The following is a 56,140-nucleotide window of genomic DNA, read 5'->3' on the forward strand; positions in this document are numbered from 1 at the left end:
CCCCGCCGACCCCCGTGGCGGCAGGGCGGCCCCCGTGTTCGCGCGCCGTCCCCCCGACGGGGCGCCTCGGCCGGGCCCGGTGACGGGTCCGGCGGGTCCCAGGATTCAGTAGAGCTTGTTGACCGCGGTCGTGGTCGTCCTCTTGAAGGCCCGCACGGGCGCGTCGGAGAAGTCGCCGAGCTGCGCCCAGTCCACGACCGTCACGGTCCGGCCGTCACGGCCCACCGACAGGAGCCGGATATCGGTCGCGCCCCAGGAGGCCGCGGTGTGCAGTCCGTGCACCCGGGCGCCCTCCTCCACCGGCAGCGAGCCGTAGCTCCGGTAGGTGGCCTCGATCTCCGGGTCCGCCTGCTCGATGCGCTGGGCGCAGGCACGGATCTCCCGGTTCATCCGGTCCGCGAGCGCCTTCGCCTTGGTGGCGGTGCCGGTGACGATGGTGAGCTGGCGGGCGCTGGTGTCCAGGTCGGTCCGGAAGGGGCGGTAGCGGGAGTCGTAGCCCGGGAACACATCGTCCAGGCAGAGCCGCAGCTCGTCCGGGACACCGTCGGTGACCTTGCCCGCGGTCCACGCGGAGAAGGGGTGCGGCGGCAACTGGGCCGCCGACAGGAACGCGGGCCCGCGACCGGGCGCGGCGTCGGCCGGGACGGCGGCGAGCACGGCGGCGGTGGTGAAAGCGGCGACGGACAGCGCGGTGAGCGCGGTGAAGCGGCGGGCCTGGATCGGGCGGGCCTGGATCGGGTCGGACATGGAACTCCCCGTGGTGAAGTCGCGCGTCGGCACGAGAGATGACACCTGGCCGGGTCCCGTTCGCGGGTCCCCCCGGCCGGCACCAAGAGCATCGGCAATCCCAGCGGGCGGGCGCAACGGTTCGCCGGCCTGGAACCATCCCAGCCCATCTGACGTGCAGGTACATGAGGTGCCTGGGATGCCGTCCCGGGCCACCTGGCCCCTGTCCACCAGCTCACAGGAACCCGGGAGAACGGTGTCGGCACAGCACGACGACGTCGAGCGGTTCGCGGCGCTGCTGCGGCAGCTGAAGGAGCGGACGGACCGCAGCTACGGTTCGCTCGCCCGGCGCCTGCACATGAACACCTCCACCCTGCACCGCTACTGCGCCGGTGACGCGGTGCCGGTGGACTTCGCCCCGGTGGAGCGGTTCGCCGCGCTGTGCGGGGCGTCGGCACCCGAGCGGCACGAGTTGCACCGGGTGTGGCTGCTGGCGGTGGCGGCACGGCAGCGGGCACGGACCCCTGCGGCGGGGGAAGCCCCGCGGAAGCCCGCCGAGGACGCGGGGCGGGAGGCGGAGGCGGAGAGAGCAGGGCAGGAGGAGCGAGGGGAGCAAGGGGCCGACACGGGTCAGCGGGAGCAAGGGGCCCACGCGGGTCAGGAGGCGCAAGCCGCCGACACGGGTCAGGAGGAGGAAGGGAAGCGGGCGCCGGACATCACCGGCCACCCCACCACCACCCCCTGGTACCGCCGCCGTACGGTCGTCGCCGCCGCCGTCTCCGCCGCGCTGCTGGCGACGCTCGGGACGCTCTCCGCGCTGCCCGCCGGTGAGCGGGCGAAGGTGGTCGACGCGGCGCCCGGGGCCGGGACGGTGACCCGAACGCCGGAGCCGACGACCGGGGTGCCCTCGCCCACGGGCACGACCGGCAGCCCCTCCCCCGTACGCTCCTCCGCCGCCCCTTCCACGACCCCGCCGCGCGAGCCGCTGGCCGCGGGCGGCACGCCGGGAGAGCCGCTCCCTAGGACAAAGTCACCGACCCCGCGGGCCACCGCGCCCACGGGCGTCCCGCTCACCTGGAGCGCCGATTCGCATGCCTGGGCGCTGGGCTGCGGGCACGACTATGTGATCGACCGGCCGCCCGCGCAGGTGCCGCCGCCCCCGGTCGCGCAGGACGCCCGGCCCTGGGCGACGGCGCAGGGCGCGGTGCACGGGAGGAACACGAACGTACGGATCACCGTGCAGGGACGGTCGGAAACGGCCGTGGTGCTGGAGGCGCTGCGGGTACGGGTGGTGGGCCGGGCGGCGCCGGTCCAGGGGAGTTCGTACGCGATGGACCAGGGGTGCGGTGGGTCGGTCACCCCGCGCTACTTCGATGTGGACCTGGACATGGACCGGCCGATCGCCCGCTCGGTGCCCGGCGCCGACCCGGACCGGGAACTGCCCGCGGTGAAGATGCCGTACCAGGTCTCCAGCACCGATCCGGAGGTACTGGAGGTCACGGCCCGTACGGCGGGCTGCGCCTGCGACTGGTATCTGGAGCTGGACTGGTCCTCGCAGGGCCGTACCGGCACGGTCCGGATCGACGACGGCGGCCGGCCGTTCCGGACCAGCGCGGTGGAGGGGCTCGACCGGTACGCGTACGACTACGAGAACCGCCGCTGGGCCCCCTACACCTCGTGAGGGCCGGTCAGGGGCGTGGGACGTTGCGCAGGTTGGAGCGGGCCATCTGGACCATCCGGCCGACCCCGCCGTCCAGCACGATCTTCGACGCGGAGAGGGCGAATCCGGTGACCATCTCGGCGCTGATCTTCGGCGGGATGGACAGGGCGTTGGGGTCGGTGACGACATCGACCAGCGCGGGCCCCTTGTGTTTGAAGGCGGCCTTGAGCGCGCCCGCGAGATCCTTGGGCTTCTCCACGCGCACGCCGTAGGCGCCGCAGGCGCGGGCGACGGCGGCGAAGTCGGGGTTCTTGTTGCCGGTGCCGTACGACGGGAGACCGGCCACCAGCATCTCCAGCTCGACCATGCCGAGGGAGGAGTTGTTGAAGAGGACGACCTTCACCGGGAGGTCGTGCTGGACCAGGGTGAGGAAGTCGCCCATCAGCATCGTGAAGCCGCCGTCGCCGGACATCGACACGACCTGCCGGTCGCGGTCGGTGAACTGGGCGCCGATCGCCATGGGCAGCGCGTTCGCCATCGAGCCGTGGGAGAAGGAGCCGATGATCCGGCGGCGGCCGTTGGGCGAGATGTAGCGGGCGGCCCAGACATTGCACATCCCGGTGTCGACGGTGAACACCGCGTCGTCGGCGGCGAGGTCGTCCAGGACGGAGGCCACGTACTCGGGGTGGATCGGGATGTGCTTCTCGACCTTGCGGGTGTACGCCTTGATCACGCCCTCCAGGGCGTCCGCGTGCTTCTTGAGCATCTTGTCGAGGAAGCGGCGGTTCTTCTTCGGCTTCACGCGCGGGGTCAGACAGCGCAGGGTCTCCTTCACATCGCCCCACACGGCGAGGTCCAGCTTGGAACGGCGGCCGAGCCGCTCGGGGCGGACATCGACCTGGGCGATCGTCACATCGTCCGGAAGGAAGGCGTTGTACGGGAAGTCCGTGCCGAGCAGGATCAGCAGATCGCACTCGTGGGTGGCCTCGTAGGCGGCGCCGTAGCCGAGCAGCCCGCTCATGCCGACGTCGAACTTGTTGTCGTACTGGATCCACTCCTTGCCGCGCAGGGCGTGGCCGACCGGGGACTTGACCTTCTCCGCGAACTCCATCACCTCGGCGTGGGCGCCGGCCGTGCCGCTGCCGCAGAAGAGGGTGACCCGCTCGGCGCGGTCGATGAGGTCCACGAGCTTGTCGATCTCGGTGTCGCCGGGGCGGATCGTGGGCCGGGAGGTGACCAGGGCCGTCTCGACGGGCTTGTCGGGGGCGGGGTGGTCGGCGATGTCACCGGGCAGGGTGATCACGCTGACGCCGCTCTGCCCCACCGCGTGCTGGATGGCGGTCTGGAGCACCCTGGGCATCTGCTTCGGGTGGGAGATCATCTCGCTGTAGTGGCTGCACTCCTGGAACAACCGGTCCGGGTGGGTCTCCTGGAAGTAGCCGAGCCCGATCTCGGCGGACGGGATGTGCGAGGCGAGGGCGAGGACGGGCGCCATCGAGCGGTGGGCGTCGTACAGGCCGTTGATGAGATGCAGATTGCCGGGACCGCAGGAGCCCGCGCAGGCGGTGAGCTTCCCGGTGATCTGCGCCTCGGCCCCGGCGGCGAAGGCGGCGGTCTCCTCGTGGCGTACGTGCACCCAGTCGATGGCGGAGTTGCGGCGGACGGCGTCGACGACGGGGTTGAGGCTGTCGCCGACGACACCGTAGAGCCGCTTGACTCCGGCACGGGCGAGGATGTCGACAAATTGCTCGGCGACGTTCTGCTTGGCCATGAGGTGGTGCCCCTTCGTTCTCCCCGGTGTCCCGGTCTCGTGGATCAGATCCCTCGGTCTCGTGGATCAGATCCCCCGGTCTCCGTGGATGAGATCCCTCGGATCTCCCTGGATCAGATCCCTCGGGTCCATGAATTCACATCGAACGCGGTTACGCCTCCCACACGGCGGCGGCGGTACGGTCGTCGGTGTAGCCCTTGACCCGGACCTGGGTGTCGGCGAGGAACGCGGCGAGGCCGGGCGGGGCGGCACCGGACCAGCGGCCGGTCAGATGGGCGCTCAGCTCCGGCTCCCCGCGCAGCGGTTCGGCGAGGCCGTGCGTGCACATCAGGAGGGTGTCACCCGGGCGGGCCACCGACGCCCGGAAGCGGAAGGGTTCGCGGGGCGGTCCGGGGGCGGGTTCGTAGGGGCTCGGCGGGGCCGAAATACCGGGAATGCCCAGGTCCATGGTGAGCCGGTCGCCCTCGGGGGTCTCGGCGGGCAGCGACCCGAAGCTCATCAGCGGCTCCCCGGGGACATCGGCGACCTGCGGCTCGATGTCCTGCCACGCCCCGTCGCGGAGCCGGAAGAGACCGCCCGCGCCGACGCCGAAGAATATGCGGGTACGGCACGCGGGGTCGGCGGTGAGCAGCAGACAGCGCAGGGTCGCCGCGTACTCCTCCGGTCTCAGGCCCCGGTCGGCGGCCCCGGCCCGGAGTTTGCCGAGGCTGCGGTCGGTGAGGCGGTGCAGGCCGGACTTCAGATCCCCGCGCCGCCCGGCCCGGATGTCCTGTGCCAGTCGTGTGTGGCTGCGGCCGACCGCCCGCGCTATCCACTGGCACGCCTCGGCCGCCGCCCGGTGCGCCGCCGGGGTGGCCCGCGCGCCGCTGGCCATCGCCACCAGCACCAGCGCGTCCGCCCCGGCGCCGAACCGCGCGGTGAGCAGCGCGTCCCGGCGCGGCTCGCCCCGATAACGGGCCGAGTCCCCGCGCACGGACGCCGCCCGCAGGGTGCAGGCCCCGTAACGGGCCCCGTCGAGCACCGTGTCGGCCACCAGATCGGCGAGGTCGTCGGGGTCGGCGAGGGGGAGCGCGGTGGGGTCGGGGTCGTAGGTGGGGGGGCCGGTGCCTATGTAGGCGAGAGAGGCGACAGCGGGGTGAGGGGGGTGGGAGGGGTGGGGGGCAGTGGATTCCGGGGGGTGCCCGTGGGGTTCCGGGGTGGCCGGTGGCGGGGGTGGGGGTGGCGGTGGCGGTGGCGGGAAGGTGGACGGGCCGTTGGGGGTGGGGAGGGGCGGTTCCCACGGGGCGCGTTGGCGGATGAGGCCGGTGGGGTGGGGGGTAGAGGGCGCGGGCGGTAGGGGTGGGACGGGCGGGACGGATGGTGCCGGCGGTCGCTGCGGCGCGGACGGTATCGGCGGTACGGGCGGCGGTACGGGGACGGAGGACCCCTCAGGCCCCACGGCTGCCCCCTTCTCCCTCTCCTCCCCCTTCTCCCCCTGCTCCGCCTTGTCCTCCCCCCGCTCCGACCTGGGCGTCGTCACGGCTCCCGATGCCGAGGCGAAGCGGTCGTCGAGGGAGTCGGCGGCGGACGTGGGGCCGGTGTCCTCGGTGGCGTCGGCGTCGGCGTCGGCGTCGTACAGCTGTCTCCACCAGTCGTCCTCGTGACCGGTGGGACTTCCCCCCTGTTGGCTCATGCCCCTAATTGTCCACCGCGCGGGCGTCAGGAAAACGGGGCATGCGGAAAATATGACGTACTCGTGCGCGTCGAACGGTCTGCCGGACGCGTGGCCGAACGGGCGTCACCGGCCCAGGAGTCGGGCGCGCGGCGGGCCAGGTGAAAGGCCGTCGGGCGGCTCCACCCCCCACGGGAGAACCGCCCGACGACAGCCGGGGGGCGTACGGCACGCGGGCGCGCGTCGATTCGGCCGAAAAGGCCTGCTTGACGGTGGCCGGTGACGTATGTCGCCGTGGCCCCACCTTGGCAGAGTGACAGGCAGTACGGCGATGATGTGCCGAGGCGGGTTTGCGCCGTGGCCAGTTTCCGCCACGGCCGGGGAACCCGTCCGACGAGGTCGTACTTGCGGGAGGGGCGGCGCCTGATGCTGGCGGCGATAGGGCTGGACGAGACACACGAGTCGGCGTACCGGACGTTGGTGACGGTGGGTGCGGCCGATGTGCCCGATCTGGCCCGGCGCCTCGCGCTGGGCGAGCGGGACACCGAGCACGCGTTGCGCCGGCTCCAGGCGCGAGGGCTGGCCGCGCAGTCCTCGTCGCGCCCCGGCCGGTGGGTGGCGGCCCCGCCCGGTGTCGCGCTCGGCGCGCTGCTCACCCAGCGGCGGCACGAGTTGGAGCAGGCTGAGCTGGCGGCGGCGCTGCTGGCGGAGGAGTACCGGGCGGCGGCGGCCGAACCGGCGGTGCACGATCTGGTCGAGGTGGTGAGCGGGGCGGCGGCGGTCGCGCAGCGGTTCCTCCAGTTGCAGCTCGGGGCGAGTGACGAGGTGTGCGCGCTGGTGACCGGGAACCCGGTCGCGGTGACGGGTATGGAGAACGACGCGGAGGAACAGGCCACCGGGCGGGGGGTGCGTTACCGGGTGGTGGTGGAGCGCGCGGTGCTGGATCTGCCGGACGGGATCACGGAACTGACGGCGGCGCTGGGCCGGGACGAGCAGGTGCGGGTGGTGGACCGGGTGCCGACGAAGCTGGTGGTGGCCGATGGTTCGCTCGCGCTGGTGCCGCTGACCTCGCACACCACGGAGCCCGCCGCGCTGGTGGTGCACGCGAGCGGGCTGCTGGAGCTGCTGTCGGGGCTGTTCGAGTCGGTGTGGCGGGACGCGCTGCCGTTGCGGCTGGGCGCGGCGGGGGTGATCGAGCAGGGCCCGGACGAACCCGATGCGACGGATCTGGAGATCCTCTCCCTGCTGCTGGCCGGGCTGACGGACGCGAGCGTGGCCAAGCAGCTGGATCTGGGGCTGCGGACCGTGCAGCGCCGGGTGAAGCGGCTGATGGAGCTGACGGGGGTGTCGACCCGGCTCCAGCTGGGCTGGCACGCGTATGAACGGGGCTGGGTGGCGCGGGAGCGGTGACGTGCGCTTCCGTGCCGGGCCGGTTGGCTGACCTGCGCGCTCGGCGCGGCTCCGGCACTCTTGGCAGATGGGAGTCTGGGAACTCCTCCTGGTCGGCTTCGTGCTGCTGCTCGGCCTGTGCGGAGTGCTGGTGCCCGGGGTACCGGGGTCGTGGCTGGTGTGGGCCGCGATTCTGTGGTGGGCGCTGAAGAATCCGGCGCCGGTGGCCTGGGGGGTGCTGGTCGGGGCGACGGTGGTGCTGCTGCTCGCCCAGGTGGTGCGGTGGGCGCTGCCGCCGAGACGGCTGAGAGAGTCGGGGGCGACGCCCCGGATGGCGGTGTGCGCCGGGGTGGGGGCGTTTCTCGGCTTCGTGCTGATCCCGGTGGTGGGGGCGATCCCCGGTTTCCTGGGCGGGATCTATCTCTCCGAGCGCCTGCGTCTGGGCCGCCACGGCGAGGCGATGGCCGCCCTGCGCACGGCGATGCGGTCGGGGGGCTCCAGCGTGCTGGCGGAGCTGTTCGCCTGTCTGCTGATTCTCGGGGCGTGGGTGGGGGCGGTGATCTGGGGGTGATGTGTGTGCCGGGGGGGTGTGACCAGGCGGTGGATAGTTCACTGCTACCCCCACCACCACCGCCGCCACCACTGCCACCACCACCGCCACCACCATCGCTCTCGCTATCGCTGGGAAAGGGCAATGCCATGGACATGGATGCGGACTCCCGGACCAGGGCCGCGATCGAGGAGCATTGGCGGGCCTCGGAACGCGCGGACACCGAAGCCGAGCACGCGATCTACGCCACGGACGCGATTCTGGACTACCCGCAGTCGGGTGAGAGGTTCCGGGGCCGGGAGAGGATCGCGGCGCAACGCGGTGGGCATCCCGCCGACCGGCATTTCACCGTCCGGCGGATCACCGGACATGGGCGGCTGTGGGTGAGCGAGTGTGTCATCACCTACGACGGTGTGCCGTCGTACTCGGTGAGCGTCATGGAGTTCGCCGACCGGCTGGTGGTGCACGAGACGCAGTACTTCGCCGACCCCTTCAGCGCGCCGGCCCGGCGGGCCGCGCTCGCGGAGCCGATGCCGGGCCGGACCATCGCCGGAGCCTGACGGCGAGGACTGTGGAGGGAGTGCGGCCGGAGTACGGACGGACGGATCGGGGCCTCAGTGGACCGACCCCTCCAGCTCCAGCAGCCGCAGCTTGCGGTCCAGGCCGCCCGCGTATCCCGTGAGGGAGCCGTCGGCGCCGATCACGCGGTGGCAGGGGCGGACGACGAGCAGCGGGTTGGCGCCCACGGCGCCGCCGACGGCCCGGACGGCGGCCCGGGAGGCGCCGACGCGGGCCGCGATCTCGCCGTACGTCGTCGTCGCCCCGTACGGCACGGTGTCCAGGGCGTGCCACACCTGCTCGCGGAAGGGGGTGCCGGGCGCGCGCAGCGGGAGCCGGAATTCCTTCAGCTCCCCGGCGAAGTAGGCGGCGAGCTGCTCCTCGGCCGGGCGGAACAGCGCGGGGTCGTGGGTCCAGCCCTCCCCCGGCGTGCGTCCGCCCTTCTGGCCGGGCACGGACAGCGAGGTGAGGGTCCCGTCCGGGTCTGCGGTCAGCAGCAGTCGCCCGAGGGGGCTGTCGAGGTGGGTGTAGTGGACAGGGGGGACGGGGGTGACGGGGGTGTTCATGGTCATCACTCCAACTCTCCTGCGGTGCGCAGGTGTCGTACGGCGTACGAGCGCCAGGGGCGCCAGCTGTCGGGGGTGTCGGCGCCGGGTGGCGCCACGTCGGGGTCGCCGAGGGCGCGGGTACGGATCGCGGCGATGACGGCCGCGTCCAGGCCGGGCAGTGCGCGCAGCGCCGCTTCGGCGCCGTCCCGGTCGGCGCCGGGATCGAGGCGTACGGTGCCGTCGGCGAGGGCGGTGGTGAGCGCGCCCAGGGGGGAGCCTGGCTCGGCGGCGGCGAGGACGCCGGGCTCGGGGAAGAGGTGGGTGAGGCTGCCGCAGGGCGCGTCGAGCGTCTTGCCGTACCGCTGGACCAGTTCCTGTGCGCCGGAGGGGCCCGCCAGGGCGCGTACCGCCAGTTCCTCGGGGTCGGCGGCGCCGGGTGAGCGCAGGCCCGGCCGGGCGGCGACGAGCGGGGCGAGCCGTTGGTCGGCGCCGAGCCGGGTGTCGACGGCGTACGGGTCGGCGTCGAGGTCGAACAGGCGGCGCAGCCGTTGCACGGCGGTGGTGAGATCGCGCTGGTCGGTGAGGTGCAGCAGGGCGTCCAGCCAGCCGCCGGGGTGGGTGGCTGTGCCGGAGCTGCCGGTGCGCTCACCGACGGCGGCGATGCCGGTGCCGTAGGGGAGGCGCAGGGTGCGGCGGTAGGTGCGGGCGCCGGGCGGGCCGGTGACCGCCTCGACGCCGGGCACGGCCTCGTGCGCCAGCAGGTCGAAGACGGAGGCGGCGTGGTACGGGCCCCGGTGGGCGAGCCGGAGCGGGATCCCGGCGGTGGGGGTGCCGATGGCCCGGTGGGTCTTGGGCGCGGCGGCGCGCAGTGCGCTCGGGGTGAGGGCGTAGATCTCGCGGATCGTGTCGTTGAACTGGCGCACGCTGGCGAATCCGGCCGCGAAGGCGATCTCGGTGATCGGCAGGGTGGTGGTCTGCAACAGCACGCGTGCGGTGTGCGCCCGCTGGGCGCGGGCGAGGGCGACCGGTCCGGCGCCCAGTTCGGCGGTGAGCTGGCGCTGGACCTGCCGGGCGCTGTACCCGAGCCGGGTCGCGAGGCCGGCGACGCCCTCGCGGTCGACGACGCCGTCCCGGATCAGCCGCATGGCCCGGCCGACCACGTCGGCGCGGACGTCCCAGTCGGCGGACCCGGGCACCGCGTCCGGCCGGCACCGCCGGCAGGCCCGGAACCCGGAGCCCTGCGCGGCGGCGGCCGTCCGGAAGAACCGCACGTTCCGCCGCTTCGGCGTGACGGCCGGGCAACTGGGCCGGCAGTAGATCCCGGTCGTCGCGACCCCGAAGAAGAACGCCCCGTCGAACCGGGCGTCCCGACTGCGAACGGCTTCGTACCTGGTCTCTTCGTCCATCACGAGACCCAGTGTGCGCCGGGAAGGTCGGATACGGCTGGCGGAAATCGGACGCGGGGGTCGGAGGGTCGGGGGACACCTGGACCCGGGGGGCCGCACCCCGACCCGAGGCCGCACCCCGACCCGAGGCCGCACCCCGACCCGAGGCCGCACCCCGACCCGAGGCGGAGCGCGCAGCGGCGCGGCTCCGCCCCCTCCCCTGTCGGACGTCGGCTAGCGCTGTCGGCCCCGCTTGGCCTCCTGTGCCGCGCGGCCGATCGCGCCCTTTCGTTTCCAGTCCTTGCGGATCTCCGCGCGGACTCGGGCATCCGTCTTGGCGACGATCCGCTGGTTCTCGCGCAGGAGCTTGCGGTAGCTCTCCAGGCGGCGGGCGGGGAGGGCGCCGGAGTCGATGGCCTCCTGGACGGCGCAGCCGGGTTCCGACTCGTGGGCGCAGTCGTGGAAGCGGCAGCGCGCGGCCAGTTCCTCGATCTCGGAGAACACCTGTCCGACGCCGGTCTCGGCGTCCCAGAGGCCGACGCCGCGCAGGCCGGGGGTGTCGATCAGCACCCCGCCACCGGGCAGCGGCAGCAGGTTGCGGGTCGTGGTGGTGTGGCGTCCCTTGCCGTCGGCGTCGCGGGTGCCCTGGACGTCCATCACCTCCTCCCCGACGAGCGCGTTGGCCAGGGTCGATTTCCCGGCCCCGGACTGGCCGATCAGCACGGACGTGCCGTCGCCGACGACCGCCGCGAGGACGTCGACGCCGTCCCCGCCCACCGCGCTGACCGGCAGCACCGGCACCCCGGGCGCGGTGGTCTCGACGTCCTGCACCAGGTACCCGAGCGTCGCCGCGTCCGGCACCAGATCGGCCTTGGTCAGCACCACGACCGGCTGTGCGCCCGACTCCCAGGCGAGGGCGAGGAAGCGTTCGACACGGCCGAGGTCCAGTTCGACGGCGAGCGAGACGGCGATGATCGCGTGATCGACGTTGGCCGCGAGGATCTGCCCCTCGGACCGCTTGGACGAGGTGGAGCGGACGAACGCCGTACGGCGTGGCAGGTACGCCCGGACATAGCGCGGATTGCCGCCGGGCTCCACGGCGACCCAGTCGCCCGTGCACACGACCCGCATCGGATCGTGCGGCGTGACGAACGCGGTGTCGGCGCGCAGCGGCCCGGCGGCGGTCAGCACATCGCACTGGCCGCGGTCGACCCGGACCACGCGTCCGGGCAGCAGCCCCTCGGCCGCGTAGGGGGCGAACTCGGCCGCCCAGGCGTCGTCCCAGCCATAGGGAAGGAGGGTGGGGAGGGTGGGGAGGGTGGAGAAAACAGCGGAAACCGCAGAATCCGCGGAGTTCGCCGAAGCAGAGTGGGGAGTCAACGGGGACCCTTCTACATGCGGTCCCGGCGTGCGCGTACGCGCGGTGAGGTCAGCCGGTGACCGCGGAGGTGGACGTGATGGTGTGCGGGATGCGGGCAGCGCCCAGCGCAGTGACAGCCATCTGTCGACACCTCCTGACTCTTTCGTCGGTACGTCGGTACGTCGGTACGGCTCCGGCGGTGGCCCAGTGGGCCCGCCGTCGTTCCCCCAAGACTTTAGCCCGGTCCTCCCGGGGCCCGTCAACGCGTTTTCCACCTGCGGTTTCCCCGTCCACCGCGGGTCAGCGCGTCACGCACTCCCGCCCGTTGAGGGTGAAGTCGTGGGCCGGTGCGTTGCCGTCGTCCAGGAGAGCGACGAAGCCGAAGGCGAGCGAGCCACCCGCCGGGACGGCCCGGTTGTAGTGGGCGGCGCGTGCCGTCACCCGGGGGCCGTCCTGCACCGGGCGAGCGTCCCACATCGTGGAGATCCGCTGGCCGTCGCGGAAGCTCCAGCCGACGGTCCAGTCGTCGAGGGCGTGTTCGGTGCTGATCTCGACGGTGGCCTCGAAGCCGGTGGACCACTCGCTCGTCACGTCGTACGTCACCCGGCAGCCGCTCTCGGGGCTCGCCTCCACCCCGCCGGTGCCCCCGGGCGCGGCGGTCGCCGTGGAGGTGGAGGTGCCCTGGGGTTCCGGGTCGGGGTCGTGGTGGGCGGGTGGTGCGGTGGAGGCGGCGGGGGTGGGGGTGGCAGCGGCGGTGGGGGGCGGCGACTGCGACGGGCGGGGTGTTTCCGAGGGATCCGACAGATCCGACAGATCCGTCGGTCCGGCCGGATCCGTCGGTTCGGACGGCTGCGGCGACCCGTCCGGCTCGGTCGCGTCCGGGTCGGCGATGGGCACCCGGTCGAGGGCGTCGCCCTGGGCGGCGGCGTCGCTCCTCGCGCCACCGAACGGCATCAGGGAGACGCCGAGCGCGATGACGGAGACGAGCACCGCCCCGGCGAGCAGTCCGCCGCGCAGCACCCCGATCCGGCGCGGGTCCGGCGTCCGGCGGGCACCGGCGCTCGCGGCCTGTCCGGCGGCGAGCCGGACCTCGGCGGCACGGCGGCGGCGTTCGAGGTAGGCGAGGCCGCCCCAGCCGAGCACCCCTCCGGCGAGCGCGGCGGGCAGTCCGCCGCCCTGCACCCGCAGACAGGCGGCGGCCTCCGCGCAGTGGGCGCAGCGGGCGAGATGGCGGGAGAGGTCGTCGGGGGTGTTCGCGACGGCGGTCCGGGTGACGGCGTCGAGCATCCGGGCGTAGCCGCGGCACTGCGGGTCCATCGGGCGGTCGAGATGGTTGCGTAAGGAGCGGTCGCGGAAGAGCGCGCGCACCTCGGTGCGCTCCTCGGCGATCCCGGCCGGGTCGAGTCCGAGGCGGGCGGCGACGACGGGCAGCGGCTGCGCCTCGACCTCGGTCAGCCACAGCAGGGCGGCGTCGGGCCGCTGCATGTCCTGGAGGCCGCGCAGCGCGAGCGGGCGCTGGGCCGGCGTTCCGGCGGTGTGCCGCACGGCCTGCCCGGAGGTGAGCCACAGCCGTAGCTCGGGGTCGAGCCGGTGGCCCTGGCCGCGGCGCTCCCAGTCGGCGGCCGTGTCACGAACCGCGCAGAGCAGCAGGGGGATGCGCGGCAGGGCGGCAGGGCAGCGTCCGGCATCGTGGGCGCCGCCGCCGGTTCGGGCCTCCCGGATGCCGTGCGCGAACGCCTCGGTGGCCAGTTCCACGGCGGCGTCGGAGCCGCCCGTGCACAGGTCCGCGTACGAGAGCACGGCGTCCCAGCTCTCGTCGAACTCCGCGGCCTCGGTGGCGTTCTGGGGGAGCGGCAGGTCTGGCATGGGTCTCCTGCGTCCAGAGCGAGGGCAACTCATCCTATGGATACGGGAGTTATAGGGAACCTCGCGGGCGCTGCCGACCCTTTCACGTTTCCACCACAACTGACAAGCCAGGCATCCAATTAGCCGCCTCCGGTGCCCCGCAGGTCTCCACGTGTCTCCCGTGTCTCCCGTGTCTCCCGTGTCTCCTGTACCTCCCGTGTCCCACACCCGCGAGGGAGCCACTGTCCGGGTCGCACCCGGCGCTCGGGGCGTCGCCCTCGGCCGGCGCGCGTCGCTCCCGTGGATACGCCTCCGGCCGCGGCCTACCGATGACCAGCGCCGCGGCCGGCGTCACCTACCGGCCCACGCCCCGCGTCTCACACCTCCACCGGCTCCTCGGCCGGAAGGCTGTCCATGAAGGAGCTGACGGAGAAGACCGCGCGGCCGGGGCCGGGCTTGCCGTAGCCGGGGGGCGAGGCGAGGCCGAACTCGTCCATGGTGGCGCGGTACGCCTCCAGCAGCCGGATGTGATACTCCAGCGGGGCGCCCTGCGGGTTGGCCTTGCCCAGCGGGGTGGTCGGCTCGGGGCACCAGGTGGTGAAGCGGGGCGTGATGCCCCGGGACATGAAGAAGCGCAGGCCCTCGGTGGTCGAGGCGATGGCCTCGTCGACCGTCTTGAAGCCGAACGGCTCGGCCATCTCGACACCCGCGACGAAGTTCGGGATGACATTGCGGGCCCCGAAGACCTCCGCCGACTCCAGGATCCGCTTGTGCCACACATCGCGGCCGACGTACCGCTCCTTGCCGGGGCAGAACATCTTGAACAGATACTCGTCCCACACCTCGTAGTTGGGGTGGTAGATCTGCACGCCGTAGTCCTTGAAGCGCTGGACGTCGGCGCGCGGCAGCGCCTGGGCGACCACCTTGCCGATCCAGCGGCCCGGGAAGCGCTCCTCGATGGCCTTGGCGTAGTGGCCGTAGAAGTCGGCCTCGTCACGGCCGGAGACGGTCTTGGTGATGGCGCCGCCGGTGAGGGTGTAGGCGGTGGACGCCTTCGCGGTGTCGTACCGGTCGATGATCTCCAGCGCCTCCAGCACCTCCTCCACGTCCTTGACGCCGGTGTACGGCCGCCCGGCCGCCTTGTGCTGACGCCAGTTGTGGTTGATGTCGCAGTACTGGCACTCCTCCTTGGCGCCGAAGTACTGGCAGACCCGGAACACCGTGAGGTAGATGAGGTAGCCCCACTGGATGGTGGGGGCCACCTCCATCACGGACTTTCCGTTGGAGAGGGTGTGCTTGTAGTACTCGGGCATCGGCGGCACGCCCACGTCGGCGATGCGCTTGCCGTCGAGGTAGAGGCCGAGGACGCCGGCGTCGTCGGCGGCGACGCGGTAGGGGGAGGCCGGGTTCACCCGGACCGAGACGACCGTGCGACGCAGATCGTAGGGGCCGCCGGTGAGGATGATCTCCTCGGGCGGGCGGCGCAGCGCGGCTTCGCCCAGCTCGGGCAGGGTGCCGTGGTCGAAGGAGAAGATGAAGTACGACTTCGGCTTGACCTCGCCCCCCTCGTTGTCGCTGAGCGCCGACGGATCGAAGGCGAGACCGCCACGCAGGAGATCCTCCTTGAAGACCGCCTCCCGTGGCACATGCGGGAAGCGCTCCATCAGATCCTCGACGAGCGCGGTGCGGCTGCCCATCCTTGTCTCCTCCCTGCGGCGGTGTTCGACTCTTCACGGTATGCCCCCGGCTCCGGCGGGCGTGCGGCCGGGTCCGCCGGAGCGTTGACGCTTCTGACAGTTTTCGTCAGAGTCGTCAGTATGACCAAACGGGACGACATCGCGGGGGCGGCGGTCGCGGTCTTCGCCCGCCATGGTTTCGCCCACACCTCGATGGATCTGATCGCCCGGGCCGCCGGTGTGTCCCGCCCCGCCCTCTACCAGTACTTCCGCAACAAGCACGATGTCTTCGCGGCCGTCGCCGAGTGTGCGACCGGCCGGATCGTCCGGGCGGCCGAGCGCGCCCGGGACGCCGACGGCACGCCGGCCGACCGGGTGCACGGGGTGCTGCTGGTCAAGCTGGACGCGGCCGGGACCGACGGGGCGTCCTTCCCGCCCGAGCTGGTGGCCCAGGCGGGCGCGATGGGCGTGGCCCCGGCCGACGACGAGCTGGTCCACCTCCTCGCCCAGCTCCTGGCCGGGACGCCCGAGCCGCTGGAGACCGCCGCCGTCCTGCTCGCCTCGACGGCCGGCATCGCCCGGTCGGACGGCGGCCCCGAGGTACAGCACCGCAGGCTGCGCCTGCTGGTGGACCTGGTGGTCGGCGGTCCGACGGTCCGCTGACCCCGTCCATCCGGCCGAGGCGAAGCGCGGCCCGGCAATCGCCCGACCCGGCCCGGCCCTCCCCCGGCCAGATGCGCGGCCCGGCGATCCGCCGACCCGCCCGCCCGGCCAGGGTGATGTGATGATCACGACATGTCCGCCGGGGAGGGATCACCAGATGACCGGGACGAACGGGACCACGGGAACGACGGGAACGACGGGGCCAGCGGGGGCGGCGGGGACGGCAGGGGCCGTCACCAACTGGGCCGGGAACATCACCTACACCGCCGGGCAGGTGCACCGGCCGTCCACCCTCGACGCTCTCCGGGCCCTGGTCGCCTCCGCCGGGCGGGTGCGGGTGCTGGGCAGCGGGCACTCCTTCAACACGCTCGCCGAGCCGGGCCCCGGCGGTGTCCTGCTGTCGCTCGACGCGCTGCCGCCGGTGCTCGACGTCGACACGGACGCCCGTACGGTCCGGGTCTCCGGGGGTGTGCGGTACGCCGAACTCGCCCGTGCGGTGCACGCCCGTGGCCTCGCCCTGCCCAACCTGGCCTCGCTGCCGCACATCTCGGTGGCCGGTTCGGTGGCGACCGGCACCCATGGCTCGGGGGTAGGCAATGGGCCGCTGTCGGACGCCGTACGGGAGGTGGAGCTGCTCACGGGCGACGGTACGACGGTGACGATCGGCCGGGGTGACGCCCGCTTCGGCGGCGTGGTCACCGCGCTCGGCGCGCTCGGCGTGGTCACCGCGCTCACCCTGGACCTGGAGCCCGCGTTCGAGGTCGAACAGTGGCTCCGCACCGAACTGCCGCTGACCGGAACCGACTTCGAGGCGGTGCTGACGGCCGCGTACAGCGTGAGTCTGTTCACCGACTGGAAGGCGCCGGGCTTCCGGCAGGTGTGGGTCAAGCGGCGTACCGATCAGCCGCTGCCGGAGCTGCCCTGGGGCACGCCCGCGACCGAGGCGCTGAATCCGGTGCCGGGGATGCCCGCGGGCAACTGCACCGAGCAGCTCGGGGTGGCGGGGCCCTGGCACGAGCGGCTGCCGCACTTCCGGGCCGAGTTCACGCCGAGCAGCGGTGACGAACTCCAGTCCGAGTATCTGATGCCCCGGGAGCACACCGCTGACGCGCTGGCCGCGCTCGACGCGCTGCGGGCCGAGCTCGGGCCGGTGATCCAGACCTGTGAGGTGCGCACGGTCGCCGCCGACGGGCAGTGGCTGAGCCCGAGCCACGGCCGGGACACCGTGGCGGTGCACTTCACCTGGGTGGCGGACACCGCCGCCGTCCTGCCGGTGGTGCGGCGGGTCGAGGCGGCGCTGGACGGTTTCGCGCCCCGGCCGCACTGGGGGAAGGTGTTCGAGATGCCGGGCGCGGTGGTGCGCGAGCGCTACCCGCGGTTCGACGACTTCCGGGCGCTGGTGCGGGAGCTGGACCCGGAGGGCAGGTTCACCAACGCGTTCGTACGGGGCTTTCTGCCCGCCCTGCCGTGACCGGGGCCGGTGAGGAGCGGTCCGCCGCCGCTCCCGTCCCCGTGGGTACGCCGTTGCGGTGACCGTCGCGGGCCGCACGGGCGCGCGTCCCGCCATCGGCGCGGGCTTCCTGGGATGCCCCAGGGGACAGCCCTGCGGGCACCCTCTTGGCGATGGCTTCTCCGCCGTCGCCGGGACCGTCACCCAGGCCGACCGAGGAGAGCGATGTCCTTCCGTCCGACCACCGCCCCCGCCTACGTCGAGGATGTCTCGCCCGGCAGCGGCACCCTGCCGCCCCGGGCCCGCCCCCTGTCCACCGACGCCATGACGCTGTCGCTGAACGGCACCTGGCGCTTCCGGCTCTCCCCCACCGCGGGCGCCGAGGACGACTCCTTCGCCCGGCCCGGGTACGACGCCGGGCACTGGGCCGCGATCACCGTGCCCGGCCACTGGGTGCTCCAGGGCGACGGGGCGTTCGGCGCCCCGATCTACACCAACCAGGTCTATCCGTTCCCGGTCGACCCGCCGCGCGTACCGACCGAGAACCCCACCGGGGACCATCTGCGCGTCTTCGACCTGCCCGGCGGCTGGCCGGGCGACGGCGACGCGGTGCTGCGCTTCGACGGCGTGGAGTCCTGCGCCCGGGTGTGGCTGAACGGCACCGCGCTCGGCGAGTTCAAGGGGTCCCGGCTGCCGCACGAGTTCGCGGTCGGGGCGCTGCTGAGGCCGGGCGGCAACGTCCTCGCCGTACGGGTCCACCAGTGGTCGGCGGGCTCGTATCTGGAGGACCAGGACCAGTGGTGGCTGCCCGGCGTCTTCCGGGACGTGACGCTGCTGCACCGCCCGCCGGGCGCGGCGCGTGACTTCTTCGTGCACGCCTCCTACGACCACACCGCCGGGACGGGCACACTGCGCGTCGACTCCGAGGTGCCCGGCCGGGTCACCGTCCCGGAGCTGGGCCTGGACCTGGCGGCCGGCGAGACGGCGACGGTGCCGGTGGCGCCCTGGACGGCGGAGACCCCGCGGCTGTACGACGCCGTACTGGCCACCGCGGGCGAGCGGGTGGCGCTGCGCGTCGGCTTCCGGACCGTCGCCCTGCGCGACGGCCTGATCAAGGTCAACGGGCGGCCGGTCCTCTTCAGGGGCGTCAACCGGCACGAGTGGCACCCCGAGCGGGGCCGCGCGCTGGACCTGGCCACGATGCGCGAGGACGTGCTGCTGATGAAACGGCACAACGTCAACGCCGTGCGCGCCTCGCACTATCCGCCGCACCCGGCCTTCCTGGACCTGTGCGACGAGTACGGGCTGTGGGTGATCGACGAATGCGATCTGGAGACCCACGGTTTCACCGGGCAGGACTGGCGGGACAACCCGGCCGACGACGACCGCTGGACGCCCGCGCTGCTCGACCGGGCCGCGCGGATGGTCGAGCGGGACAAGAACCATCCGTCGGTGATCGTCTGGTCGCTGGGCAACGAGGCGGGCACCGGGCGCGGGCTGACCGCGATGGCCCGCTGGATCCGGGCGCGCGACTCCTCGCGGCTGCTGCACTACGAGGGCGACCACGACTGCCGCGACACCGACATGTACTCGCGGATGTATCTCCCGCACACGGAGACCGAGCTGATCGGGCGCGGTCTGGACGGCGGCACCCAGCGCCGCCGCCGGCTGCCGTTCGTGCTGTGCGAGTACGCGCACGCGATGGGCAACGGGCCGGGCGGACTCTCCGAGTACCAGCGGCTGTTCGAGTCGTACGACCGGCTCCAGGGCGGGTTCGTCTGGGAGTGGATCGACCACGGGGTGAAGGACGCGCGGTACGGGTTCGCGTACGGCGGTGACTTCGGGGAGGAGCTGCACGACGGGAACTTCGTGTGCGACGGACTGCTGTTCCCGGACCGTACCCCGTCCCCGGGGCTGGTGGAGTTCAAGAAGGTGATCGAGCCGGTCCGGATCGAGGGCGACGGCCGGGGCGGCACCGTACGGGTGACGAACCGGCAGGACTTCGCCGATCTGTCGGCGCTGGCGTTCGAGTGGGCGTACCAGGTGGAGGGCGCGACGGTGGCGGCGGGCACGCTGTCGGTGCCGCCGCTGGCGGCGGGCGAGTCGGCCGAACTGAAGCTGCCGCAGCCGCCGGACGGGCCCGGCGGCGAGGCGCTGTGGACGCTCCGGGCGGTGCTGGCCGGGGACACGGCATGGGCGGAGCGGGGCCACGAGGTGGCGTGGGCGCAGTTGCCCGCCGTCGCCCGCCGGGTGCCGCCGGTGCCGGCGGGCGCCCGCCCGGAGGAGCGCGAGGGCTCGATCGTCCTCGGCCCGGGGGTCTTCGACGCCCGCACGGGGGCGCCGCTGTCGCTCGGGGAGGTGCCGGTGACCGGGCTGCGGCTGGACGTCTGGCGGGCGCCCACCGACAACGACGAGGGCGCCCCCTGGCAGCCCGACCCCCGCCTCGGGCCGCTCTGGCGCACGCTGGGCCTGCACCGGATGCGGCACCGGCTGGACGGCGTGGAGGTGGGCGCGGACGCGCTGACGGTACGGACCCGGGTGGCGCCGGCGGGCCGGGAGGCGGGCCTGTCCACGGTGTACCGGTGGACCGGCGACGGCACCCGGCTGCGGCTGGCGGTCACGGTGACCCCGCAGGGCGCGTGGCCGGTGCCGCTGCCCCGGCTCGGGGTGCGCTTCGGGCTGGCGGCGGCGGACCGGGTGAGCTGGTACGGCGACGGGCCCGGCGAGGGCTACCCGGACACCCGGGCGGCCTGCCGCACGGGCCGCTGGCGGGCCACGGTCGACGCCCTCCAGACGCCGTACGTCCGGCCGCAGGAGAACGGGGCCCGGCCCGGCGTGCGCTGGGCGGAACTCGGCGGGCTGCGGGTCGAGGGCGACCCGGAGTTCTGGCTGACCGCCCGCCGCTGGACCACCGAGCAACTGGACGCGGCCGGGCATCTGAGCGACCTGACGCCCGGGGAGACGGTGTGGGTCAACCTGGACCACGGGCAGAGCGGCATCGGCTCGCAGTCCTGCGGGCCGGGCCCGCTGCCGCCGTATCTGCTGCGGGCGGACCCGGCCGAGTTCGCGTTCGTGTTCACCGCGACCGGCTGACCGGCTGAACGCCGCTCCCGCCCGCACGGCCGCCCCGGGTGCTCCCGGGACGGCCGAGGTGTGGGCGGACCGCGGTCAGTGGTCGACGCAGCAGGGAGTCGGGTCCGGGTGCTCGAACGGCACCAGGACGCCGCCCGCGGCGGGCTGGGCGGCGAGCACCAGACGGCCCTGGCGCCACTGCGGGCGGACGTGGTCGCGGGTGTGGAGCGGCAGGTCGGGGGCGGGGTCGCCCGGGGTGCCCAGGACGGTCACCGCGTCGATCGCGGAGGCCGCGAGGATCTCCCCGACCGGCAGGGTGCCGGTGAGCGCGGCGACGCCCGGGTAACGGACGGCCCTGCCGCAGTCGTCGGGGGCGCCGTCGGTGACCTCGTGGCCCAGGGCGGTGAGCCGGTCCCGGGCGGCGCCGCGCGCCTCGGGCGATTCCAGGGTGAAGGACAGGACGACGCGCGGCCGGTCGTCCCGCACCAGGTGGGTGCAGCCGAACCCGCCCTCGGGGAGGGCGAGATCGGCCGCGAGCGCCTGGAGCAGGTGATCGGCCGCCCGCAGGTCCTTCGTCCCCGCGTCGACCGTGAGGGCGGACCCGAAGACGAAGGGGGTCACGAGGGCAGGACCCACACCGGGTTGGTGTAGAACCACAGGTCCTTCCACGGGTCGGCGTCGCCGACCACGTCCAGCACCGGGCCGTTCGGGTCGACGGCGGCGCCGCCCACGCCCACGCCGTTGCGGTTGCCGTCGGTGCCGCGCAGCCGGACGTAGACCGGGCGGTCGACCTTGCCCAGGTCGTAGGTCAGCTTCGCGGTGCCGGTGGACTTGTTCACCTCGTACGAGCCGACCACCTTGGCGGACGGGGCGGTGAAGGTGTCCCGGTCCTTGACGGCGCCGGTGACATCGCCCTGGATGACGTCCACGCGGGCCAGCTTCGGGGTGAACCCGGCCCAGTTGTGGCCGCCGGCCAGCGCGACCTCGACGGAGAGGGTGACGCGGGTGCCCTTCTTGACCTGGAGGGCGCCGCCGAGGGTGGCCCAGCGGCTGCCGCCGCTCAGCCGCACGTCCAGGCCGGAGAGCAGCTGGCCGTGGTCGACCCAGATACGGCCGGCGCGGATGCCGTCCATGACGGACGCGTACGAGAAGTCCTCGGAGCCGACGTGGGTCCGGCTGTAGTAGCCGGGCCAGTAGTCGCCCTGCGCCAGGTCGACGCCGCCGTAGACCGGGTCGTCCCAGCGGCCGTTGGTGTTGAAGTCGCCGCCGCCGCGGGCCGCGGTGTCCGCGTAGATCTGGTGGGAGTCGGAGTTGGCGGTGATCCACCAGGGCTTGCCCTCGGCGATCAGGCTGTCCCACAGGCCGCCGACGGTGGCGGTCATCCAGTCGAAGCCGCCCCAGGTGCGGTAGCTCTCCAGCGGGTAGCCGGCGAAGGAGTCCGCGCTGGGGTTGTTGTCGTAGATGCCACGGGCCCGGCCGGGGCCGAGCGGGGCGGGCAGTCCGGCGGCCTGGTGACCGGGGGCGCCCTCGAAGCCGACGGCGATCTGCTGGCTCACGGGGGACGCGTCGCGCCAGGCGCGGATCTCGTGCGGGGAGTCCACGCCCCGGCGCGCCGGGTGGTTGGCGAGCATCAGCGCGTCCTGCACCTTGCGCTTCTTGACCTGGTCGTGGAGGAAGGCCAGACCGGCGACGGCGAGGGCCTCGTTGGCGGGCGAGTTGCCGGTGGCGCCCTTGACGCTGCCGTCGTAGTCGTTCTCGAACTGCTTGAGGACGGACACCTCGTTCTTGCCGGGGTGCACGAACACCGTGCCGTGCTCGGCGGACGGGATGTTCCACTCCAGGCCCTGGAAGACCAGGGTGTCCTTGTACGCGGAACGGGCTTCCTTGATGTCCGGGTTGACCTTCTCCACACCGATCTTGGCGTGCGTGGCGCTGCCGTGGTCGGTGATGACCAGCCAGTCCATGCCGTGCTTGGCGCCCTGGCGGACCTGGTCGCCGACGGTGTACTTGCCGTCGTTGCTGTACTGGGTGTGGATGTGGTGGTCACCGGCCAGCCACAGGAAGCCGTTCTTGCGGCTGCCGGAGGAGGACGACGCCGACTGGGCCGTGGAGGCCGCGGCGGCCTGCGGCGCGAGCACGCTGCCGGCGGCGAGACCGGCGCCGAGGAGTCCGGCGCGGCGCAGCAGCGTGCGGCGGGAGCGCTGGGCGGGGCTCAGTTCGCCGTCCGGCACGGAGGCGTCGAACGCGGCGGGCAACGCCGTCTGCTCGTGCTCGTGGTCATGATCGTGGTGGTGGTGATGCCCGGGTCCGTGGCTGTGCCCCATGATGTGCCTCCTGTTACCGCCGCTGTCTGCTGCGACGGCTGCTGTTCGCGGTGCTGCTGCTCCGCGTGAGGAGAATCGTGGTGACGCATGAACTTTGCGCGACCATCGGGTGATCACCGGACGGCCCCGACACGCACGCTCGCACGGCCGTTCACAGCTTGCGTGCGGGACTTCGCGTTTGGGCCGGTTTGAGGAGATCTGGGAGCGGGCCCGGTTTCCTTGGTCGGCGCGGTCCGGGGTCGACTAGCGTCGAGGTATGAGCAGTGCACGCCCCTCCTCGTTCGCCGCCGCGCTCGCCGCCGGGACGCTGGTGCTCGACGGGGGGATGTCCAACCAGCTGGAAGCCGCCGGGCACGACCTGGGGGACGCGCTGTGGTCGGCGCGGTTGCTGGAGGCGGAGCCGGAGGCGATCGTCGCGGCGCATCTCGCCTACTTCGCGGCCGGGGCCGATGTCGCCATCACGGCCAGCTACCAGGCGACCTTCGAGGGGTTCGCCCGGCGGGGCATCGGGCGGGAGCGCGCGGCGGAGCTGATCGGGCACAGTGTGGAGCTGGCGCGGGAGGCGGCGCGGCGGGCGGGGGTGGCGCGGCGCCTGTGGGTGGCGGGGTCGGTGGGGCCGTACGGGGCGATGCTGGCGGACGGGTCCGAGTACCGGGGGCGGTACGGGGTGGGCGTGGCGGAGCTGGAGCGGTTCCATCGGGCCCGGGTGGAGGTGCTGGCGGGGGCCGGGGCGGATGTGCTCGCGCTGGAGACGGTTCCGGACACCGACGAGGCGGTGGCGCTGCTGCGGGCCGTGCGGGGGGTGGGGGTGCCGGTGTGGCTGTCGTACACGGTGGAGGGGCCGCGGACGCGGGCGGGGCAGCCGTTGGAGGAGGCGTTCGGGCTGGTGGCGGGGGTGGATGAGGTGGTGGCGGTGGGGGTGAACTGCTGTGCGCCTGCGGATGTGGGGCCGGCGGTGGGGCTGGCCGCCCGGGTCACGGGGAAGCCGGTCGTTGTGTATCCGAACAGTGGGGAGACGTGGGGTGGCGGGGGGTGGGTGGGGCGGTCCACTTTTTCCGCCGGGATGGTGCGGGGGTGGCGGGAGGGTGGGGCTCGGCTGGTGGGGGGGTGCTGTCGGGTGGGGCCGGATGTGATCGCTTCCGTTGCGGGGGTTTTGCGGGAGGGGTAGGGGGTGGGGGGGCGGTTTGTGCCGGGTGCGGGTTGTGGGTGGCTGGTCGCGCAGTTCCCCGCGCCCCCAAGAAGGTCGGTTGCCCAGCCGCCCCCTCACGGCTCCCGCGTCCAGCCCCCCTCACGGCTCCCGCGCCCTGTAGCCCGCCTACGTCAGGCTCACGCTCCGCCGCCGCCTACGTCCGTTCGTCTCACGCTTCCCGGGAGGCGTAGGCGGCGGACCACTGAGCGGAGTTCTGTCATGCGGGCCGGGAGGGGGGTGGGGTCGGGTGGGGGTGGGGACTGGGGTGGGGGTGGGGTGGTCCAGAGGGAGAGGTGGGCGTCTCGGGGGGCCTTGACGGTGTGGGGTGGGGCGGCGCCGAAGAGGTGGACCGGATGGGTGGGGTCCCAGTGCGGCCAGCCCGGGGTGCCGTCGGTGGCGAACCGGATCCAGGAGCGGTGCATCGCGTCGGCCAGGGCCTGGGGAGCGCCGGTGCCCGCGAGCTTGACGGCGTCGGGGGTCTCGCCGGTGTCGAAGACGAAGCCGAGTTCCAGGGCGTGGCAGGCGCCGAGGTCGGGGAGAAGGGACGGCCAGGCGAACTCGTAGAGGTAGGACGAGGTGGGGCGGGCGTCGGCCAAGTGGTGCATCGGGCGGCGCAGCAGGTGGTCGGTGACCATCTGGCCGACGATCTCGGCGGTGCCGGCCTCGGGGCTCAGGGCGCGGTAGCCGCGCGGCACCTCGTGGCCGCAGTGGCAGCGGGCCATGGCTCCGGCGAGGGCGACGGGCCCGAGGCGGTCGACGCGTTCCAGGAGGCCGCCGGGGACCAGCCACAGACGGTACTCGTCCCGGGTCCAGCCCATCAGCAGGTCCACGCCCGGGGCCGCGATGCCCTCCGCCAGGGCCGTCAGGGGGTCGCGCGGGACGACCTCGCCGTCCACCACGATGCCGAAGGCCGGGCCGCCCAGCACCGGGCTGCTGAGCCGGCCCACCTCGCCCTGGGTGCGCAGCAGCAGCTCACGGTCGACCTCGGCGAAGGCCGCGGCGGTGGCCGGCACTCGCAGCCGGGTGGCCATCCGGCGCACCATCCGCCGTACCTTGTCCCGCTCGACCGCCTCCGGCGCCCCGCTCTGGAGCACCGCCCGTCGCACCAGGCCCTGGGTCTGCGGGGCGGCGATCAGCGCGCCGACGCTGATGGCGCCCGCCGACTGGCCGAACACCGTGATCCGCCCGGGGTCCCCGCCGAACTCCTCGATCGACTCGTGCACCCAGGTCAGCGCGGCGATCTGGTCGCGCAGACCGGCGTTCGCGGGGGTGTCGGGGAACAGGCCGTAGCCCTCGACGCCGAGCCGGTAGTTGATCGAGACGAGGACCACCCCGTCCCGCGCGAACGGCCCGCCGTCGTAGACCGGCACCGCCGACGACCCCCGGGTCAGCGCGCCGCCGTGCACCCACACCATGACCGGCAGCCGGGCGCCGGGGCCGGGCTCGGGCGTCCAGATATTGAGGTTCAGACAGTCGTCGCCGGGGACGACCGGGTCGGAGAGGTACTGCGCGAAGGCTTCGGAGTACGGCGGTTTCGGCGGCGTCGGGCCGAAGTCGACGGCGGCCCGGACCCCGTCCCAGGGCGCGGGCGGCACGGGCGGGCGGAAGCGGTTCGGGCCGAAGGGGGGCGCCGCGTACGGAACCCCCCGGAACACCGCGACCTCGTTCTCGTAGCGTCCTCGTACCGCCCCGTACGGCGTCCGCACCACGGGGTCCGTCCGGTCCGCCCGGTCTGCCCTTGTCATCCGCCCACCAGCCCTTCATCACGGCTCGCGCGTGACTTCCAGAGCATCACACCGGGCTGATCTATTCCGGTGCGGGACGGGTGCGCGGGGGCTGTTCAGGTGACGATGGGCGCTCGATGATCTTGCCGGAAGGGCTCCAGGCTGTCCTTCGTCCGCGACGTCGTGGCATCGTGTACTCGCCACCCCCAGAAGATGGCCAAAACTTCACCGTGCGCATGCGGCGAGCCGTCACAAAGCCGCAGCTCCGGTCGGAAGTTCGCCTACGTTGTTGCTGACCTGATCATTTCTCTTCCGCAGGAGGCACTGCCGTGTCGGAGTCCAACCCCCAGATCGTCGCCTCGGCGGAGATTCGCGCTCGGATCGACACCACCAAGCCGCACTCCGCCCGTTTCTGGAACTACTTCGTCGGGGGCAAGGACAACTACGAGGTCGACCGCGAGATCGGGGACCACATCAAGGAGATCTTCCCCGGGCTGGTCGATGTCGCGGTCACCAGCCGGCACTTCCTGGGCCGTGCCGTGCGGTACCTGGCCGTGGAGCAGGGCATCCGGCAGTTCCTGGACGTCGGCACCGGGCTGCCGACCGCCGACAACACCCATGAGGTCGCCCAGCGGGCCGCGCCGGACGCCCGGATCGTGTACGTCGACAACGACCCGATCGTGCTGACCCACGCCAACGCGCTGCTGACCAGCACTCCCGAGGGCAAGACCGCCTACCTGGACGCCGATCTGTACGACCCGGACACGGTCCTCAAGGCCGCCGCGGGCACGCTGGACTTCTCGCAGCCGATCGCCCTGATCATCCTCAACACGCTCGGCCATGTCGCCGAGTACGACAAGGCGCGCGCCCTGGTGCAGCGGCTGATGGCCGGTCTGCCCGCGGGCAGCCACCTGGTGATCAGCGACTCCACCGCGACCAGCGAGGGCATGATCGCCGCGTCGGACGCGTACAACGCCAGCGGCGCGGTGCCGTACTACGTGCGCGGCGTGGCGGAGATCGCCGGGTTCTTCGACGGCCTGGAGCTGGTGGAGCCGGGGGTCACCCAGGTGAACCGCTGGCGGCCGGAGGGCGACACGTCGGACGTGGCCGTGGACGCGTACGGCGCGGTGGGCCGCAAGGCCTGAATTCGCCCCTGAGGGGGCGGTCCGGTGACCGTCGGTTTTCAGCCACGTACTGGTCCCCCGGTCCGCTCCCCCGGGCCCGGCCACCGAGGGGGAGCCGGCACGCTTTCGTCCGGTCGATCCCCCCCCCGGGGACGGTGGTCTTCGGCCGGCCGGCGTGTCAGTCCGTCGCGGGCCGCAGCGCCACGAACACGAACTCACGGCCGGGCCGGTCGGGCGCGTCCCGCACGTCCGCCACCCGGTATCCGTGCTCCGCCAGGTCCGCCGCCACCTCCGCGCGCTCGCGGAACCGCAGGGTCGAGTGGGAGCGCAGGGTCTCGCCGCCGGGAAGGTCGTAGGACGAACGGAACGTCACCAGCGGGCCGTCCGCCTCGATCAGGTCGATCCAGTGGGTGACCGGACCGGCCCCGGGGACGTCGGTCACGGTGTACGTCTCCTCGCGGTTCCACTTCTCCCAGGCCCGGCGGGCCGGGTCGCGGGTCTCGAACACCAGGCGCCCGCCCGGCCGCAGCGCCCGGTACGCGCCGCGCAGGGTCCGCCGCCAGTCCTGCGGGTCGGCGATGGCCTGGGCGACATTGCCGGTCATGGTGGCCAGGTCGGCGGCGAGCGGGGGCAGCGCGCCCGCGTCGCCGTGGATCCAGCGCACCCGCCCGGCGCCCGGCTTGCCCCGCGCCACGTCCAGCGAGGCCGCCGCCGGATCGACGCCCACCACCTCCAGACCCCGCCCGGCCAGCAGCAGCGCGAACACGCCGGTACCGCAGCCGATGTCCAGGACCCGGCGGGCCCCGAACTCCTCGGCCATCCCCAGATAGGCGTCCAGGTCGGACCGGTCCGGGTCGAGCGGGTCGTAGAGCGGGGCGAGCCGGGGATCAGCGAAGCAGGCGTCGGGCATGGGGCGACGGTAGGGGGGCGGGAGGCCGCGGGCAACGGGGTTTCCGGGCGCTGTGACGTCCGGTACGGGGTCCGTGTGGAGTCCCATGCCCTGGCAGTCATCCATCTCCCGGCGCCCCGCCTCCTGGAGTCCCCGTCCTGGCGCCCTGTGACCTGGCGCCCGTCTCCTGACGTCCTGCGACCCGCCGCGCCCGTGATCCGCCGTCGGTCTCCCGGGGCCCACGACCCGCCGCCCGCGTCCCGGCGTCCTGTGCCCCGTCGCCGGTCCCCTGGCGCCCCGTGATCCGCCGTCGGTCTCCAGGTTCCCGCGACCCACCGCCGGTCCACCGGCGCCCCGCCACCCTCCGTCGGTCCCCCGGCGCCCGGAGACCCCGCCGCCGATCTCCAGGCCCCGCGACCCACCACCCGCCACCCAACATCCGGCCCTCGCCGCCCGCGCCCCCGCCCCGCCACCAGTCTCCCGGCGCCCCGGCGCCCCGCCGCCCAACGTTTGCCGCCCGGCATCCCGCGACCCACCGCCCGGCTCCCTGGCTTCCGGGGCCCCGATTCCCGGCCCGCCGTCCCCGCCCCCGCTCCCGAGCCCCATCCTCAGGCGTCCCCACCCCAGGCATCCCCTTCCCTGGTTACCACCCCCCGGCGCCCCTTCCGCCCTGTCCTCGTCTTCCTGCCCCCTCTCCCCCACCCCCGTCCGATTCCTTCAAGACCCCCACCTCCTCCCTGCCTACGGTGGCCCCATGACTCCACGATTCGATGCGTTCGGCCTGGTCGTCTCCGACATGGCCGCCTCTGTCGCCTTCTACCGCCGGCTCGGGTTCGTCTTCCCGGACGGCGCGGACGCGCACCCGCACGCGGAGGCCGAGTTGCCCGGCGGGCTGCGGCTGCTGCTGGACACCGAGGAGAGCGTGCGCGCCTTCCACCCCGGGTTCGTACCGCCCGCGGGGTCCCGGCACTCGCTCGCGCTGCGCTGTGACGACCCGGCCGAGGTGGACCTGGTCTACGGGGAGCTGACCGGGGCCGGGTACCACGGTGAGCTGAAGCCCTGGGACGCCTTCTGGGGGCAGCGGTACGCGGTGGTGCACGACCCGGACGGCAACGGCGTGGACCTGTTCGCCGCGCTACCGGGCGCCGCCGAGTAGCTCCCCGAGCGGCAGCCCGGTCAGGTCCTTCACGTCCCGGGACAGATGCGCCTGGTCGGCGTAGCCCGCGCGGGCGGCGGTCTCGGCGTAGGGGCCGCCCGCGCGGGCCAGGGCCAGCGCCCGCTGGAGCCGCAGCACCCGGGCGAGGGTCTTCGGGCCGTAGCCGAAGGCGGCCAGGGAGCGGCGGTGCAGCTGGCGGGCGCCCAGGCCGAGCCGGTCGGCGGTCGCGGCGACCGGGCGGCCCGCGGCGAGGGCGGCGACGACCTGCCGCAGCGCGGGGTCGGGCGGTGCGGTGAGCGCGGCGCGTTCCAGCGCCAGGGCTTCGAGGGCGGCGCCGGGATCGGCGGCGGCGGACATCCGCGCGGCCAGCGGACGCACCTCGGCGGACGGCCACAGGTCGGTCAGGGCCACCCGGCGGTCGCGCAGTTCGTGCGCGGGGACACCGAGAAGCGCGGGCGCGGTGCCGGGGGCGAGACGGACGCCGGTCCAGGGGCCGGCCCGGCCGTCCCCGGGGCGGTGCGCCCGGGTGTCGGGGCCCGCGACCAGCAGCCGGCCGTCGTGCCAGAGCAGGTCCATGCAGCCGTCGGGCAGGACGCGTCCGGTGCCGGGGCGGCCGGACGGGGTGCTCGTCCAGACGACCGCGCCGGTCAGCCGGGAGGCCCGTTCCTGGTACACGTACGCCAGGCTACGCCGGGCGGGAGCGGTGCTCCTGGGGGCTGACGCCGTACACCCGTTTGAAGGCGCTGGACAGGGCGAAGGCGCTGCCGTAGCCGACCCGGCGGGCGATGGACTCCAGGGTGTCGTCGCTGTCGCGCAGCCGGTCGGCGGCCAGGGCCAGGCGCCAGCCGGTGAGGTGGGTCATCACGGGCTCGCCGACCAGGGCCGTGAAGCGGCGGGCCAGCGCGGCGCGGGAGACACCGGCCTTGGCGGCGAGGGTGGCGACCGTCCAGGGGTGCGCGGGGTCGTCCTGGAGAAGGCGCAGGACCCGGCCGACGACCGGGTCGGCGAGGGCGCGGTACCAGGCGGGGGCGGCTGCGTCGGGGCGGGAGAACCAGGCCCGCAGGATGGCGATGACCAGCAGGTCGAGCATCCGGTCCAGGACCACCTCCTGGCCGGGCTCGTCGCGCACGATCTCGTCCATGACCAGCGGGGCGAGCGGGCAGTCCCACACGTCGGGGGCGAGGGAGAGCAGCGGGGGCAGGGCGTCCAGCAGCCGGGCGCTGATCTCGCCCTGCCAGAGATAGGTGCCGATCAGCAGGACGGTCTCCCCGTCGGGATGATCGCCCCAGGTGCGTACGCCGAGGTCCATGGACCCGTTGAGGGGGCGGCCGTCGGGATAGCTGCACTCGCCGCCGGGCAGGATCAGCGCCTGCGGGGCGGTGCCGGGGTCGTCGCCGCAGGTGTAGGCGGCGGGCCCGCGCGCGATGGCCACGTCGCCGGTGCGCAGCAGCAGCCGCTCCCCGGTGTCCGACAGCACCCAGGCCGTGCCGCGCACCATGACCATCACCGTGAGCGGCGCGTGGTCCTCCACGCGTACGGCCCACGGCGGGTCGAAACAGGCCCGGATCATGTGGGCACCCCGCGCGCGGGGGCCGTCCAGCAGGCCGGCGAGTGCGTCCATGGGGGCCAGCGTAGACGGACGCTTATGGCGGTGAGCGGCTCGGCGATGGGCGGTCCCGGCGCGCGGGCGTTGACTGGGAGACATGGCACACCACACGAAGGACATCAAAGACATCAAGGACATGACCCTGGTCGTCACCGGGGCCTCGGGCCGTACCGGGCGCCGGGTGGCGGCGGCGGCGAGCGGCGCGGGCCTGACCGTACGGGCCGCGTCGCGGGCGGGGGGCTTCGACTGGAACGACCGGACGACCTGGGCGGACACGCTGCGCGGCGCGGACGCGGCGTTTCTGGTGCACCCCGCCGACGTGGGTGCCCCGGAGGCGACCCTCGCGGTCGGGCTGCTCGCCCACGAGGCGGTGTCGCTGGGCGTGCGGCGGCTGGTGCTGCTGTCGGGGCGCGGGGAGGAGCAGGCGCGGCCCACCGAGGAGGCGCTGCGCGAGTCGGGCGCGGACTGGACGGTCGTACGGGCCGCCTGGTTCATGCAGAACTTCAGCGAAGGGCTGCTGGCGGACCAGTTGCGGGGCGGGGAGCTGGTGTTCCCGGCGGGCGGGGTGCGTGAGCCGTTCGTGGATCTCCAGGATGTGGCGGACGTGGTCGTGACGGCGCTGACGTCCGGTGACACCTATGTCCGCAAGTCGCTCGACGTGTCCGGGGGACAGTTGCTGACCTGGGGCGAGGCGGTCGCGGAGATCGCCGCGGTCACCGGCCGCGACCTCGCTTTCCGCTCGCCGCCGATGCCGGTGTACGGCGAGGCGCTGGCCGGTTTCGGTCTGCCGCCGGAGGAGGTCGCCTTCCTGCTTGAGGTCTTCGAGGGCCTCCTCGACGGCCGCAACGCCCATCTCTCCGAGGGGATCCAGGAGGTGCTGGGCCGCGCTCCCCGTACCTTTTCCGGCTTTGTCCGGGAGTCGGCCGCGGCGGGGGTGTGGCAGGGGTGAGGCGCCCGCCGGGCCGGGGTCATCCCTCCCGGTTGCCGCGGTGGTCGTTCTCGCCGTGCTTGCCCGGCGCCTTGCCGTGGGTGGCGCGCAGGCGGGAGGTGACGTCCTCCGGGGGGAGGAAGCGGGACCAGCGTTCGGGGAACTCCGACGGCATGTCCGGGTCGTCGGGGTCCTCGGGGTGGGCCTCGCGGGCGGCCTTGGCGCGGGCGACGTACTCCTCGACCTGCGCCTCGCGCAGCCGTTCGTTGGCGGCGCGGGCGGCGGCGGTCGCGGCGGCGGGCCAGACGCGGTCGATGGCGGCGTTCATGGCCGCGCCGACCAGGACGGCGAAGGCGGACACGCCGATCCACAGCAGGACGGCGACGGCGGCGGCGAGGGAGCCGTAGATCGTGGCGCCCTCGACGGTGTTCGCGAGGTAGATGCGCAGCAGGAAGCTGCCGAGCACCCACATGCCGAGGGCGACCAGGGCGCCGGGGACGTCCTCGATCCACGGGGAGCGGACCGGCACGGAGACGTGGTACAGCGTGGTCAGGAAGGCGACCGACAGGACGATGACGACTGGCCAGTACAGCACTTGGACGAGCGTCGTGGACCAGGGCAGGATCCGCAGCACCGCGTCCGGCCCGGCCACCATCAGCGGCAGGGCGATGGAGCCGACCACCAGGGCGGCGAGGAACAGCAGGAACGACACCAGCCGGGTCTTGACGATGCCGCGCACCCCGTCGAGGCCGTACATCACGGTGATCGTGTCGATGAAGACGTTGACCGCGCGCGAGCCCGACCACAGGGCGAACAGAAAACCTATGGAGATCACGTCGGGCCGCCCGCCGCGCATCACATCGTCCAGGATCGGCTTGGCGATCTCGGTGACGCCCTTGTCGGACAGGACCGTGCGGGACGCCTCCAGGAGATTGGTCTCCAGGCTGGAGATGGTGTCGGTGCCGGTCCAGTCGTCGACGTAGCCGAGCAGCCCGATCATGCTGAGCAGCAGCGGCGGTACCGACAGCAGGGTGAAGAACGCCGCCTCGGCGGCCAGGCCCAGGATGCGGTACTCGATACAGGAATTGACGGTGTCCTTGACCAGCAGCCAGGCGGTCCGGCGCTTGGAGACGTTCCGGTAGAGGGCACGCGCGCGATGCAGACGGCCGGAGGGCGGCGTCTCGGGGAGGTCACTTGCTGGCTGCACGAGCCAAAGGTATCGGCCTGGCCAGGCATCACTCACCCAGGTGGGGGGCCGGGAGGGGAACGCGTGTCCGCGAGCCGATCGGTTCGCTACCTGACGGTAGGTTTAAGGATCATGGCACGCAGCACGCACACCGTCACCAACCAGCCACCACCGCTCCTCGGATACGACGTCTACGCGGCCGACCGCGCGCTGGTGGCGGCCGTCGAACGCCATCTCGCCCCGCAACCGCTGGAGGAGGCCCGCGGCGAGTTGTCGACCCTCGGCAGGAGCGCCGGATCCGCCCAGGTGCAGGAGTGGGGGGTACAGGCGAACGAGTATCCGCCGCGCCTGCGCACCCATGACCGGTACGGCCATCGGATCGACGAGGTGGAGTTCCATCCGGCGTGGCACCGGCTGCTCGGCAAGGGCGTCGGGTCGGGCCTGACGTCGGCCTGGACGCGACCCGGCGGGCAGGTGCGGCGGGCGGCGGCGTTCCTGGTGTGGACGCAGGTCGACGCGGGCAGCACCTGCCCGCTGTCGATGACGCACGCGGCGGTGGCCGCGCTGCGGGCCGATCCCGCGCTGGCCGCGGAGTGGGAGCCGCGGCTGACCTCGGAGATCTACGACCGGGGGCTGCGCCCGGCCCGGGAGAAGGCCGGGGCGCTGTTCGGGATGTGCCTGACGGAGAAGCAGGGCGGCAGCGACGTACGGACCAACACCACCATCGCGCGCCCCCTGGCGGAGGCCGGGACGTATCACCTGACCGGGCACAAGTGGTTCTGCTCGGCGCCGATGTCGGACGGCTTCCTGGTGCTGGCGCAGGCGCCGGGCGGGCTGACCTGTTTCCTGGTGCCGAGGGTGCTGGAGGACGCCAGCAGGAACGTCTTTCTACTTCAGCGGCTCAAGGACAAACTGGGCAACCGTTCGAATGCCTCCGCCGAGGTCGAGTTCGCCGGGACCTGGGCCCGCCGGGTCGGCGAGGAGGGGCGCGGGGTGGCGACCATGATGCGGATGGTCACCGCGACCCGGCTGGACTGCGCGCTCGGCTCGGCGGGCCAGATGCGGCAGGCGGTCGCGCAGGCGGTCCACCACTGCGCGCACCGGGGGGCGTTCGGCGGGCCGCTGCTGGATCTGCCGCTGATGCGCAATGTGCTGGCCGATCTGGCGCTGGAGTCGGAGGCGGCGACCACGCTGACCATGCGGCTGGCGGCGGCCTACGACGACGGGGGCGAGCAGGAGCGGGCGCTGCTGCGGATCGCGGTGCCGGCCGCCAAGTACTGGGTGACCAAGCGGTGCACGCCGATGGTGGTGGAGGCGGCCGAGTGCCTGGGCGGCAACGGCTATGTGGAGGAGTCGGGGCTGCCCCGGCTGGTGCGCGAGTCACCGCTGAACTCGCTGTGGGACGGGGCCGGGAACGTCCAGGCGCTGGACGTGCTGCGGGCGCTGCGGCGGGAACCGGACGCGCTGGACGCCTATTTGCGGGAGGTCGGGGCGGCGCGGGGCGCCGATCACCGGCTGGACCGGGCGATCCGGGACCTGCTGACCGAACTGGCCGATCTGGAGGGCGTCGAGGCGCGGGCCCGGCGGCTGGCCGAACGGCTCGCCCTGGTGCTGCAAGGGGCGCTTCTGGTGCGATACGCGCCGCCGGCGGTGGCTGACGCGTTCTGTGCGTCGCGGCTGGGCGGTGACGGGGGTGCGGCGTTCGGCACACTGCCCCACACGCTGCCGCTCGGGGAGCTGGTGGAACGGGCGATGCCGGTCGGCTGATCCGACCGGGCGTCCGGCCCCGTACGGCCTTGGCCCGGGCGGCTGCCCGATGCCGCCCGGCGGGGCGCACAGTGGCGAGGGTGGTGCTGCGCCGACACGGCACCACCCCCGCGACGCCGGCCCGGCAACGGGCCCACGGACGCCCGCAGGGGCGACGTGGTTCAAGTTTCAGCCACCGCAGGGTCGTTCACCAGGGTTGCAGAGGGTTGCAACTCTGAGCGCGTGTGTACCCGGACTGTGTCCGTCCGTTACCCATGGCCAGGCACTATGAACGGACAGGCACGAGGCAACGAACAGGAGAACGCGGCCGGAAAGCGTCGTTGACGGCGCTTGACATCCGGTGGCGGTACAGGGCTCTGCGGGAGGACACCAGTGGCGAAGGCGCCGACGCACATGACGCAACTCGCCGCCGTGGACGCGGCGCGCGCGGCTCGGATACTGCGCGAGGTGCGTGCCGCGCGGCTGGCCGGACAGCGCGCCCGGATCGCGCCCCGGCCGGTCATCGAGCAGTCCTGGGGACGGATGCTGCGCGGCGGCGTCGATCCGGACCAGCATTTCCGCCCCGGGCTGCTGGACACCGACGAGGTGCTCCGGCGCCGGGAGACCTCGCCGCTGCGGCATGTGCTGCCGGTGCTGCGCCAGGGCCTGCTGTCCGTCGCGGACACCGCCCGGCACATCATGGTGGTGGCCGACGAGGAGGGCCGGGTGCTGTGGCGGGAGGGCAGTTCCCCGGTGCTGCGGATGGCGGACGGGCTGGGTTTCGAACTGGGCGCCGACTGGCGCGAGGACGTGGTCGGCACCAACGGCGTCGGCACGCCCGTGGTGGTCCGGCGGCCGGTGCAGGTCTTCGCCTCCGAGCATTTCGTCGCGACCTGCGCCGAGTGGACCTGCGCGGGGGCGCCGATCACCGATCCGCGCGACGGCCGGCTGATCGGCGTGGTCGACATCAGCGGACCGCTGGAGACCATGCATCCGGCGACCCTGGCATGGGTCGACTCGGTGGCCAAGCTGGCCGAGGCCCGGCTGCGCGAACGCCACTGCGGCGAACTCGACCGGCTGCGCGCGGTGGCCGCGCCGGTGCTGGCCAGGCTCGGCGGCCGGGCCCTGGCGGTGGACCGGGACGGCTGGACGGCGGCGGTCACCGGGACGCCCTATCTCAGCCGGGTCGCGCTGCCCAGGACGTGCGCCCCGGGGCGGCGGACCGTGCCGGGGCTCGGGGTGTGCGTCGTGGAGCCGCTGGGCGACGGCTGGCTGCTGCGGATCGCCGAGGAGCCGCTGGACGAGGGCGGCTCACGGATCGTGCTGGACCTCACCCACGCGCGCCGCCCCTGCGTCGAGGTCTCCGGCGGCGCGGGCACCTGGAGCAGGGAACTGAGCCCGCGCCACGCCGAACTGCTCTATCTGCTGGCGACCCATCGGGCCGGCCGCAGCGCGGCGGATCTGGCCGAGGACATGTTCGGCGATCCGGGCCGCACGGTGACCGTCCGCGCGGAGCTGTCCCGGGTGCGGCGCTACCTCGGCAGCCTGCTGGAACATCGGCCGTATCGTTTCTGCGAACAGGCGGACGTCGAGGTGCTGCTCCCCGCCGACCCACACGATCTGCTGCCCTGCTCCACGGCCCCCGCGGTGATCGGCGCACGGCTTTTTGCTGCGTCTTCGTCCGCGAACCCGGGTACCTGACGTAGCATCCTTTCCGGGCCACCCCACCTGCGCCTCAGTCAACGTACGGATCATCAGGCGCAGTTGGCCCGGCCTCGGGAGGATCCATGAAGCAACGCGGCAGACACCGTCGACGCAGGCGGGGCAGGGCGCTGCGGGCCACCCTGGCCGGAGCGGCACTGGCGCTCACCGCCACCGCCACCATGATCAGCGTCTCCCAGGCCACCGGCACCGGCGACCCGGGCCCCCTGGAGCCGCTCACCTCCCTCGCCGCCACGGCCCCGCTGAACCTCGCCGAGGACCCGGTGCCCGGCGATTCCCTGAACCGGCTCAGCGCCTCCCTGGGCGACCCGGTCGGGGTGAGCACCGTCCTGGACGAGCCCGAGGGCGCCCTGCGCGACGCGGAGCACTGTCCTTCCGCCGACCGGGCCGCGCTGCCCGTCACCCCGGCGGCCACCCGCGCCTACTGCTGGGACCCGGCCGACACCCGGGGCTGGACGGCGGGCGCGGTCACCACGTCCGGCGACGCCGACGACGACGGCCGCTGGGGACAGCACAAGGTGATCCTCTCCGGCTGGTCCGCCGAGAGCGCCCGCACCGGGGACGATCTCGCCCGGGTCGCCTTCGTCGACGCCGACGACAGCGCCCGCCCCGACTACTCCTTCGCCCTGCTGGTCGTCCCGGACGACGACGGCCGCGACTACCAGGGCCTGGACTCCCGGCTGAGCGGAATGGTCTGGTACGGCGACAAGCTCGTCGTCACCGCCGCCGACCCGGACGCCGACGCGCTGTACGTCTTCGACCTGGACCGCATCCACCGCACCACGGTCAGCGAACCGGCCGTGGGCAAGGTGGCCGACGGCTGGTCGGCGGCCGGACAGCGGTTCGTGCTGCCCGCGGTGGCCGCCTATCGCGGCGAGGTCCACCCGGACGCCCTCTCCCTGGACCGCAGCACCGCGCCCGACACCCTGGTGGCGAGCGAGTGGGTGCCGGCCGACGCGGAGGGGGGCAGCAGGCTGTGGCGCTATCCGCTGACCGAGGACGCCCTGTCGGGTCCGCTGGAAACCGGCGCCGGCGGCCTGGCCGCGCCCGAGGAGGCGTATCGCACGGAGGCCACCGGGGTGCGCGGGGTGCTGGCGCACCGGTCCGGCTGGTATCTGAGCCGGCCCGCGGACCCCGACACGGACCGCGGCACCCTGTGGCGGCAGAACACCGACGGGGCGAAGGCCGCCGAGTGCGGGGCGGAGGAGTTCCGCAACTGCTGGAGTGGCTCGGCCGCGCCCCTGTCGTACTGGGCGCAGACGGGCGAACTGTGGTCCCAGTCGGACCACGCGCTCTTCGCCCTGCCGCTGGCCTCGGTGGACGACTCCCTGGGCTGACCGCCCCACCCGCATCCCGCCCGCATCCCGCCCGCACAGGCCGATCGACAGATCCGGCCCTCGGATGATTCCCTGGCCGGCATGAGCAACATCGCCGTGACCACCTGGTCCCTGGAGCAGACGGACCGGTCCGATCTGCTGCCCTCCGCCGCCCCCGAGGGCGATGTCCGGATCGTCCGCGCCGAGGTGCCCTCGCCGGAGTTCAGCCGCTTCCTGTACGCCTCGGTCGGCCAGGACATCCGCTGGACCGACCGGCTGAGCTGGACGTACGAGCAGTGGCGGGGCCAACTGGAGCGGCCGGGCGTGGAGACCTGGGTGGCCTACGAGCGCGGCACGCCCGCCGGGTACGTGGAACTGGCACCCGGCGACGACGGCGTGGTGGAGATCGAGTACTTCGGGCTGATCCCGGCCTTCCGGGGCCGGCGGATCGGCGGTCATCTGCTGGCGTACGGCGCCGCCCGCGCGTGGGATCTCGCCGAGCGCTGGCCGGGGCTCGCGGTGACCAAGCGGGTATGGCTGCACACCTGTAGCAAGGATGGCCCACATGCGATGGACAACTATCTGCGCCGGGGGTTCGCGCTGTTCGACACCAAGGTCGAGGAGGAGGCGGAGGTGCGGACTCCGGGTCCCTGGCCGGGCGCCTACCCTGCCTGACCTGCGCCGACAAGCCCCGCGGCGGGCCATGTGACCGATCACACCCTTGTCTCACCCTTCGAGACAAGGGTGTCCGCATCATGGATAATGCTGGACTGTGTCCAGAACGCCTGCCACGCTTCCGTCATGTCTGGAACTGGAATCGCCTTGGTGAGCCGACGGCACGTCGACCTCGGCCGTATGTCCAGCGCCATCTGTCCGGCCGGCTGACCGCACCAGCGCCGCCGTAGCCACCGCAGCACCCTCCCCCTTTGCGCAATGCCGCGCAAGCATGCCGCCATGCGCTCGTATGCGCAGGTCAGAGCTGCTTTCCGCCTGTTCCGAAGGACGTCTTCACCATGGCCGCCACCCCTGAGAAGCCCACCGCCTCCGCGCCCCGCCGCAAGGTGAGCCGTCACCGCGGCGAGGGCCAGTGGGCCGTCGGACATCACACCCCGCTGAACGGCAACGAGCAGTTCAAGAAGGACGACGACGGTCTCAATGTGCGGACACGCATTGAGACGATCTATTCCAAGCGCGGTTTCGACTCCATCGACCCCAACGATCTGCGCGGCCGGATGCGCTGGTGGGGTCTGTACACCCAGCGCAAGCCCGGGATCGACGGCGGCAAGACCGCGATCCTGGAGCCGGAGGAGCTGGACGACGAGTACTTCATGCTGCGGGTGCGCATCGACGGCGGCCGGCTGACCACCGCGCAGCTGCGGGTGATCGGCGAGATCTCGCAGGAGTTCGCGCGCGGCACCGCGGACCTCACCGACCGGCAGAACGTGCAGTACCACTGGATCCGTATCGAGGACGTCCCCGAGATCTGGAACCGGCTGGAGGCCGTCGGCCTGTCCACCACCGAGGCGTGCGGCGACACCCCCCGGGTGATCCTCGGCTCGCCGGTCGCGGGCATCGCCGAGGACGAGATCATCGACGGCACCTGGGCCGTGGACGAGATCCAGCGCCGGATCGTGGGCAACAAGGACTTCTCCAACCTGCCCCGCAAGTTCAAGTCCGCGATCTCCGGCTCCCCGCTGCTGGACGTGGCGCACGAGATCAACGACATCGCGTTCGTCGGCGTCGACCACCCCGAGCACGGCCCCGGTTTCGACCTGTGGGTCGGCGGCGGGCTGTCCACCAACCCCAAGATCGGCGTCCGGCTGGGCGCCTGGGTCCCGCTGGCCGAGGTGCCCGATGTCTACGAGGGCGTCATCTCCATCTTCCGCGACTACGGCTACCGGCGGCTGCGCACCCGCGCCCGGCTGAAGTTCCTGGTCGCCGACTGGGGCCCGGAGAAGTTCCGCCAGGTGCTCCAGGACGAGTACCTGGGGCGCCCCCTGCTCGACGGCCCGCCGCCCGCCCAGCCGGTGGCCCGCTGGCGCGACCACGTCGGCGTGCACCGGCAGCGGGACGGCCTGTTCTACGTCGGTTTCGCGCCGCGTGTCGGCCGGGTGGACGGCGCCACCCTCACCAAGATCGCCGAGCTGGCGGAGGCCCATGGCTCGGGCCGGGTCCGGACCACCGCCGAGCAGAAGATGATCGTCCTCGATGTCACCCAGGAGCAGGTCGACTCCCTGGTGGCGGGCCTGGAGGCGCTGGACCTCACGGTCACGCCGTCCCCGTTCCGGCGCGGCACCATGGCCTGCACCGGCATCGAGTTCTGCAAGCTCGCCATCGTCGAGACCAAGGCGCGCGGCGCCTCGCTGATCGACGAACTGGAGCGCCGGATGCCGCGGTTCGAGGAACCGATCACCATCAACATCAACGGCTGCCCCAACGCCTGCGCCCGTATCCAGGTCGCGGACATCGGTCTCAAGGGCCAGCTGGTCCTGGACGCCCATGGCGAGCAGGTCGAGGGCTACCAGGTGCACCTGGGCGGCGCGCTCGGCCTGGAGGCCGGTTTCGGCCGCAAGGTGCGCGGTCTGAAGGTCACCGCCGACGAACTGCCCGACTATGTCGAGCGGGTCCTCACCCGGTTCCAGGAACAGCGCGAGGACGGCGAGCGGTTCGCCGCCTGGGTCACCCGCGCCGGCGAGGAGTCCCTGTCATGAGCGAGCGCGCGGCACCCTTCTACTGCCCCTACTGCGGCGACGAGGACCTGCGGCCCAGCGAAGCGGGCCACGGGGCCTGGGAATGCGCGGCGTGCAGTCGCGCATTCCAGTTGAAGTTCCTCGGACTGCTGTCCCGGGGACTTCGGCACGACACCACGGGAGGGGACGGGATATGACCGCGCTGACGCAGGCCCCGACAACCGACGACCTCAAGGCGCTCGCCGAACGGGCGGGCCGCGACCTGGAGGACGCCCCCGCGCTGGAGATCCTGCGCTGGGCGGCGGACACCTTCGGCGAGCGTTTCTGTGTGACCTCCTCGATGGAGGACGCGGTGGTCGCCCACCTCGCCTCCCGCGCCCGGCCCGGCGTCGACGTCGTCTTCCTCGACACCGGCTACCACTTCGAGGAGACCATCGGCACCCGCGACGCCGTGGAGGCGGTGATGGACGTCCGGGTCATCACCCTCACCCCGCGGCAAACCGTCGCCGAGCAGGACGCCGAGCACGGCCCGAAGCTGCACGACCGCGATCCCGACCTGTGCTGCAAGCTGCGCAAGGTGCAGCCTCTGGAAGAGGGGCTGAAGGACTATCAGGCGTGGGCGACGGGCCTGCGCCGCGACGAGTCCCCGACCCGCGCGAACACGCCGGTGGTCGGCTGGGACGACAAGCGCCGGAAGGTGAAGATCTCCCCCATCGCCCGCTGGACCCAGGACGACGTGGACGCCTACGTCGCCGAGCACGGCGTGCTGACCAACCCGCTGCTGATGGACGGTTACACCTCCGTCGGCTGCGCCCCCTGCACCCGCCGGGTGCTGGAGGGCGAGGACGCGCGGGCCGGCCGCTGGGCGGGTCGCGGCAAGACCGAGTGCGGGCTGCACGGCTGACCATGACAGCGCCTTCGACGCATCCGACCCCCCTGACGCCCCCGGCGCCACGGACGACGCCCTCGCCGCATCCGACGAACCAGGAGATCCACGTGACGACCGGAGCCACCGTCTGGCTCACGGGTCTGCCGAGCGCCGGCAAGACCACCATCGCCCATGAACTGGCCGGCCGGCTGCGCACCGAGGGCCACCGGGTCGAGGTGCTCGACGGCGACGAGATCCGCGAGTTCATCTCCGCGGGCCTCGGCTTCTCCCGCGAGGACCGGCACACCAATGTGCAGCGCATCGGCTTCCTCGCCGAACTGCTCGCCCGTAACGGGGTACTGGCCCTGGTCCCGGTGATCGCGCCCTACGCCGACAGCCGGGAGGCGGTGCGCAAACGCCACCAGGAGGGCGGAGCGGCGTACATCGAGGTGCATGTGGCGACCCCGGTGGAGGTGTGCAGCGAGCGGGACGTGAAGGGGCTGTACGCCCAGCAGGCCGCCGGTGAGCTGACCGGGCTGACCGGCGTGGACGACCCGTACGAGGAGCCCGAGGCGCCGGATCTGCGGATCGAGTCGCAGCACCAGAGTGTGCGGGAGTCCGCCGCTTCGGTGTACGCCCTGCTGAGCGAAAGGGGACTGGCATGACGGCCGTGGCCACGGTGACGGAGACCGGAAGTCCGTACGCCCTCTCGCATCTGGACGCGCTGGAGTCCGAGGCGGTCCATATCTTCCGTGAGGTGGCGGGTGAGTTCGAGCGGCCGGTGATTCTGTTCTCCGGCGGCAAGGACTCCATCGTCATGCTGCATCTGGCGCTGAAGGCGTTCATGCCCGCGCCGGTGCCCTTCTCGCTGCTGCACGTGGACACCGGGCACAACTTCCCCGAGGTCCTCGCCTACCGGGACCGCGCGGTCGAACGGCACGGACTGCGGCTCCATGTCGCCTCCGTGCAGGACTACATCGACCGGGGAGTGCTGCGGGAGCGTCCGGACGGCACCCGCAACCCGCTCCAGACGGTGCCGCTGACCGAGAAGATCCAGGACGAGAAGTTCGACGCGGTGTTCGGCGGCGGGCGGCGCGACGAGGAGAAGGCGCGGGCGAAGGAGCGGGTGTTCTCGCTGCGCGATGAGTTCTCCCAGTGGGACCCGCGCCGCCAGCGCCCCGAACTGTGGAACCTCTACAACGGACGGCACGCCCCCGGCGAACACGTCCGAGTGTTCCCCCTCTCCAACTGGACCGAGCTGGATGTGTGGCAGTACATCGCCCGTGAGGGCATCGAGCTGCCGGACATCTACTTCGCGCACGAGCGGGATGTGTTCCTGCGCGGCGGGATGTGGCTGACGGCCGGGGAGTGGGGCGGGCCCAGGGACGGCGAGAGCGTCGAGAAGCGGCTGATCCGCTACCGCACGGTCGGTGACATGTCCTGCACGGGCGCGGTCGACTCCGACGCGACCACGCTGGACGCCGTGATCGCCGAGATCGCCGCCTCCCGGCTCACCGAGCGCGGCGCCACCCGCGCCGACGACAAGCTCTCCGAGGCCGCGATGGAAGACCGCAAGCGCGAGGGGTACTTCTAGCCATGAGCACCACGACGACCGAGGAACTCTCGGCCACCACGCTGCTGCGGTTCGCCACCGCCGGTTCCGTCGACGACGGCAAGTCCACCCTGGTCGGGCGGCTGCTGCACGACTCCAAGTCGGTCCTGTCCGACCAGTTGGAGGCGGTGCAGCGGGTCTCCGCGAGCCGGGGCCAGGACGGCCCGGACCTCGCGCTGCTCACCGACGGGCTGCGCGCCGAGCGCGAACAGGGCATCACCATCGACGTGGCGTACCGCTACTTCGCCACCACCCGACGCCGCTTCATCCTCGCCGACACCCCCGGCCACGTGCAGTACACCCGCAACATGGTCACCGGCGCCTCCACCGCCGAACTCACCGTCATCCTCGTCGACGCCCGCAACGGCGTCGTCGAACAGACCCGCCGCCACGCCGCCATCGCCGCCCTCCTGCGCGTCCCGCACGCCGTGCTCGCGGTGAACAAGATGGACCTGGTCCGCTGGGACGAGAAGGTGTTCGCGGCGATAGCCGAGGAGTTCACGGCGTACGCCACCGAACTGGGCGTCCCCGAGGTCACCGCGATCCCGATCTCGGCGCTGGACGGGGACAACGTGGTGGAGCCGTCCGCGCACATGGACTGGTACGGCGGCCCGACCGTCCTGGAGCATCTGGAGACCGTGCCGGTCAGCCATGATCTGGCGCACTGCCACGCGCGGCTGCCCGTGCAGTACGTGATCCGGCCGCAGAGCGCCGAGCACCCCGACTACCGGGGGTACGCCGGACAGATCGCGGCGGGCACCTTCCGGGTCGGCGACGAGGTGACCGTGCTGCCATCCGGGCGGAGCACCACGGTCAGCGGCATCGATCTGCTGGGCAGGCCGGTCGACGCGGCCTGGACCCCGCAGTCGGTGACGCTGCTGCTCGCCGACGACATCGACATCTCGCGCGGCGATCTGATCGTGCCCGCGGCGGACGCGCCGGCCACCACCCAGGACGTGGAGGCGACCGTCTGCCATGTCGCCGACCAGCCGCTGACGGTCGGGCACCGGGTGCTGCTCAAGCACGGCACCCGCACGGTCAAGGCGATCGTGCGGGACATCCCGTCCCGGCTGACGCTGGACGATCTGTCGCTGCACCCGCACCCGGGGCAGCTCGTCGCCAACGACATCGGCCGGGTCAAGATCCGTACCGCCGAGCCACTGCCCGCCGACTCCTACGCGGACTCGCGGCGCACCGGCTCCTTCATCCTGATCGACCCGGCGGACGGCACCACCCTCACCGCGGGCATGGTCGGCGAGTCGTTCGCCGCGCCCGAGCCGGTACGGGACGCCGCCGACGACGACGGATGGGACTTCTGACATGAGTGGGACCGAAAGAGGCCGGATCGAGATGGGTGGGGGCGGCTGACATGACGTCGACCGATTTCTTCTCCACGTTCGCGAAAGAGGGCGGTCGCGTCGGCAGCGGCACCCTCGGCAGCGGACAGGGCGGGGTGGCGCGATGTGCGTGAACCGTGCGACCTCCGCGATGCCCTGTCCGATGACCACCGCACTGCGCCACGCGCCCCGCGCGCGGCGAAAACCAGCCGACCTCCCGGCCACACCCTGAAAAGGCCGTGACCGCCGGGCCACCGAGAGGAACACCTCCCGTGCCTGCCAGAAACGCCCTCCGCCGCTCGCTCGCGGCGATAGCCGCGCTCCCGCTGCTCACCCTCGCCGCCTGCGGCTATGGCTCCGAGTCCACGGACAATGACACCACCGAGGTCGCGGCCGGGGCGGAGAAGATCGACGGTCTGGACTCGGTCCGGATCGGGTACTTCGGGAATCTGACCCACGCGACCGCGCTGGTCGGCCGCGAACAGGGCATCTTCCAGGACGAACTGGGCGCCACCAAGCCCGAGTACTCCACCTTCAACGCGGGCCCCTCGGAGATCGAGGCCCTGAACTCCGGCTCGATCGACATCGGCTGGATCGGCCCCTCCCCCGCCATCAACGGCTACACCCAGTCCGACGGCAAGAACCTGCGGATCATCAGCGGTTCGGCGTCCGGCGGCGTGAAGCTGGTGGTCAACCCGGACAAGATCAAGACCCTGGAAGACATCAAGGGCAAGAAGATCGCCACCCCGCAGCTCGGCAACACCCAGGACATCGCGTTCCTCAACTGGATCAAGGAACAGGGCTGGGAGGTCGACGCGGAGTCCGGCAAGGGCGATGTCTCGGTGGTCCGCACCGAGAACAGCGTGGCCCCCGACGCCTACAAGTCCGGTTCCATCGACGGCGCCTGGGTGCCGGAGCCGACCGCCTCGAAGCTGGTCGCCGAGGGCGCGAAGGTGCTGCTGGACGAGGCCACGCTGTGGCCGGACGAGAAGTTCGTGATCACGAACATCATCGTGTCGCAGAAGTTCCTCAGCGAGCACCCGGCGGCCGTGGAGGCCGTGCTGACGGCCGCGGTGAAGACCAACAAGTGGATCAACGACAACCCGGGCGAGGCGAAGGCGTCCGCGAACGCGCAGCTGGAGGCCGACACCGGCAAGCCGCTGCCCGCCGACGTGATCGACCCGGCGTGGGAGTCCATCCAGATCACCAATGACCCGCTGGCCGCCACCTTGAACACCCAGGCGGAGCACGCGGTCCAGGCCGGTCTGCTGGAGGCGCCCGACCTGACCGGGATCTACGACCTCACGCTGCTGAACAAGGTGCTCGCCGCCGAGGGCGAGGCCACCGTGGAAGACGCCGGGCTCGGCGTCACTTCGTAAGCCCCGATGACATCCCAGGAGGTGACGACCATGGTTACGACGACCCTCACCAAGGCCGCCGGCGCCGGCACGTCGGCGGAGCACGCCGCCCGTATCGAACATGTCTCGAAGTCCTTCGCAGGCCCCGCCGGGCAGCAGCTCGTCCTGGACGACATCACTCTCGATGTCGCTCCGGGTGAGTTCGTCACCCTCCTGGGAGCCTCGGGCTGCGGCAAGTCCACCCTGCTGAACCTGGTGGCGGGCCTCGACCGGCCCAGCGCCGGCGCCATCACCACCGACGGCCGGCCGGCGCTGATGTTCCAGGAGCACGCGCTGTTCCCGTGGCTGACCGCGGGCAAGAACATCGAGCTGGCCCTGAAGCTCGGCGGGGTGGCCAAGCCGGTGCGGCGCGAGCGCGCCGAGGAACTGCTGGCGCTGGTCCGGCTCCAGGGGGCGTACGGCAAGCGGGTGCACGAGCTGTCCGGCGGGATGCGCCAGCGGGTCGCGCTGGCCCGGTCGCTGGCGCAGGACAGCAGGCTGCTGCTGATGGACGAGCCGTTCGCGGCGCTCGACGCGATCACCCGGGACGTGCTGCACGACGAGCTGACCCGGATCTGGAGCGAGACGGGCGTCTCGGTGCTGTTCGTGACGCACAACGTGCGCGAGGCGGTGCGGCTCGCCCAGCGGGTGGTGCTGCTGTCGTCGCGGCCGGGCCGGATCGCCCGCGAATGGACCGTGGACATTCCGCAGCCGCGCCGCATCGAGGACGCGGACGTCGCGGAGCTGTCCCGGGAGATCACCGAAGAACTGCGTGGGGAGATCCGCCGTCATGGCCAGCACTGACACGACCGTCGCCAAGGACGGCAGAGACGGCCGGGACCGCCACGATCAGGCCGGTGTCGAGGCGGGGCTCGACGCCCTGGACACGGTCCAGACCGGCCGTACGCCCTGGCGCACCACCCTGGTGCAGAAGGTCCTGCCGCCGGTCACCGCCATCGTGCTGGTGGTGGCGGTGTGGCAGGCGCTGATCTCGTTCGGCGTGGTCGACGACCCGAGCAAGCTGCCCTCGCCCGGGGATGTGTGGAGCGAGGTCGAGAGCGCCTGGCTCAAGGGCGATCTCATCGGCTACATCTGGACGAGTGTCTCGCGCGGTCTGCTCGGCTTCCTGCTCGCGCTGTCGATCGGCACCCCGCTGGGGCTGCTGGTGGCGCGGGTGCGGTTCGTGCGCGCCGCCATCGGCCCGATCCTGTCCGGGCTCCAGTCGCTGCCGTCGGTGGCGTGGGTGCCGCCGGCCGTGATCTGGCTGGGCCTGAACAACCAGATGATGTACGCGGTGATCCTGCTCGGCGCGGTGCCGTCCATCGCGAACGGGCTGGTCTCGGGCGTGAACCAGGTGCCGCCGCTGTTCCTGCGGGCGGGCCGCACGATGGGCGCGACGGGGCTGAAGGGCACCTGGCACATCGTGATGCCGGCCGCGCTGCCGGGCTATCTGGGCGGTCTGAAGCAGGGCTGGGCGTTCTCCTGGCGGTCGCTGATGGCCGCCGAGATCATCGCGTCCTCGCCGGATCTCGGCGTCGGGCTCGGCCAGTTGCTGGAGAACGGGCGCAACACCAGCTCCATGTCCATGGTGTTCCTCGCGATCCTGCTGATCCTGACCGTCGGTATCGCCATCGACCTGCTGATCTTCAGTCCGCTGGAGCGGCGGGTGCTGCGCAGCCGCGGGCTGCTCGTGAAGAGCTGATCACCATGGTCCAGGAACCCGTGCTCCTCGTCATCGCCCACGGCAGCCGTGATCCGCGGCACGCCGCGACCGTGCACGCCCTCGTGGAGCGCGTACGGTCGCTGCGGCCGGGGCTGCGGGTGGAGACCGGGTTCCTGGACTTCAACATCCCCTCCGTGCGGGGGGTGCTGCGCTCGCTGGCGGCGGAGGGCGTTCGGGACGTGGTGGCGCTGCCGCTGCTGCTGACCCGGGCGTTCCACGCGAAGGCGGACATCCCGGCGGTACTGCGGGAGGCTCCGCCGGGGCTGCGGATCCGGCAGGCCGGCGTTCTCGGCCCGTCCCCGCTGCTGCTCTCCGCGCTGGAACGGCGGCTGTACGAGGCCGGGTTGACGCCGGGCGACAAGGCGTCGACGGGGGTGGTGCTGGCCTCCGCCGGGTCCACCGACCCGGAGGCCATCGCGGTGATCGAGTCGATCGCGCGGCAGTGGTGGCGCAGCGGGTGGTACGCCGTGCGGCCGGCGTTCGCGTCGGCGCGGCTGCCGCGGACCGAGGACGCGGTGGCGCGGCTGCGGGCGCTCGGGTGTGCGCGGGTGGCTGTGGCGCCGTATGTGCTGGCGCCGGGGTTTCTGCCGGACCGGATCGCGCGGGGGGCGGGCGGGGCGGATGTCCTCGCGGATGTGCTGGGGGACTCCGTCGAGGTGGCTCGGGTGGTGCTGCGGCGGTTCGAGGAGGTGGAGGTCTCTTCGGGGGTCGCGGCGGTGGGGGCGTGAGGTGGCGGGCGGGTGCGGGTCGGTGGGGACTGGTCGCGCAGTTCCCCGCGCCCCTGGGAGCCTTGGCCGTGCCGCGTGCTACCGGCTCGCGGTGTCGGTGGTCAGTTCGACCAGTTTGAGGACCGTGTTCCAGTTGCGGGTGGTGGCGGTCAGGCCGCTGGTGTGGCGTGGTCCGGCGAGGGTGTCGGCGAGTTTGGAACGGCCCAGGCCGTTCGGGGCGTAGAGGTAGAGGGCTCGGTCGCCCAGGCGGAACTCCTCGGGGAGGAAGGCCGCGCGGTCGAGGCCCGTGTAGCGGGAGTCGTCCACCGGCCCGGAGAAGTACGTGACGTGGAGTTGCTTGGCCTCCAGGTCGGCGGCCGGGTAGGGGCAGGCGTCGGCGATCGCCCTCAGATAGGCGTGGTCGCGGACCAGGAGATCGACCGGGAATCCGAAGTGCCGCTCGATGGCCCGGGCGAGTTCCGCGGCGAGAGACTCCTCGTCGCCGTGGGACGCGGTGAACACGGCCTGGCCGCTCTGGAGGTAGGTCCGGACCCCGAGATGACCGAGACCCTCCATCAGGGTGCGCAGTTCGGCCATCGGGACCTTGCGGCTGCCGCCGACGTTGATCCCGCGCAGCAGCGCCGCATAGGTCGTCGTCCGTGTCATCGGGCCACCCTATGCGGCCGTCGTGCCCCGTGGGGGCGGGCACGACGGCCGGTGGTGCTCCGCGCACTCTGGCCGAAAGACGGGCCCCGGATCAACTCCTTCACGCACCTGTGACGTGTCCGACAGGACTCCCTTCATGACAAACCAGGATGTCCGCGAACGGACCGGACCCTGATCCGCGCTCCGTGGACCCCCGATAGGTGTAGGGGGCCGGTGCCCTTCCCCGTCCTCCCCTAAGCGGACGGACCAGGGGTACGGAGGGATGATCCGGGCGCCTCCTCTTTCACCGGGCAGTACGACGAGATGGATTTATCCCGCTCATACCTTCGATGCGAGGGGTGGCGGCGGCAGGCGGCCACCGGGTACGAGGGGGCAGGCCCGTCATGGGGAACCGAAGAGGGAAAGTGCGGGGCGTCGCCGCGCGGGCCGGCGGCTGGAGTGCCCGGCATCGCTGGGCCGCCGTGGGGATCTGGGTGCTGTTCGTGGCGCTGGCGATGGGGCTCGGTTCCGCGGCGGGCACGGTCGAGGTCAAGGACAGCGAGCAGCTCAAGGGGGAGACACGGACCGCGGCGAAGCTGATCGAGGACGCCGGGATCGAGGAACCGGCCGGTGAGACGGTGCTGATCCAGACGAAGGACGGCTCGCTCACGGCCACGGACGACGAGTTCCGCGCCGCCGTCGAGGCGGTGGTCAGGGCCGTCGACGCGACCGGTGAGGTCACGGGCATCACCTCCCCGTACGACACGCGGACCATCTCGGAGGACGGGCGCAGCGCGCTGGTGCAGTTCGACATGCGCGGGGACTCCGACACGGCCGGTGAGCGGGTGCAGCCGGTGCTGGACGCGGTCGGGAAGGTCCAGCAGGAGCATGAGTCGCTGCGGATCGAGGAGATCGGCGGCGCCAGCATGATGAAGACGTTCGACCAGGCGTTCGGCGACGACTTCAAGCAGGCCGAGTACTCGGCGGTGCCGGTGGCCCTGGGCATTCTGCTGATCGCGTTCGGCGCGCTGGTGGCGGCCCTGGTGCCGGTACTGCTGGCGATCACCGCGATCGTCGCCACGATGGGTCTGATGGGGTTGGTGAGCCATCTGATGCCGATGAGCGACACCGCCAACTCCGTGATGCTGCTGGTCGGTCTGGCCGTCGGCGTCGACTACTGCCTGTTCTATCTGCGCCGGGAGCGCGAGGAGCGGCAGGCCGGCCGGGACGCGCGGACGGCGCTGCGGATCGCCGCCGCGACCAGCGGACGCGCCATCGTCGTCTCGGGTGTCACGGTGTGTGTCGCGATGGCGGGCATGCTGTTCACCGGGATCGCCGAGTTCGAGGCGATGGGCCTGGCCTCGCTGATGGTGGTCGCGGTCGCGATGGTCGGCTCGGTGACCGTGCTCCCGGCGGTGCTGTCGCTGCTGGGTGAGCGGGTGGAGAAGGGCAGGGTGCCGTTCCTGCGCCGCCGCAGCGCGGCGGGCAACAGCGGGAGCCGGTTCTGGAGCGCGGTGCTCAAGGGCGTACTGGCCCGGCCGGTGGTGTCGGTCGTGGTGGCGGTCGGCGCGCTGCTGGCGGTGGCGGCGCCCGCGGTCGGCATGAAGACCCAGGACCTCACCCTGGACCAGGAGTTCGGCGACTCGCTGCCGATCGTGCAGACGTACGACCGGGTCAACACGGCCTTCCCGGGCGGCTCGGACCCCGCCGAGGTGGTGGTGAAGGCCGACGACATCAACGCGCCCGAGGTGCGGGCCGCGCTGGCCGACTTCCGTGAGCGGGCGATCAGTTCGGGCGCCTCGCGCGGGCCGGTCGAGATCAGCGTGCACGACGAGGAGAACCTCGCCTTCGTCTATGTCCCGCTGGTCGGCGGCTCCGACCTGGACGAGGCGGGCGCGAGCCTGGACGTCCTGCGCGACGAGGTGCGGCCCGCGACGCTCGGCGAGGTCGAGGGCGTCCAGGCGCCGATCACCGGTCAGGTCGCGGGGTCCAAGGACTTCAGCGATCAGCTGGTGGGCGCGGTGGTCCCGGTGTTCGTCTTCGTGATCCTGTTCGCGTTCGTCCTGATGCTGCTGTCGTTCCGCTCGCTGACCGTCGCGATCACCTCGATCGTGCTGAACCTGCTGTCGGTGGGCGCTGCCTACGGGATTCTCGTCGCCGTCTTCCAGCACGGCTGGGGCGCGTCCCTGGTGGGCGCGGAGGGCGTCGGCGCGATCGTCAGCTGGCTGCCGCTGTTCCTGTTCGTGATCCTGTTCGGCCTGTCGATGGACTACCACGTGTTCGTGGTCTCCCGGATCCGCGAGGCGCGGCTGCGGGGGCGCACCACGAAGGACGCGATCACCCACGGTGTGGTCACCACGGCGGGCGTCGTCACCAGCGCCGCCGTCATCATGGTCGCCGTCTTCGCCATCTTCGGCACGCTGTCCATGCAGTCCATGAAGCAGATGGGGGTGGGCCTCGCGGCGGCGGTCCTGATCGACGCGACGATCATCCGGGGCGTGCTGCTCCCGGCGGTCATGGCCCTGCTCGGCGAGCGCAACTGGTACTTCCCGAACTGGCTCCGCCACCTCCCCGACCTCACTCACGACGAAACCCCGGAACCGGCCGCGCCGCGACGGGAGACCCGGGACGAGGGGGAGCCGGTGAAGGTGTAGGGGGTAGCGCCGGGTGCGGAAGGGCCCGCCGGTTCTCGGGGGAGCCGGTGGGCCCTTCGGACGGGCGTGAGGGTCGACGGGTCCTTCCGGCTGCCTGGAGTGTCAGCCGCACGTCTTCTGCGAGGTGATCTCGGCCCGGGTCAGCGTCTTGCCGGTGCGGGTCATGTACTCGTCGGGGCCGAGCGTGGCCCCGTCCAGCCGGGAGAGGTCGACATAGCCGTCCGCGCCGGTCACCTCCGTACCGCCCGGCCCCGCTTCGACGACCGACACATGGAAGCCCTCGGGGAGTTCGCCCTTCAGCGGCTGTTCCTCGCCGGCGAAGCTGGTGTCCCCGCCGACCACGAACTCCCCCTGGCGCACCGCCTGCGACCGGGGCTGCCGCGCGCTCCAGAGGATCTCCTCCCCGTTGTCCCCCTCGGCCAGGACGCTCGCGCCGAAGACGTCCCCGGGGGCGGGGCGGTCCGGCTCGGGACAGCGCGGCGGGTAGACGATCACGAGCGCGCCCCCGGCGTCCCGCCGGTATCCGAAGTCGGCCGGGTCCGGTGTCCCGCCGGCGCATCCCGCCACGACTGCGCTCAACAGCAGCCCGGACAGGACTAGTTGGGTAGTGGTCCTCATGACCGGCACGGTAGCGGCGGAGGACCGGGGCGGGTGGGGAATCGGCCGGGGGAGGTGATCGGCGCCGGGGGGGGACCCGCCGGGAGGGGACCGTCAGGGGCCCTGACGGGGACCACCGGGGCCCAGGCTCCCAGCGGTTCCCCCGTCAGGGCCCTGTGGGGGGGACCACCGGGAGCCTGGGCCCCCGTCAGAGCCCTGCGGGGACCGCCAGGGGCCCCTGAGAAGACCGCCGGACGCCCGGCGGGAACCGCTAGAACCCCTGGGCGGACCGTCGGGGGCCCTGTGCCCTGGGGAACCGCCGAGGGGGCCCAGCCCGGAGGAACACACCCGGGGCCCGCCCAGAGGGAGCCACGAGAAGGAACCCGCCGGGAACCCACCCGAAGGGGGATCTACCGGGCGAACCCACCGGGAGGCGAACCCACCGGAGGAGAACCCACCGGGGAGGGTGAACCCACCCGAGAGGTAACCCCCCAAGGGCCACCCCCGCCAGGAAACCGCCTACCCCTTCTCCCCCCGAAGCCCGGCGGCAGCCAACTCGGTCTCGATGAGGTCGGCCGCCCGGCGGGTGCCGCCCTCGTCGGTCATCGCGGCCTGGATCTCCCGGAGACGGTCCCGCACCTTCGGGTCGGTGGTCAGGTCCTCGGCGAGGGTGCGCAGGGTGTCGGCGGTGGCCTCCTCCGTGGGGACGACCCTGGCGACGCCGAGCGCCTGGAGCGTCTCCGCGTTGCCGAACTGGTCGGCCGCCTGGGGTACGGCGATCATCGGGGTGGCCGTCGCCAGTCCCTCCTGGCTGCCGCCGGCGCCCGCGTGGGTGAGGAACAGGTCGGCCTCGCGCAGGATCGCCAGTTGGGGAACCCAGTCGTGCACCTCGGCGTTGGCGGGGATCTCGCCCAGTTCGGCGGGGTCCACGTGGCGGCCGATCTGGAGGACGAGATGCCAGCCTGGCCGGTCGCCGAAGGCGCTCAGACAGGCCCGGTAGAACGCGGGCTGCTTGGTGAAGGCGGAGCCCAGCGACACCAGGACGACCTTCCCGGCACCGGCCGGGCGCCGCCAGTCGCCCTGCGCGCGGCGGTCGCCCCGGCAGGCGCCGACGAAGGTGTACACGGAGGTGTCGACCCGGTCGGCGTGCGGCTGGAGGGCCTTGGGGATCAGCACCAGCGAACGGTCCGGGCGGCCCCCGAAGTCGTCCGGGTGCAGCGCCACGCCGTTCTCCTCCAGCCAGGACCGGAAGCGGGCGTAGTACGCCTTGCCGCGTTCGGTCCGTTTGGGCTCCGCCCACATCGGCTCGGCGACCTCCGTCTCGTACCCCTCCCAGGCGACGAGGGACGGCGAGAGCGAGATCGCGGGGACGCCCCACTGGTGGGCGAGGACCCGCGCCGGGTAGGCGGCGATGTCGTACAGCACGAGGTCCGGTGCGTCGCCCGCGTAGGCGGCGCGCAGTTGGGGCAGCGCCTGGATCGCGTCGTCCAGGAACGGCTCCACATTGTCCAGCAGGGTGGAACCCCACGCCTCGGGGTCCGCGTCGGGACCCGGCAGCGTGGAGTTCCACGGTTTCACCTCGGCGCCGGTCCCGGCGACCCGCTCCGCGAAGGCCGGCGGGATCGCGTACGTCACCCGGTGGCCCCGTGCGACCAGCTCGCGGATGACCTCGATGCTGGGGTTCACGTGGCCGTGGGCGGCGATGGAGAACATGGCGATGTGTGCGGGGGTCGTCATGCGGACGACCCTACGCGAGACGAGACGTCTCGTGCAAAGTGATTCTCGGAGTGCCCCGTCGTGGCGCCGCTCCCGCCTCCCCCCTACGCGGTCAGCGCAGCACCTCGTGCAGCCGCAGCCAGCGGGCCGGTGGCACCTCCCCCACCAGCGCCCGCGGGTCGACACGGGCCACCCGGAACGCCGCGTCCACCCGGCGCCGGGGGTGCGCCCGCCGCAGGGAGGCGTGCAGGCTGCCGCCGACCCCGGTGAAGCCCAGCTCCACCAGCCCGCGCCAGCTCGCGTACGCCTCGGCGTCGACCAGCGGTGTGCCGCGCCGCTCGATCCGGATGATCCCGGCGTCCACGCGCGGCACCGGCGTGAAGCTGCGGCGGCCGACGCGGGCGAGCAGCCGCCATTCGTAGCGCGGCCAACTGCGCACGGTCAGCAGGGTCCAGCTGCCGTAGTCGCCGGTGCGCTTGCGGGCGTATTCGAGCTGGGTGAGCAGGGTCGCGTCGGTGAGCGCGGGGGCGCGCAGACACCAGTCCACGACGTCGGCCGTACGGGAGAACGGCACGTTCCCGGCGACCGCGAAGGGCGTGCGCGGCGGGCGGACGGCCAGGAAGTCACCGGCGACGACCTGGACACGCGGGGTGCCGGCGAAGCGGGTGCGCAGTGCGGGGATCAGACCCCGGTCGATCTCGTAGGCGCGCAGCTCCCGGCAGCGCGGGGCCAGGAGACGGGTCAACGCGCCTTTCCCGGCGCCCACTTCCAGGACGAGGGGGGCGGGGTCGCCGTGCGGTACGGCGAGTCGGGCGAGCCGTTCGGCGGCGGCTCGGTCGGTGAGGAAATTCTGCGAGAGCGCACGGGAAGTGCGCGACGGGCGGGCCATGCCTGCGGGTCCTTGTCTTCCGTGAAAGGGGAAATGGGCAGCCGAAGGCCCTGACCGGAAGACAGAAAGAGAGAAAGAGGGGTGGCGAAGGTGGCCCGCGCGGGTCGTGAGGACCCTGGATCAGCGGGTGTCGCGCCCCGGCCCGGTCAGGGCTTCGGGGCAACCACGCACTCGGGTGTAGTGCGTGCAGCCCCGGCCGAGACCGGAGTCGAAAATCGCGTTGCATCCTGCCACGGAGAGCACGCTAGGCAGGGGCGGCGGGGGGCGCAAACGAATTTCGGACCGGCCCGCCCCTGGGGCCCCAGGTCAGCGCTGGTAGCGGGCCAGCACCAGGTTGCCGTCGGTTTCCAGGCGGTGTTCCAGGTCGGCCGCGTCGATCGCTCCGCTGTAGTACTCCTGGAGGGCCGGGGTGGCCACCTTGTCCTTCCATTCGGGGTAGCCCCGTACGGACTGGGCGGGGGCGGGGCGCAGATGGGGGGCGAGGGCGGTGCCGGTGGCCCAGTCGTGGTCGGGGGTGTGCAGGGCCGGGTCGGCGAGGGCGGTCGTGCCGGTCGGGAGCATCCAGTCGCCGAGGGCGAGCCGGACCATGTTGTCCGGCTGGAGGAGGAAGTCGAGGAAGGCCGCCGCCTCCCGCTGATGCGGGCTGTCGGCGGCGATGGACAGGGTCTGCGGGCTGACGCCCTGGGTGAGTCCGTCCGTCCCGGCGGGCGCGGGCAGCACCTGCCAGTCGAAGCCCTCCGGGGCCTGCTGCACGATCTGCTGCCGGTAGGAGAAGCCGAGCGGCACCATCGCGTACCTGCCGCCGAAGAAGCCGGGCAGGGTGTCGGAACCGCCGCTGCCGAGGGTGGTGGGCGAGGCGCTGCCGTCGGCGTCGACCTGGGCGCGGACGGTGTCCGGCACCACCGCGTCGCCCGGCTCGTAACGGATGGTGACCTTGCCGTCGGCGCCCCGGTGGAAGAGCCGGCCGCCGGTCGAGAGGGAGAGGTTGAGGGTGGCCGAGACGGGGTCCTTCAGGGGCCAGGCCACGCCGTACTTTCCGTCCCCGGACAGGGACTTGGTGAGGGTACGGAACTCCGTCCAGGTCCAAGGGGCCTCCGGTGTCGGGATCCGTACCCCGGACTCCGCCAGCCATCGCGCGTTGGCGATCAGCACCCTGGGCTCCTGGAGGAACGGCACCCCGTAGATGCCCTCCCCGAAGGTGGCCGTCTCCCAGGTGTGAGGCGGGATGTCCGATCTGAGCCGGTCCGGCAGCAGATCGGTCAGGTCGGCGAGGTAGCCGCCGTACGCGAAGTCCGCGAGGTCGTCGGAGGCGTCGTGGATGATGTCCGGCGCCTCACCGCCCTCGAAGGAGGTGAGGAGCTGATCGTGCACGCTGTCCCAGCTGCCCTGGACGTACTCCACCTGTACGTCGGGGTGCGTGGCGTTCCACTCCGCGACCAGTTCCCTGTTCACCGCGACGGACTCGTCCTGCCAGGCCAGGGACTGGAAGCGCAGGGTGATCCGCCCGTCGGGGCCCGTGCCCCCTTCGTCGCCGGAGCAGCCTGACAGCAGCAGGGTCAGGGCGGTCGCGAGGGCGGCGCCGAGCCGGGCTCCCCGGGCGATCCGGCGCATCAGCTCTTCACCGCCCCGGCGACCATGCCGCCCGTGATCCGGCGCTGGATGACCGCGAAGACGACCAGCGAGGGCAGGGTGGCGAGGACGGCCGCGGCGGCGAGCGGGCCGAGGTCGGCGACCCCCTCCGCGCCGATGAAATGGGTGAGGATCACGGGCAGCGTCTGTTTCTCCGGGGTCTTGAGCAGCACCAGCGCGAAGAAGAACTCGTTCCACGCCGTGATGAACGCGAACAGGGCCGTCGCCACGATGCCCGGCGCGAGCAGCGGCGCCGTCACCGACACCAGGGTGCGCAGCCGCCCCGCCCCGTCGACGGCCGCCGCCTCCTCCAGCTCCACGGGCACCGCCCGCACATATCCGGTCAGCATCCACAGCGCGAACGGCAGCGCCCACACCACATACACCAGCACCAGCCCCGGCACCGAGTCGATCAGCCGCAGATTCTTCAGCACCAGGAACAGCGGGATGATCACCAGGACG

The 56,140-nt window shown here is 72.8% G+C and carries 47 protein-coding genes and 1 pseudogene (1 of these 48 cut by a window edge); 27 read left to right on the plus strand and 21 right to left on the minus strand.

Translation table 11 applies throughout. The features are described 5' to 3' along the window. Positions 1-105 precede the first annotated feature (105 nt). Positions 106-747 (minus strand): hypothetical protein, encoded by a 642-nt coding sequence (locus ACFXAZ_RS15045; protein ID WP_384589914.1) that lies wholly within the window; start codon positions 745-747, stop codon positions 106-108. Positions 748-925: 178 nt separating this feature from the next. Here ACFXAZ_RS15045 and ACFXAZ_RS15050 point away from each other — a divergent pair, with 178 nt between their 5' ends. Next, positions 926-2,407 carry a helix-turn-helix domain-containing protein gene (locus tag ACFXAZ_RS15050; protein ID WP_384589917.1) on the plus strand — a complete coding sequence of 494 codons (1,482 nt, stop codon included), beginning with the start codon at positions 926-928 and terminating at the stop codon, positions 2,405-2,407. Positions 2,408-2,414: 7 nt separating this feature from the next. On the opposite strand, the gene ACFXAZ_RS15055 is transcribed toward ACFXAZ_RS15050, so the two are convergent. Further along, positions 2,415-4,157 (minus strand): pyruvate dehydrogenase, encoded by a 1,743-nt coding sequence (locus ACFXAZ_RS15055; RefSeq protein ID WP_384589920.1) that lies wholly within the window; start codon positions 4,155-4,157, stop codon positions 2,415-2,417. Positions 4,158-4,308: 151 nt separating this feature from the next. Beyond that, on the minus strand, positions 4,309-5,829 hold the full coding sequence (locus ACFXAZ_RS15060) for a protein phosphatase 2C domain-containing protein (protein ID WP_384589923.1): 1,521 nt from the start codon (positions 5,827-5,829) through the stop codon (positions 4,309-4,311). 405 nt (positions 5,830-6,234) lie between these two features. Between ACFXAZ_RS15060 and ACFXAZ_RS15065 the strand changes: the two genes are divergently transcribed. The 3 genes from ACFXAZ_RS15065 to ACFXAZ_RS15075 all read left to right on the plus strand — a co-directional run bounded on the left by ACFXAZ_RS15065 (position 6,235) and on the right by ACFXAZ_RS15075 (position 8,307). Further along, complete coding sequence (locus ACFXAZ_RS15065; RefSeq protein ID WP_384589926.1) at positions 6,235-7,218, plus strand: helix-turn-helix domain-containing protein; 984 nt, start codon at positions 6,235-6,237, stop codon at positions 7,216-7,218. A 67-nt stretch (positions 7,219-7,285) separates the two neighbouring features. Then, on the plus strand, positions 7,286-7,768 hold the full coding sequence (locus ACFXAZ_RS15070) for a DUF456 domain-containing protein (RefSeq protein ID WP_384589929.1): 483 nt from the start codon (positions 7,286-7,288) through the stop codon (positions 7,766-7,768). A gap of 128 nt (positions 7,769-7,896) precedes the next feature. Further along, on the plus strand, positions 7,897-8,307 hold the full coding sequence (locus ACFXAZ_RS15075; RefSeq protein WP_384589932.1) for a nuclear transport factor 2 family protein: 411 nt from the start codon (positions 7,897-7,899) through the stop codon (positions 8,305-8,307). A 54-nt stretch (positions 8,308-8,361) separates the two neighbouring features. Here the strand turns inward: ACFXAZ_RS15075 and ACFXAZ_RS15080 are convergent, their stop codons facing one another. From ACFXAZ_RS15080 to ACFXAZ_RS15100, 5 genes are all read right to left on the minus strand, one after another. Next, entirely contained in the window at positions 8,362-8,877 is a 516-nt protein-coding gene (locus tag ACFXAZ_RS15080; RefSeq protein WP_384589935.1) for a methylated-DNA--[protein]-cysteine S-methyltransferase, read from the minus strand. Beyond that, positions 8,877-10,259 (minus strand): DNA-3-methyladenine glycosylase 2 family protein, encoded by a 1,383-nt coding sequence (locus ACFXAZ_RS15085; protein WP_384590115.1) that lies wholly within the window; start codon positions 10,257-10,259, stop codon positions 8,877-8,879. The genes ACFXAZ_RS15080 and ACFXAZ_RS15085 overlap by 1 nt, the downstream gene beginning before the upstream one ends. A gap of 213 nt (positions 10,260-10,472) precedes the next feature. Continuing rightward, positions 10,473-11,618 carry a ribosome small subunit-dependent GTPase A gene (gene rsgA, locus ACFXAZ_RS15090; protein WP_384589938.1) on the minus strand — a complete coding sequence of 382 codons (1,146 nt, stop codon included), beginning with the start codon at positions 11,616-11,618 and terminating at the stop codon, positions 10,473-10,475. A 280-nt stretch (positions 11,619-11,898) separates the two neighbouring features. Continuing rightward, positions 11,899-13,464, minus strand: coding sequence for a cellulose binding domain-containing protein (locus ACFXAZ_RS15095; protein WP_384589941.1), 1,566 nt, complete (start codon positions 13,462-13,464; stop codon positions 11,899-11,901). A 356-nt stretch (positions 13,465-13,820) separates the two neighbouring features. Beyond that, complete coding sequence (locus ACFXAZ_RS15100) at positions 13,821-15,140, minus strand: radical SAM protein (protein ID WP_384589944.1); 1,320 nt, start codon at positions 15,138-15,140, stop codon at positions 13,821-13,823. 120 nt (positions 15,141-15,260) lie between these two features. Between ACFXAZ_RS15100 and ACFXAZ_RS15105 the strand changes: the two genes are divergently transcribed. From ACFXAZ_RS15105 to ACFXAZ_RS15115, 3 genes are all read left to right on the plus strand, one after another. Next, the gene (locus tag ACFXAZ_RS15105; RefSeq protein WP_384589947.1) at positions 15,261-15,782 is read left to right on the plus strand and encodes a TetR/AcrR family transcriptional regulator; all 522 of its coding nucleotides are present in this window, start codon (positions 15,261-15,263) and stop codon (positions 15,780-15,782) included. A gap of 157 nt (positions 15,783-15,939) precedes the next feature. Beyond that, on the plus strand, positions 15,940-17,253 hold the full coding sequence (locus ACFXAZ_RS15110) for an FAD-binding protein (protein WP_384589950.1): 1,314 nt from the start codon (positions 15,940-15,942) through the stop codon (positions 17,251-17,253). A 204-nt stretch (positions 17,254-17,457) separates the two neighbouring features. Beyond that, complete coding sequence (locus ACFXAZ_RS15115) at positions 17,458-20,325, plus strand: glycoside hydrolase family 2 TIM barrel-domain containing protein (RefSeq protein WP_384589953.1); 2,868 nt, start codon at positions 17,458-17,460, stop codon at positions 20,323-20,325. Positions 20,326-20,400: 75 nt separating this feature from the next. On the opposite strand, the gene ACFXAZ_RS15120 is transcribed toward ACFXAZ_RS15115, so the two are convergent. Both ACFXAZ_RS15120 and ACFXAZ_RS15125 read right to left on the minus strand, forming a co-directional pair. Next, positions 20,401-20,925, minus strand: a complete 525-nt coding sequence (locus ACFXAZ_RS15120; RefSeq protein ID WP_384589956.1) for a hypothetical protein — start codon at positions 20,923-20,925, stop codon at positions 20,401-20,403. Next, a complete protein-coding gene (locus tag ACFXAZ_RS15125) occupies positions 20,922-22,628 on the minus strand; it encodes a PHP domain-containing protein (RefSeq protein ID WP_384589959.1) in 1,707 nt (568 codons plus the stop codon). Before ACFXAZ_RS15125 ends, ACFXAZ_RS15120 begins: the two co-directional genes overlap by 4 nt. Positions 22,629-22,884: 256 nt before the next feature. Here ACFXAZ_RS15125 and mmuM point away from each other — a divergent pair, with 256 nt between their 5' ends. Next, positions 22,885-23,796 (plus strand): homocysteine S-methyltransferase, encoded by a 912-nt coding sequence (mmuM, locus tag ACFXAZ_RS15130; protein ID WP_384589962.1) that lies wholly within the window; start codon positions 22,885-22,887, stop codon positions 23,794-23,796. Positions 23,797-23,954: 158 nt separating this feature from the next. On the opposite strand, the gene ACFXAZ_RS15135 is transcribed toward mmuM, so the two are convergent. Further along, complete coding sequence (locus ACFXAZ_RS15135; RefSeq protein WP_384589965.1) at positions 23,955-25,562, minus strand: carboxylesterase/lipase family protein; 1,608 nt, start codon at positions 25,560-25,562, stop codon at positions 23,955-23,957. Between the two features lie 308 nt (positions 25,563-25,870). Here ACFXAZ_RS15135 and ACFXAZ_RS15140 point away from each other — a divergent pair, with 308 nt between their 5' ends. Then, positions 25,871-26,686, plus strand: a complete 816-nt coding sequence (locus ACFXAZ_RS15140) for an SAM-dependent methyltransferase (protein ID WP_384589968.1) — start codon at positions 25,871-25,873, stop codon at positions 26,684-26,686. Between the two features lie 157 nt (positions 26,687-26,843). Here ACFXAZ_RS15140 and ACFXAZ_RS15145 read toward each other — a convergent pair whose 3' ends face one another. Continuing rightward, positions 26,844-27,575 (minus strand): class I SAM-dependent methyltransferase, encoded by a 732-nt coding sequence (locus ACFXAZ_RS15145; protein ID WP_384589971.1) that lies wholly within the window; start codon positions 27,573-27,575, stop codon positions 26,844-26,846. A 733-nt stretch (positions 27,576-28,308) separates the two neighbouring features. Here ACFXAZ_RS15145 and ACFXAZ_RS15150 point away from each other — a divergent pair. Continuing rightward, the gene (locus ACFXAZ_RS15150) at positions 28,309-28,710 is read left to right on the plus strand and encodes a VOC family protein (protein ID WP_384589974.1); all 402 of its coding nucleotides are present in this window, start codon (positions 28,309-28,311) and stop codon (positions 28,708-28,710) included. Here ACFXAZ_RS15150 and ACFXAZ_RS15155 read toward each other — a convergent pair. Together ACFXAZ_RS15155 and ACFXAZ_RS15160 are read right to left on the minus strand one after the other, a co-directional pair. Beyond that, complete coding sequence (locus ACFXAZ_RS15155; RefSeq protein WP_384589977.1) at positions 28,690-29,385, minus strand: helix-turn-helix domain-containing protein; 696 nt, start codon at positions 29,383-29,385, stop codon at positions 28,690-28,692. The two genes, ACFXAZ_RS15150 and ACFXAZ_RS15155, sit on opposite strands and share 21 nt — an antisense overlap. Before the next feature lie 10 nt (positions 29,386-29,395). Beyond that, positions 29,396-30,331 carry an AraC family transcriptional regulator gene (locus ACFXAZ_RS15160; protein ID WP_384589980.1) on the minus strand — a complete coding sequence of 312 codons (936 nt, stop codon included), beginning with the start codon at positions 30,329-30,331 and terminating at the stop codon, positions 29,396-29,398. Positions 30,332-30,413: 82 nt separating this feature from the next. Between ACFXAZ_RS15160 and ACFXAZ_RS15165 the strand changes: the two genes are divergently transcribed. After that, positions 30,414-31,265, plus strand: a complete 852-nt coding sequence (locus ACFXAZ_RS15165) for an NmrA family transcriptional regulator (RefSeq protein ID WP_384589983.1) — start codon at positions 30,414-30,416, stop codon at positions 31,263-31,265. A gap of 19 nt (positions 31,266-31,284) precedes the next feature. On the opposite strand, the gene ACFXAZ_RS15170 is transcribed toward ACFXAZ_RS15165, so the two are convergent. Then, the gene (locus tag ACFXAZ_RS15170) at positions 31,285-32,451 is read right to left on the minus strand and encodes a YihY/virulence factor BrkB family protein (RefSeq protein ID WP_384589986.1); all 1,167 of its coding nucleotides are present in this window, start codon (positions 32,449-32,451) and stop codon (positions 31,285-31,287) included. A gap of 111 nt (positions 32,452-32,562) precedes the next feature. Here ACFXAZ_RS15170 and ACFXAZ_RS15175 point away from each other — a divergent pair, with 111 nt between their 5' ends. The 15 genes from ACFXAZ_RS15175 to ACFXAZ_RS15245 all read left to right on the plus strand — a co-directional run bounded on the left by ACFXAZ_RS15175 (position 32,563) and on the right by ACFXAZ_RS15245 (position 47,569). Next, the gene (locus tag ACFXAZ_RS15175; RefSeq protein ID WP_384589989.1) at positions 32,563-34,197 is read left to right on the plus strand and encodes an acyl-CoA dehydrogenase family protein; all 1,635 of its coding nucleotides are present in this window, start codon (positions 32,563-32,565) and stop codon (positions 34,195-34,197) included. Positions 34,198-34,590: 393 nt separating this feature from the next. Continuing rightward, a complete protein-coding gene (locus tag ACFXAZ_RS15180) occupies positions 34,591-35,877 on the plus strand; it encodes a GAF domain-containing protein (protein WP_384589992.1) in 1,287 nt (428 codons plus the stop codon). 86 nt (positions 35,878-35,963) lie between these two features. After that, the gene (locus ACFXAZ_RS15185; RefSeq protein ID WP_384589995.1) at positions 35,964-37,235 is read left to right on the plus strand and encodes a hypothetical protein; all 1,272 of its coding nucleotides are present in this window, start codon (positions 35,964-35,966) and stop codon (positions 37,233-37,235) included. A gap of 81 nt (positions 37,236-37,316) precedes the next feature. After that, positions 37,317-37,889: a GNAT family N-acetyltransferase gene (locus tag ACFXAZ_RS15190; protein ID WP_384589998.1), complete on the plus strand. Its 573-nt coding sequence runs from the start codon at positions 37,317-37,319 to the stop codon at positions 37,887-37,889. A gap of 126 nt (positions 37,890-38,015) precedes the next feature. Continuing rightward, positions 38,016-38,099, plus strand: a complete 84-nt coding sequence (locus ACFXAZ_RS15195) for a putative leader peptide (protein ID WP_309500612.1) — start codon at positions 38,016-38,018, stop codon at positions 38,097-38,099. Positions 38,100-38,227: 128 nt separating this feature from the next. After that, a complete protein-coding gene (locus tag ACFXAZ_RS15200) occupies positions 38,228-39,925 on the plus strand; it encodes a nitrite/sulfite reductase (protein WP_384590001.1) in 1,698 nt (565 codons plus the stop codon). Next, on the plus strand, positions 39,922-40,101 hold the full coding sequence (locus tag ACFXAZ_RS15205) for a hypothetical protein (RefSeq protein WP_384590004.1): 180 nt from the start codon (positions 39,922-39,924) through the stop codon (positions 40,099-40,101). The genes ACFXAZ_RS15200 and ACFXAZ_RS15205 overlap by 4 nt, the downstream gene beginning before the upstream one ends. Then, positions 40,098-40,808 (plus strand): phosphoadenylyl-sulfate reductase, encoded by a 711-nt coding sequence (locus ACFXAZ_RS15210; protein ID WP_384590007.1) that lies wholly within the window; start codon positions 40,098-40,100, stop codon positions 40,806-40,808. Before ACFXAZ_RS15205 ends, ACFXAZ_RS15210 begins: the two co-directional genes overlap by 4 nt. A 92-nt stretch (positions 40,809-40,900) precedes the next feature. Continuing rightward, positions 40,901-41,437 carry an adenylyl-sulfate kinase gene (gene cysC / locus ACFXAZ_RS15215; RefSeq protein ID WP_384590010.1) on the plus strand — a complete coding sequence of 179 codons (537 nt, stop codon included), beginning with the start codon at positions 40,901-40,903 and terminating at the stop codon, positions 41,435-41,437. Continuing rightward, complete coding sequence (gene cysD, locus ACFXAZ_RS15220) at positions 41,434-42,366, plus strand: sulfate adenylyltransferase subunit CysD (RefSeq protein ID WP_384590013.1); 933 nt, start codon at positions 41,434-41,436, stop codon at positions 42,364-42,366. The genes cysC and cysD overlap by 4 nt, the downstream gene beginning before the upstream one ends. Positions 42,367-42,368: 2 nt before the next feature. Further along, a complete protein-coding gene (locus ACFXAZ_RS15225) occupies positions 42,369-43,703 on the plus strand; it encodes a sulfate adenylyltransferase subunit 1 (RefSeq protein ID WP_384590016.1) in 1,335 nt (444 codons plus the stop codon). Between the two features lie 290 nt (positions 43,704-43,993). After that, positions 43,994-45,100 carry an aliphatic sulfonate ABC transporter substrate-binding protein gene (locus ACFXAZ_RS15230; protein WP_384590018.1) on the plus strand — a complete coding sequence of 369 codons (1,107 nt, stop codon included), beginning with the start codon at positions 43,994-43,996 and terminating at the stop codon, positions 45,098-45,100. 6 nt (positions 45,101-45,106) lie between these two features. Beyond that, complete coding sequence (locus ACFXAZ_RS15235; RefSeq protein WP_384590021.1) at positions 45,107-45,922, plus strand: ABC transporter ATP-binding protein; 816 nt, start codon at positions 45,107-45,109, stop codon at positions 45,920-45,922. Beyond that, entirely contained in the window at positions 45,909-46,820 is a 912-nt protein-coding gene (locus ACFXAZ_RS15240; protein ID WP_384590024.1) for an ABC transporter permease, read from the plus strand. Before ACFXAZ_RS15235 ends, ACFXAZ_RS15240 begins: the two co-directional genes overlap by 14 nt. A gap of 5 nt (positions 46,821-46,825) precedes the next feature. Further along, the gene (locus ACFXAZ_RS15245) at positions 46,826-47,569 is read left to right on the plus strand and encodes a sirohydrochlorin chelatase (protein ID WP_384590027.1); all 744 of its coding nucleotides are present in this window, start codon (positions 46,826-46,828) and stop codon (positions 47,567-47,569) included. 78 nt (positions 47,570-47,647) lie between these two features. Here the strand turns inward: ACFXAZ_RS15245 and ACFXAZ_RS15250 are convergent, their stop codons facing one another. After that, positions 47,648-48,214, minus strand: a complete 567-nt coding sequence (locus tag ACFXAZ_RS15250) for a DUF1697 domain-containing protein (RefSeq protein ID WP_384590030.1) — start codon at positions 48,212-48,214, stop codon at positions 47,648-47,650. Positions 48,215-48,597: 383 nt separating this feature from the next. Here ACFXAZ_RS15250 and ACFXAZ_RS15255 point away from each other — a divergent pair, with 383 nt between their 5' ends. Continuing rightward, entirely contained in the window at positions 48,598-50,847 is a 2,250-nt protein-coding gene (locus ACFXAZ_RS15255) for an MMPL family transporter (protein ID WP_384590033.1), read from the plus strand. A gap of 102 nt (positions 50,848-50,949) precedes the next feature. Here ACFXAZ_RS15255 and ACFXAZ_RS15260 read toward each other — a convergent pair whose 3' ends face one another. From ACFXAZ_RS15260 to ACFXAZ_RS15280, 5 genes and pseudogenes are all read right to left on the minus strand, one after another. Next, on the minus strand, positions 50,950-51,465 hold the full coding sequence (locus ACFXAZ_RS15260) for a hypothetical protein (RefSeq protein ID WP_384590036.1): 516 nt from the start codon (positions 51,463-51,465) through the stop codon (positions 50,950-50,952). Between the two features lie 498 nt (positions 51,466-51,963). Further along, positions 51,964-53,224: pseudogene (gene mgt, locus ACFXAZ_RS15265) on the minus strand (macrolide-inactivating glycosyltransferase). A 48-nt stretch (positions 53,225-53,272) separates the two neighbouring features. Beyond that, the gene (gene erm, locus ACFXAZ_RS15270) at positions 53,273-54,049 is read right to left on the minus strand and encodes an ErmE/ErmH/ErmO/ErmR family 23S rRNA (adenine(2058)-N(6))-methyltransferase (RefSeq protein ID WP_384590039.1); all 777 of its coding nucleotides are present in this window, start codon (positions 54,047-54,049) and stop codon (positions 53,273-53,275) included. 306 nt (positions 54,050-54,355) lie between these two features. Further along, on the minus strand, positions 54,356-55,660 hold the full coding sequence (locus ACFXAZ_RS15275) for an ABC transporter substrate-binding protein (protein WP_384590042.1): 1,305 nt from the start codon (positions 55,658-55,660) through the stop codon (positions 54,356-54,358). After that, a protein-coding gene (locus ACFXAZ_RS15280; RefSeq protein ID WP_384590045.1) for a carbohydrate ABC transporter permease crosses the window boundary here: on the minus strand, positions 55,660-56,140 show its 3' portion. It continues 353 nt past the right edge of the window; only the last 481 of its 834 coding nucleotides appear in the window; its start codon lies beyond the right edge, outside the window; its stop codon occupies positions 55,660-55,662. Before ACFXAZ_RS15280 ends, ACFXAZ_RS15275 begins: the two co-directional genes overlap by 1 nt.

Source organism: Streptomyces sp. NPDC059477, assembly GCF_042749375.1.
In the GTDB taxonomy this organism is placed as follows: Bacteria; Actinomycetota; Actinomycetes; order Streptomycetales; family Streptomycetaceae; genus Streptomyces.

Coding starts and splice junctions, on each gene's coding strand:
- ACFXAZ_RS15125 (WP_384589959.1), bottom strand. CDS start 22,628: ATGGGGCACAGCCACGGACCCGGGCATCACCACCACCACGATCATGAC.
- ACFXAZ_RS15095 (WP_384589941.1), bottom strand. CDS start 13,464: ATGCCAGACCTGCCGCTCCCCCAGAACGCCACCGAGGCCGCGGAGTTC.
- ACFXAZ_RS15210 (WP_384590007.1), top strand. CDS start 40,098: ATGACCGCGCTGACGCAGGCCCCGACAACCGACGACCTCAAGGCGCTC.
- ACFXAZ_RS15255 (WP_384590033.1), top strand. CDS start 48,598: ATGGGGAACCGAAGAGGGAAAGTGCGGGGCGTCGCCGCGCGGGCCGGC.
- ACFXAZ_RS15195 (WP_309500612.1), top strand. CDS start 38,016: ATGTCTGGAACTGGAATCGCCTTGGTGAGCCGACGGCACGTCGACCTC.
- ACFXAZ_RS15135 (WP_384589965.1), bottom strand. CDS start 25,562: ATGACAAGGGCAGACCGGGCGGACCGGACGGACCCCGTGGTGCGGACG.
- ACFXAZ_RS15175 (WP_384589989.1), top strand. CDS start 32,563: ATGGCACGCAGCACGCACACCGTCACCAACCAGCCACCACCGCTCCTC.
- ACFXAZ_RS15065 (WP_384589926.1), top strand. CDS start 6,235: ATGCTGGCGGCGATAGGGCTGGACGAGACACACGAGTCGGCGTACCGG.
- ACFXAZ_RS15180 (WP_384589992.1), top strand. CDS start 34,591: ATGACGCAACTCGCCGCCGTGGACGCGGCGCGCGCGGCTCGGATACTG.
- ACFXAZ_RS15085 (WP_384590115.1), bottom strand. CDS start 10,259: ATGGACGAAGAGACCAGGTACGAAGCCGTTCGCAGTCGGGACGCCCGG.
- ACFXAZ_RS15185 (WP_384589995.1), top strand. CDS start 35,964: ATGAAGCAACGCGGCAGACACCGTCGACGCAGGCGGGGCAGGGCGCTG.
- erm (WP_384590039.1), bottom strand. CDS start 54,049: ATGGCCCGCCCGTCGCGCACTTCCCGTGCGCTCTCGCAGAATTTCCTC.
- ACFXAZ_RS15235 (WP_384590021.1), top strand. CDS start 45,107: ATGACATCCCAGGAGGTGACGACCATGGTTACGACGACCCTCACCAAG.
- ACFXAZ_RS15245 (WP_384590027.1), top strand. CDS start 46,826: ATGGTCCAGGAACCCGTGCTCCTCGTCATCGCCCACGGCAGCCGTGAT.
- ACFXAZ_RS15110 (WP_384589950.1), top strand. CDS start 15,940: ATGACCGGGACGAACGGGACCACGGGAACGACGGGAACGACGGGGCCA.
- ACFXAZ_RS15200 (WP_384590001.1), top strand. CDS start 38,228: ATGGCCGCCACCCCTGAGAAGCCCACCGCCTCCGCGCCCCGCCGCAAG.
- ACFXAZ_RS15205 (WP_384590004.1), top strand. CDS start 39,922: ATGAGCGAGCGCGCGGCACCCTTCTACTGCCCCTACTGCGGCGACGAG.
- ACFXAZ_RS15275 (WP_384590042.1), bottom strand. CDS start 55,660: ATGCGCCGGATCGCCCGGGGAGCCCGGCTCGGCGCCGCCCTCGCGACC.
- ACFXAZ_RS15080 (WP_384589935.1), bottom strand. CDS start 8,877: ATGACCATGAACACCCCCGTCACCCCCGTCCCCCCTGTCCACTACACC.
- ACFXAZ_RS15115 (WP_384589953.1), top strand. CDS start 17,458: ATGTCCTTCCGTCCGACCACCGCCCCCGCCTACGTCGAGGATGTCTCG.
- ACFXAZ_RS15050 (WP_384589917.1), top strand. CDS start 926: ATGCCGTCCCGGGCCACCTGGCCCCTGTCCACCAGCTCACAGGAACCC.
- ACFXAZ_RS15240 (WP_384590024.1), top strand. CDS start 45,909: ATGGCCAGCACTGACACGACCGTCGCCAAGGACGGCAGAGACGGCCGG.
- ACFXAZ_RS15225 (WP_384590016.1), top strand. CDS start 42,369: ATGAGCACCACGACGACCGAGGAACTCTCGGCCACCACGCTGCTGCGG.
- mmuM (WP_384589962.1), top strand. CDS start 22,885: ATGAGCAGTGCACGCCCCTCCTCGTTCGCCGCCGCGCTCGCCGCCGGG.
- ACFXAZ_RS15190 (WP_384589998.1), top strand. CDS start 37,317: ATGAGCAACATCGCCGTGACCACCTGGTCCCTGGAGCAGACGGACCGG.
- ACFXAZ_RS15045 (WP_384589914.1), bottom strand. CDS start 747: ATGTCCGACCCGATCCAGGCCCGCCCGATCCAGGCCCGCCGCTTCACC.
- ACFXAZ_RS15165 (WP_384589983.1), top strand. CDS start 30,414: ATGGCACACCACACGAAGGACATCAAAGACATCAAGGACATGACCCTG.
- ACFXAZ_RS15105 (WP_384589947.1), top strand. CDS start 15,261: ATGACCAAACGGGACGACATCGCGGGGGCGGCGGTCGCGGTCTTCGCC.
- ACFXAZ_RS15055 (WP_384589920.1), bottom strand. CDS start 4,157: ATGGCCAAGCAGAACGTCGCCGAGCAATTTGTCGACATCCTCGCCCGT.
- ACFXAZ_RS15160 (WP_384589980.1), bottom strand. CDS start 30,331: ATGGACGCACTCGCCGGCCTGCTGGACGGCCCCCGCGCGCGGGGTGCC.
- ACFXAZ_RS15075 (WP_384589932.1), top strand. CDS start 7,897: ATGGACATGGATGCGGACTCCCGGACCAGGGCCGCGATCGAGGAGCAT.
- ACFXAZ_RS15250 (WP_384590030.1), bottom strand. CDS start 48,214: ATGACACGGACGACGACCTATGCGGCGCTGCTGCGCGGGATCAACGTC.
- ACFXAZ_RS15060 (WP_384589923.1), bottom strand. CDS start 5,829: ATGAGCCAACAGGGGGGAAGTCCCACCGGTCACGAGGACGACTGGTGG.
- ACFXAZ_RS15145 (WP_384589971.1), bottom strand. CDS start 27,575: ATGCCCGACGCCTGCTTCGCTGATCCCCGGCTCGCCCCGCTCTACGAC.
- cysD (WP_384590013.1), top strand. CDS start 41,434: ATGACGGCCGTGGCCACGGTGACGGAGACCGGAAGTCCGTACGCCCTC.
- ACFXAZ_RS15260 (WP_384590036.1), bottom strand. CDS start 51,465: ATGAGGACCACTACCCAACTAGTCCTGTCCGGGCTGCTGTTGAGCGCA.
- ACFXAZ_RS15070 (WP_384589929.1), top strand. CDS start 7,286: ATGGGAGTCTGGGAACTCCTCCTGGTCGGCTTCGTGCTGCTGCTCGGC.
- ACFXAZ_RS15100 (WP_384589944.1), bottom strand. CDS start 15,140: ATGGGCAGCCGCACCGCGCTCGTCGAGGATCTGATGGAGCGCTTCCCG.
- ACFXAZ_RS15150 (WP_384589974.1), top strand. CDS start 28,309: ATGACTCCACGATTCGATGCGTTCGGCCTGGTCGTCTCCGACATGGCC.